At 41.9% G+C, this 57671-nt stretch carries 43 protein-coding genes, 2 tRNA genes and 2 pseudogenes (1 of these 47 running past the window's edge); 22 read left to right on the top strand and 25 right to left on the bottom strand.

Annotated elements, in window-relative coordinates:
- Positions 1 to 403 carry the 3' portion of an Rrf2 family transcriptional regulator gene (locus MmiHf6_RS01085; RefSeq protein WP_316557873.1) on the top strand. 134 nt of this gene lie to the left of the window's left edge, so only the last 403 of its 537 coding nucleotides appear in the window; the start codon falls outside the window, past its left edge; the stop codon is at positions 401 to 403.
- A gap of 397 nt (positions 404 to 800) precedes the next feature.
- Here the strand turns inward: MmiHf6_RS01085 and MmiHf6_RS01090 are convergent, their stop codons facing one another.
- Positions 801 to 1175, bottom strand: a complete 375-nt coding sequence (locus MmiHf6_RS01090; RefSeq protein WP_316557874.1) for a hypothetical protein — start codon at positions 1173 to 1175, stop codon at positions 801 to 803.
- A 233-nt stretch (positions 1176 to 1408) separates the two neighbouring features.
- On the opposite strand from MmiHf6_RS01090, the gene MmiHf6_RS01095 reads away from it, so the two are divergent.
- Together MmiHf6_RS01095 and MmiHf6_RS01100 are read left to right on the top strand one after the other, a co-directional pair.
- Entirely contained in the window at positions 1409 to 1945 is a 537-nt protein-coding gene (locus MmiHf6_RS01095; RefSeq protein ID WP_316557875.1) for a flavodoxin family protein, read from the top strand.
- Positions 1946 to 2650: 705 nt separating this feature from the next.
- Positions 2651 to 3718 carry an NAD(P)-dependent alcohol dehydrogenase gene (locus MmiHf6_RS01100; RefSeq protein ID WP_316557876.1) on the top strand — a complete coding sequence of 356 codons (1068 nt, stop codon included), beginning with the start codon at positions 2651 to 2653 and terminating at the stop codon, positions 3716 to 3718.
- Between the two features lie 315 nt (positions 3719 to 4033).
- Here the strand turns inward: MmiHf6_RS01100 and MmiHf6_RS01105 are convergent, their stop codons facing one another.
- On the bottom strand, positions 4034 to 4558 hold the full coding sequence (locus tag MmiHf6_RS01105; protein ID WP_316557877.1) for a hypothetical protein: 525 nt from the start codon (positions 4556 to 4558) through the stop codon (positions 4034 to 4036).
- 397 nt (positions 4559 to 4955) lie between these two features.
- Between MmiHf6_RS01105 and MmiHf6_RS01110 the strand changes: the two genes are divergently transcribed.
- Positions 4956 to 5357, top strand: coding sequence for a hypothetical protein (locus MmiHf6_RS01110; RefSeq protein WP_316557878.1), 402 nt, complete (start codon positions 4956 to 4958; stop codon positions 5355 to 5357).
- Positions 5358 to 5458: 101 nt separating this feature from the next.
- Here the strand turns inward: MmiHf6_RS01110 and MmiHf6_RS01115 are convergent, their stop codons facing one another.
- The 3 genes from MmiHf6_RS01115 to MmiHf6_RS01125 form a co-directional block, all read right to left on the bottom strand.
- Positions 5459 to 6049, bottom strand: coding sequence for an XTP/dITP diphosphatase (locus MmiHf6_RS01115; RefSeq protein WP_316557879.1), 591 nt, complete (start codon positions 6047 to 6049; stop codon positions 5459 to 5461).
- Positions 6050 to 6164: 115 nt separating this feature from the next.
- A complete protein-coding gene (locus MmiHf6_RS01120; protein ID WP_316557880.1) occupies positions 6165 to 8099 on the bottom strand; it encodes a KEOPS complex kinase/ATPase Bud32 in 1935 nt (644 codons plus the stop codon).
- An 881-nt stretch (positions 8100 to 8980) separates the two neighbouring features.
- A complete protein-coding gene (locus MmiHf6_RS01125) occupies positions 8981 to 9385 on the bottom strand; it encodes a hypothetical protein (RefSeq protein WP_316557881.1) in 405 nt (134 codons plus the stop codon).
- Positions 9386 to 9836: 451 nt separating this feature from the next.
- On the opposite strand from MmiHf6_RS01125, the gene MmiHf6_RS01130 reads away from it, so the two are divergent.
- Entirely contained in the window at positions 9837 to 11894 is a 2058-nt protein-coding gene (locus MmiHf6_RS01130) for a hypothetical protein (protein WP_316557882.1), read from the top strand.
- 441 nt (positions 11895 to 12335) lie between these two features.
- Here the strand turns inward: MmiHf6_RS01130 and MmiHf6_RS01135 are convergent.
- Positions 12336 to 13085 (bottom strand): annotated as a pseudogene (locus MmiHf6_RS01135) (4-phosphopantoate--beta-alanine ligase); the annotation flags it as partial.
- Positions 13086 to 14076: 991 nt separating this feature from the next.
- Positions 14077 to 14310 (bottom strand): hypothetical protein, encoded by a 234-nt coding sequence (locus tag MmiHf6_RS01140; RefSeq protein WP_316557883.1) that lies wholly within the window; start codon positions 14308 to 14310, stop codon positions 14077 to 14079.
- Positions 14311 to 14786: 476 nt separating this feature from the next.
- Here MmiHf6_RS01140 and MmiHf6_RS01145 point away from each other — a divergent pair, with 476 nt between their 5' ends.
- Positions 14787 to 17723: a DUF3458 domain-containing protein gene (locus MmiHf6_RS01145; RefSeq protein WP_316557884.1), complete on the top strand. Its 2937-nt coding sequence runs from the start codon at positions 14787 to 14789 to the stop codon at positions 17721 to 17723.
- 578 nt (positions 17724 to 18301) lie between these two features.
- Positions 18302 to 19105 carry an adenylate kinase family protein gene (locus MmiHf6_RS01150; RefSeq protein ID WP_316557885.1) on the top strand — a complete coding sequence of 268 codons (804 nt, stop codon included), beginning with the start codon at positions 18302 to 18304 and terminating at the stop codon, positions 19103 to 19105.
- A 228-nt stretch (positions 19106 to 19333) separates the two neighbouring features.
- Here the strand turns inward: MmiHf6_RS01150 and MmiHf6_RS01155 are convergent, their stop codons facing one another.
- The 3 genes from MmiHf6_RS01155 to mer all read right to left on the bottom strand — a co-directional run bounded on the left by MmiHf6_RS01155 (position 19334) and on the right by mer (position 21815).
- On the bottom strand, positions 19334 to 19801 hold the full coding sequence (locus tag MmiHf6_RS01155) for a hypothetical protein (protein ID WP_316557886.1): 468 nt from the start codon (positions 19799 to 19801) through the stop codon (positions 19334 to 19336).
- Positions 19802 to 20202: 401 nt separating this feature from the next.
- Positions 20203 to 20718, bottom strand: a complete 516-nt coding sequence (locus MmiHf6_RS01160) for a nicotinamide-nucleotide adenylyltransferase (protein WP_316557887.1) — start codon at positions 20716 to 20718, stop codon at positions 20203 to 20205.
- A gap of 95 nt (positions 20719 to 20813) precedes the next feature.
- Positions 20814 to 21815 carry a 5,10-methylenetetrahydromethanopterin reductase gene (mer, locus tag MmiHf6_RS01165; protein ID WP_316557888.1) on the bottom strand — a complete coding sequence of 334 codons (1002 nt, stop codon included), beginning with the start codon at positions 21813 to 21815 and terminating at the stop codon, positions 20814 to 20816.
- A 244-nt stretch (positions 21816 to 22059) separates the two neighbouring features.
- Between mer and MmiHf6_RS01170 the strand changes: the two genes are divergently transcribed.
- Entirely contained in the window at positions 22060 to 23820 is a 1761-nt protein-coding gene (locus MmiHf6_RS01170; protein WP_316557889.1) for a tRNA uridine(34) 5-carboxymethylaminomethyl modification radical SAM/GNAT enzyme Elp3, read from the top strand.
- A gap of 154 nt (positions 23821 to 23974) precedes the next feature.
- Here the strand turns inward: MmiHf6_RS01170 and MmiHf6_RS01175 are convergent, their stop codons facing one another.
- The 3 genes from MmiHf6_RS01175 to thiD form a co-directional block, all read right to left on the bottom strand.
- Positions 23975 to 24157, bottom strand: a complete 183-nt coding sequence (locus MmiHf6_RS01175) for a hypothetical protein (protein WP_316557890.1) — start codon at positions 24155 to 24157, stop codon at positions 23975 to 23977.
- A gap of 436 nt (positions 24158 to 24593) precedes the next feature.
- The gene (locus tag MmiHf6_RS01180) at positions 24594 to 25100 is read right to left on the bottom strand and encodes a VOC family protein (protein WP_316557891.1); all 507 of its coding nucleotides are present in this window, start codon (positions 25098 to 25100) and stop codon (positions 24594 to 24596) included.
- A 107-nt stretch (positions 25101 to 25207) separates the two neighbouring features.
- On the bottom strand, positions 25208 to 26734 hold the full coding sequence (gene thiD / locus MmiHf6_RS01185) for a bifunctional hydroxymethylpyrimidine kinase/phosphomethylpyrimidine kinase (RefSeq protein WP_316557892.1): 1527 nt from the start codon (positions 26732 to 26734) through the stop codon (positions 25208 to 25210).
- Positions 26735 to 27227: 493 nt separating this feature from the next.
- On the opposite strand from thiD, the gene MmiHf6_RS01190 reads away from it, so the two are divergent.
- Positions 27228 to 27446, top strand: a complete 219-nt coding sequence (locus tag MmiHf6_RS01190; protein ID WP_316557893.1) for an LSm family protein — start codon at positions 27228 to 27230, stop codon at positions 27444 to 27446.
- A gap of 244 nt (positions 27447 to 27690) precedes the next feature.
- Positions 27691 to 27870, top strand: coding sequence for a 50S ribosomal protein L37e (locus MmiHf6_RS01195; RefSeq protein ID WP_316557894.1), 180 nt, complete (start codon positions 27691 to 27693; stop codon positions 27868 to 27870).
- A 135-nt stretch (positions 27871 to 28005) separates the two neighbouring features.
- Here the strand turns inward: MmiHf6_RS01195 and MmiHf6_RS01200 are convergent, their stop codons facing one another.
- The gene (locus MmiHf6_RS01200) at positions 28006 to 28197 is read right to left on the bottom strand and encodes a hypothetical protein (RefSeq protein ID WP_316557895.1); all 192 of its coding nucleotides are present in this window, start codon (positions 28195 to 28197) and stop codon (positions 28006 to 28008) included.
- 685 nt (positions 28198 to 28882) lie between these two features.
- Here MmiHf6_RS01200 and purF point away from each other — a divergent pair.
- Positions 28883 to 30328, top strand: coding sequence for an amidophosphoribosyltransferase (gene purF, locus MmiHf6_RS01205; protein WP_316557896.1), 1446 nt, complete (start codon positions 28883 to 28885; stop codon positions 30326 to 30328).
- A 254-nt stretch (positions 30329 to 30582) separates the two neighbouring features.
- Here purF and MmiHf6_RS01210 read toward each other — a convergent pair whose 3' ends face one another.
- The 7 genes from MmiHf6_RS01210 to MmiHf6_RS01240 all read right to left on the bottom strand — a co-directional run bounded on the left by MmiHf6_RS01210 (position 30583) and on the right by MmiHf6_RS01240 (position 37554).
- Positions 30583 to 31569, bottom strand: a complete 987-nt coding sequence (locus MmiHf6_RS01210) for a HipA domain-containing protein (RefSeq protein WP_316557897.1) — start codon at positions 31567 to 31569, stop codon at positions 30583 to 30585.
- Positions 31570 to 31591: 22 nt separating this feature from the next.
- On the bottom strand, positions 31592 to 31894 hold the full coding sequence (locus MmiHf6_RS01215) for a HipA N-terminal domain-containing protein (protein ID WP_316557898.1): 303 nt from the start codon (positions 31892 to 31894) through the stop codon (positions 31592 to 31594).
- 47 nt (positions 31895 to 31941) lie between these two features.
- A complete protein-coding gene (locus MmiHf6_RS01220; protein ID WP_316557899.1) occupies positions 31942 to 32169 on the bottom strand; it encodes a helix-turn-helix transcriptional regulator in 228 nt (75 codons plus the stop codon).
- A 384-nt stretch (positions 32170 to 32553) separates the two neighbouring features.
- Positions 32554 to 34041 carry a DUF4261 domain-containing protein gene (locus MmiHf6_RS01225; protein WP_316557900.1) on the bottom strand — a complete coding sequence of 496 codons (1488 nt, stop codon included), beginning with the start codon at positions 34039 to 34041 and terminating at the stop codon, positions 32554 to 32556.
- 223 nt (positions 34042 to 34264) lie between these two features.
- Positions 34265 to 34399 carry a hypothetical protein gene (locus MmiHf6_RS01230; RefSeq protein WP_316557901.1) on the bottom strand — a complete coding sequence of 45 codons (135 nt, stop codon included), beginning with the start codon at positions 34397 to 34399 and terminating at the stop codon, positions 34265 to 34267.
- A gap of 702 nt (positions 34400 to 35101) precedes the next feature.
- Complete coding sequence (gene gltA / locus MmiHf6_RS01235) at positions 35102 to 36565, bottom strand: NADPH-dependent glutamate synthase (protein WP_316557902.1); 1464 nt, start codon at positions 36563 to 36565, stop codon at positions 35102 to 35104.
- A 110-nt stretch (positions 36566 to 36675) separates the two neighbouring features.
- Positions 36676 to 37554, bottom strand: a complete 879-nt coding sequence (locus tag MmiHf6_RS01240; protein ID WP_316557903.1) for a sulfide/dihydroorotate dehydrogenase-like FAD/NAD-binding protein — start codon at positions 37552 to 37554, stop codon at positions 36676 to 36678.
- A gap of 405 nt (positions 37555 to 37959) precedes the next feature.
- On the opposite strand from MmiHf6_RS01240, the gene MmiHf6_RS01245 reads away from it, so the two are divergent.
- The 6 genes and pseudogenes from MmiHf6_RS01245 to rpoA2 form a co-directional block, all read left to right on the top strand.
- Positions 37960 to 38036 (top strand) — tRNA-Lys (locus tag MmiHf6_RS01245).
- Positions 38037 to 38303: 267 nt separating this feature from the next.
- Positions 38304 to 38546, top strand: a complete 243-nt coding sequence (locus tag MmiHf6_RS01250; RefSeq protein ID WP_316557904.1) for a DNA-directed RNA polymerase subunit H — start codon at positions 38304 to 38306, stop codon at positions 38544 to 38546.
- Between the two features lie 591 nt (positions 38547 to 39137).
- A complete protein-coding gene (locus tag MmiHf6_RS01255; RefSeq protein ID WP_316558630.1) occupies positions 39138 to 40847 on the top strand; it encodes a DNA-directed RNA polymerase subunit B'' in 1710 nt (569 codons plus the stop codon).
- On the top strand, positions 40847 to 42682 hold the full coding sequence (gene rpoB, locus MmiHf6_RS01260; RefSeq protein ID WP_316558631.1) for a DNA-directed RNA polymerase subunit B: 1836 nt from the start codon (positions 40847 to 40849) through the stop codon (positions 42680 to 42682). Before MmiHf6_RS01255 ends, rpoB begins: the two co-directional genes overlap by 1 nt.
- A gap of 2 nt (positions 42683 to 42684) precedes the next feature.
- A complete protein-coding gene (locus tag MmiHf6_RS01265) occupies positions 42685 to 45333 on the top strand; it encodes a DNA-directed RNA polymerase subunit A' (RefSeq protein WP_316557905.1) in 2649 nt (882 codons plus the stop codon).
- 2 nt (positions 45334 to 45335) lie between these two features.
- A pseudogene (rpoA2, locus tag MmiHf6_RS01270) lies at positions 45336 to 46517 on the top strand (DNA-directed RNA polymerase subunit A''); the annotation flags it as partial.
- A 524-nt stretch (positions 46518 to 47041) separates the two neighbouring features.
- Here the strand turns inward: rpoA2 and MmiHf6_RS01275 are convergent.
- Positions 47042 to 47278 (bottom strand): hypothetical protein, encoded by a 237-nt coding sequence (locus MmiHf6_RS01275; RefSeq protein WP_316557906.1) that lies wholly within the window; start codon positions 47276 to 47278, stop codon positions 47042 to 47044.
- Positions 47279 to 48697: 1419 nt separating this feature from the next.
- Between MmiHf6_RS01275 and MmiHf6_RS01280 the strand changes: the two genes are divergently transcribed.
- Complete coding sequence (locus MmiHf6_RS01280; protein ID WP_316557907.1) at positions 48698 to 49090, top strand: hypothetical protein; 393 nt, start codon at positions 48698 to 48700, stop codon at positions 49088 to 49090.
- 254 nt (positions 49091 to 49344) lie between these two features.
- Here MmiHf6_RS01280 and MmiHf6_RS01285 read toward each other — a convergent pair whose 3' ends face one another.
- Positions 49345 to 49854 carry a nitroreductase family protein gene (locus tag MmiHf6_RS01285; protein ID WP_316557908.1) on the bottom strand — a complete coding sequence of 170 codons (510 nt, stop codon included), beginning with the start codon at positions 49852 to 49854 and terminating at the stop codon, positions 49345 to 49347.
- Between the two features lie 413 nt (positions 49855 to 50267).
- Here MmiHf6_RS01285 and MmiHf6_RS01290 point away from each other — a divergent pair.
- Positions 50268 to 50350 (top strand) — tRNA-Leu (locus MmiHf6_RS01290).
- Between the two features lie 920 nt (positions 50351 to 51270).
- On the opposite strand, the gene MmiHf6_RS01295 is transcribed toward MmiHf6_RS01290, so the two are convergent.
- Positions 51271 to 51990, bottom strand: coding sequence for a TetR/AcrR family transcriptional regulator (locus MmiHf6_RS01295; protein ID WP_316557909.1), 720 nt, complete (start codon positions 51988 to 51990; stop codon positions 51271 to 51273).
- Between the two features lie 340 nt (positions 51991 to 52330).
- Between MmiHf6_RS01295 and MmiHf6_RS01300 the strand changes: the two genes are divergently transcribed.
- Both MmiHf6_RS01300 and ftsZ read left to right on the top strand, forming a co-directional pair.
- Entirely contained in the window at positions 52331 to 52918 is a 588-nt protein-coding gene (locus MmiHf6_RS01300) for a 5-formyltetrahydrofolate cyclo-ligase (RefSeq protein ID WP_316557910.1), read from the top strand.
- A gap of 537 nt (positions 52919 to 53455) precedes the next feature.
- Positions 53456 to 54568 carry a cell division protein FtsZ gene (ftsZ, locus tag MmiHf6_RS01305; RefSeq protein WP_316557911.1) on the top strand — a complete coding sequence of 371 codons (1113 nt, stop codon included), beginning with the start codon at positions 53456 to 53458 and terminating at the stop codon, positions 54566 to 54568.
- Positions 54569 to 54828: 260 nt separating this feature from the next.
- On the opposite strand, the gene MmiHf6_RS01310 is transcribed toward ftsZ, so the two are convergent.
- The gene (locus tag MmiHf6_RS01310; RefSeq protein WP_316557912.1) at positions 54829 to 55017 is read right to left on the bottom strand and encodes a hypothetical protein; all 189 of its coding nucleotides are present in this window, start codon (positions 55015 to 55017) and stop codon (positions 54829 to 54831) included.
- Positions 55018 to 55494: 477 nt separating this feature from the next.
- Between MmiHf6_RS01310 and MmiHf6_RS01315 the strand changes: the two genes are divergently transcribed.
- Positions 55495 to 57426: a DUF4346 domain-containing protein gene (locus tag MmiHf6_RS01315; protein WP_316557913.1), complete on the top strand. Its 1932-nt coding sequence runs from the start codon at positions 55495 to 55497 to the stop codon at positions 57424 to 57426.
- The last annotated feature ends 245 nt before the right edge of the window (positions 57427 to 57671 follow it).

Genomic DNA, 57671 nt, shown 5'->3' on the forward strand with positions numbered 1-57671 from the left:
TTTGGGTCAGCTTAAAAAAGTGAATATCGTTGACGTTAAAGCCGGCGAAGGCGGCGCTTTTTTAATCAAAGACACATCCGATCTGACGCTTTTTGACATTTACCAAGCGGTTGAAGTCGTCGAAGATATTTCTCTCTTCAACTCTCACAAACAACCCGAAACGGCTTGTCCGGTCGATTGCCCGTCTTGTCCGAGACTGTCCGAAGGCAGCGATTCGGAAAGCTGTCCGGCAGCTGCGAACGCAGTCGCCGCGAATCCGAATTGCGCTCAGATCGATGACAGCGCTGCTTGCTGCTACATTCACAATAATATCGAAAATCATTTGCTGTCGGCGCAAGAAGCAATGGAAAATTCGTTGAAAGAAACGACGATTCAGCAGATGATACATGAATTATCTTCCTGATTTCTTTTTTGTTTTTTGTTTTTGTTTTTTTGTTTTTGTTTTTTTGTTTTTGTTTTTTTGTTTTTTGTTTTTCTTTTTTGTTTTTTTGCGTAATTTGTGCTTGAGCAGGCGCGACGCGCGCGAGCTGCTCCGTTTTTCTTTTGTTTTCAATTTTTTCGTTTCAGTTTTTGTTTTCTATGTGTTTCCTGCTTCGGTTATTTTATATTCGTATGAAAGTCTGTGTTTGAATTTTTTATTCGTCGTTGAAAGAATCTGCCGTCTCAATTTCTTTCGATTTTTGATTTAGATGTATGAGAAGGCCGTGTTCGAACTTTTTATTCGCAGGGGAAGAATCCGCCAAGTCTCGTTTCTTCGCTCCGCTCAGAAACTCAACTTGCGGGGACGGTATCTGAACTTTTCATTTATTTTCATCAAAAACAAACATCGTTTTTAAAAAATCTAAATGAAAAGCGAACGCCGTTTTTCTTTCAAAATATTTCTTTATTTTGGGTTTTAAGGGGCGTTCGGGTTTATCGAAATAAAGAAAAAGCGATGTTTGGTTTCGTCTAATATTTAACAAAAAGACGATACACCGCCCCTCCAACGACGCGTTTTTGAGCGCAGCGAAAAAAGAAGGAGTTGGAGATTCTAACAATACGATTATAAAAATTAACAACGGTTTTTGTTGATACTGCCTTCTTGCTGCGGTTTGTACTGCTGTTCCCATCGGGTTTCTGTTTTCGCCGGCAGCAGCTGCCGCCACCGCGCGCGACCTGCCTCTTTTTCTTTTCATTTTCAATTTCGCCCGCCTTTTTTATTTCGAATTCAAATCTCATCCTCCTGTTCTTCTTATTTTTAAAATACAAAGTCTTAAATAATAAAACTCACAATCCTTTATTGTTGTAACCAGTTCGCTTACAACGAAAAACGACTTATCAAAAACGACAATCGGCTATCAAGTTTAATTAATTTACATAATTGAAACCAAAAATCAACCAAAAATCAATCAAATTGGTGTGGATTAACATGAAAATTCTCGGAATTACAGCAAGCCCTCACGAAAAGGGCAACACAGCAACTCTTGTTCAAAAATCTCTTGAAGACGTCGCCGCAAAAGGCGCAGAAACCGAATATGTCAATTTGGCAAAATTAACAATCAATCCCTGTAAAGGATGCAACTATTGTAAAGCGCATGACACATGCGTTCAAAAAGACGATTTCGCAGGCGTCATGGACAAATTTGTCAGCGCAGACGGCATCTTAATGGGAAGTCCTGTTTATTTCTTTGACATCACCGCTCAGGAAAAAGTTTTCATCGACAGACTTTACGCCTGCGTTGACGGTCAGTCCAAATCCAGAATTCCCGCCGGCAAAAAAATGGGATTCGTTTACTCCCAAAACACGCCCGACAGACACGCATTTGACGCCAATTTGGACAAATACAACCAAGTAGCCGGAATGCTCGGCATCGAATCCGTCGGCAAATACGTCTCCGTCGGCGATGTTTCAGCCAATCCCTCCGAAATCGACGGCGCTGTTGAAATTGCCGAAAAATTGCTTTAATTATTTTTACTGATTTATTAATTACTTTTTACTGATTTAGTAAATTTACTCAGTAATTTTATTCGTGTAAATTTATTCGTTTAGTAAATCGTTTAATTAGTAAATCGTTTAATTAGTAAACCGTTTAATTAGTAAATCGTTTGAAAACCCGTTCCGATTTTTTCGGAACTCATTACTTTTTTATTTTTCTTTATAACCTTTACCCTTTAAGAGTTCATTTATTTTTTAAAAATTTGCTCAATTTTTATCGAATTTTCGTCGGTTGTTAATTTTCAATCATGATAATAATGTATAATTTTTCAAAATTTCTTCATTTCTCTTTTTCGAAATCCGTCGGATGTTTATGATTTTTCTGTTTTTAAAAACAATATATACAGAGTCTATTTTGTAAATTGTATATTACAAAGTTAATAATGTTTACAAGGTAATGATTTAGCTTTTATTTATCATAATTGTTAATGTCGGTTCCGCAAAATATTTATAGACCCGAAGAATCGTCGAAAACGCAGGTTGAAAATCTGCGAGAGAGAGTTTGTGATTAATTTAGAATTAATTCAAAAATTGATAAAAATCAAAAAATTGATAAAAATCAAAAAATTGATGAAAATCAAAAAACTGATGAAAATCAAAAAACTGATAAAAACCAATTTTAAAAATTAATAAAAATTAATAAAAATTAATAAAAATTTTAACTTAAATCAGGAGATGTTAAATTTGAGAGGATTTGCCATGCTTGGCATCGGAAAAGTCGGATGGATTGAGAAAGAAGCGCCTGTTGCCGGGCCGTATGACGCAATCGTCAAGCCGCTTGCAGTCGCACCGTGTACATCTGACATCCATACCGTTTGGGAAGGCGCATTGGGAGACCGCAAAGACTTAATTTTGGGTCACGAAGCTGTCGGGGAAGTCGTTGAAGTCGGATCCGAAGTCAAAGACTTCAAAGTCGGCGACCGCGTCATTGTTCCCGCCATCACGCCGGACTGGAGATCAGAAGCCGTTGCCCAGGGATACCCGCAGCATTCCGGCGGAATGCTTGCCGGATGGAAGTTTTCAAACTTCAAAGACGGTGTTTTCGCCGAAGAATTCCATGTCAATGACGCCGACATGAACTTGGCGATCATGCCGAAAGGAATGTCGCTCGAACAAGCCGTAATGCTTCCGGACATGGCGCCGACAGGCATTCAGGGCGCGGAACTCGCACGCATCAAGCCCGGAGAAACAGTTGCTGTCATCGGTATCGGTCCGGTCGGTTTGATGTCCGTTGCAGGCGCTGCCATTTTGGGAGCCGGCAGACTCTTTGCCGTCGGAAACCGTCAGGTTTGCGCAGATCTTGCAACCGAATACGGCGCAACCGACATTATCGATTACAAGAAAGGCGACATTGTCGAACAAATCTTAAAAGCAACCGGCGGAAAAGGCGTGGACGCAACAGTCATTGCCGGCGGCGCTTCCGATTCGCTCGGTCAGGCCATTGAAATGACCCGTCCAGGCGGAACGATTTCAAATGTCAATTACTTTGGATCCGGCGATTCAATTCCGATTCCGCGTCTTGCGTGGGGCAACGGAATGTCACACAAAGACATCCGCGGCGGACTTGTTGCCGGCGGCCGTCTGAAAATGGAACAGATGGTCAACCTTGCCGTTTACAACCGCATTCAGCCTGAAAAGATGGTCACTCATGTCTTTGACGGTTTTGAAAACATGGAGAAAGCTCTCTTACTTATGAAAGAGAAGCCCAAAGACCTGATTAAGCCGGTTGTATTGCTCGAATGAGCGAAAAAACAGACCATACAAGAAAAACGTCAATTCCCCAAACATAAAACCCCATAAATAAATCAGCAAAAAAAGTAATGCCGTCTGTAACCGTTGCAGGCGGCGTTGCTTTTACAATAAAAAGAAATAGATTTGAAATGTTTTTTATTGATTTATATTGAATATTGATCTATCAATTTTCCAATGATTTATCGATTTTCTATTGATTTGTCTTATGTTTCGAGGAATCCTGCCTTCTTATTTTTATTTTTATTTTTAATTTTTTTTTAAATTAATAAAAAATCTTTTTCATTTTTTTCTTTCATTTTTTTTCTTTCATTTTTCTTCTTTGTAATCGGCTTCATCATTATATTCGCCGTATTCGCCGCTGTCGGGCGCGTCGCCGTACATATTATTATTGTATCCGACGACATACACCTGCATATTTTTGGTGCCGTAATTCAGCAGTTTGATGACGTATCCTGTTGTGAAAAGAATAACAATCGAAATGACGGTCACGGCGAGGCCGAGCAGATTCGCAATCGAACTCCAGAATGACGGTGCCGTTTCAAGCATTAAATAATTGTAAATGCCGATGACAAGCGGCAGGATCGCAACGATATAACACAAATATGAAACGATTTTCAAATTGTAAATGAAGCTCTCCTTGTCGTTATTGAGATATGTCGGAAAAATCGTTTCCATCTTTTTGACAAGCGCCGCAATCAAAAAGAAAATTGCCGCAGGTATGAAAAAGAGCGGAAGCGGGACGATAAATATCGGAAAAAGGAATATTTGAATCACGGAACAAATTAAAAAAATCCATCCGATGACGGCAAATGTTTTGTAATAATCTTTCATGTTTTTCCTCACGTTCGTTATTATCAGTTTGTATCAGTTTTTATTTTTCTTTCTCTTTGTCTGTTCTTTTATATTAATTTCAGCGTTGCCGTTTAACAGGCGGTCGCCGCGCGCGAGCCGTTTCATTTTTATTAGATTTTCAAACCTGACCCTATTTTTATTTCAATTTCCGGATGAACCCCAAACATCCATTTTCAAAAACGGTGAACCCGAACGCCCGATAAAATCCTAAAAATTTTTAGATTTTGGATAAAAGAAGGCGTTCCGTTTTTGAAAATATGAATGAAAGACGATGTTTCAACAGATTTTATATCGGATAATATTTCGAAAACCGCCCCCTCCAACGACGCGTTTCCGGAGCGCAGCGGAGGAAAGAAGGAGTTGGAGATTCTTTCTCGTGAGAAATAAAAACTTAAAACTGTCAGCTTTTTCAGTTGTTTTCGGTTCCGGCAAAGTGTTTTGCTGCGACTGTCTTTTAATGTTGCCGGCTCCTGCCAAGCCTGCCAATCTGCAACTGTATTTTACGGCTGCTGCTGCCGATCAGGTTTGCATTGCTGCTGCTAATCAGGTTTGTGTTGCTGCCTGCATCTGCTCATTTTATGGTAATCTGTTGGCATTAAATTTTGCTCGCTTCGCTCACAAAATTTCGGGTTGCAGCGGGAGGGAGGTATCTGTTTGCAGCGGGAGGGAGGTGTCTGTTTGCAGCGGGAGGGAGGTTTCTGTTTCCGCTGCTGCCATCAGTTTTCCGCCCGGCAGCAGCTGCCGCCGCCGCGCGAGCCGCACAAATTCTCAAAAATAAATCAAAATCAATCGCCCGTTTTTCAAAAAATGAAAACAAAAAAGATATAACCAAAACAAAAATAAAAACATAAAAGTAAAAATCAACAAAAACATCCGCATTCAAACGGTTTTAACCCATTCAATAAACTTATCCAATGCTCTTTTTCTGTGTGAAATCGTATTCTTAAATTCAATGCCGAGTTCGCCGAATGTTTTGCCGTTGTAATCAAAAATCGGATCAAAACCGAATCCTTCATCGCCGCGCTCTTCAAATGCGATTTTGCCTTCAACGATTCCCGAAAATGTCAGCGGCTCTTTTCTGGGTTCGCAGAACGCGATGACGGTTTTGAAATAAGCGTCACGATTTGTTTCATTTTCCATCAATTTTAAAACGCGCGGATTGCCAAGATGATCTTCAACAAAACGGGAGTAAGGGCCGGGAAATCCGTTCAACGCTTTAATGAAAATGCCTGAATCATCAACCAAAACAGGAATCTTCAAATCGTCGGCAGCCGCTTTTGCAGAAGCTGCGGCAATCGGTTCCAAATCATCCGCCTGAATCTCGGGATAATCGCCTTTTTCTTGAACGGCTTCAATTCCGACCGATGCCAAAATTTCTTTGATTTCTGCGAATTTACCGGCATTTCCTGTTACGAAAACAATTTTTTCATAAGCAGGCTTTTGAATCTTTTCTTCTCTTCCGTTATCCATTTTCATTTCTCCCGATTTCTTTTATTTCTTTGTTTTTATTGTTCCGGTTTATTTCTATTTTTTTGTTTTCTTTTTTTGCTTTCGTTTTGTTTTCTTTTTTCGTTTTGTTTTTTCATTATTTTCCTTCGATATATCGGCCGCGCATTTTGATTTCTTCGGCGCGCTTTAAGATGGCGTCGGCGTCTTTATACGTTTTTCTGTAACCCTCTTCGAATAATTCTTTCAACCGCTCTGGATTTTTGTGAGAACTGTCATATGTTTGGAATAAAACGTGAATGTCAACGCCTTTTGCTTCCGTGCTGTTTTCTGAAAACGAGAGTCCGAAGTCGATTAAATATAATTTTGAATCCGCGCCGTAAATCATGTTGGATGTCGTCAAATCGCCGTGAATGATATTGTTTGCATGCAATTTTCCGATCATTTCGCCGACGGCGATCGCCGTTTTTTCATATTTTTCTTTGTTTTTGTTGTTCTTTTTGTCTTCGTAATTCTCTTTGTTTTCATCGTTTTCGATGCTGTTTTCATCTATCGCGAATTTCAACGGCGTGCCTTGTATGCGTTCCATTTTGACGGAATACTCTTCGACACCGTAAATAATCGGGGCGGGAATGCCGCATCTGCGCGCTTCGGTCAGCATTCGAACTTCCGTTCTTGTTCTTTCTTTCCGCAGCTTTGAATCGATTTGTGGCAGCCGGTAATTCTTTTGAATTCTTTCTTTGACAACCATTTCTTTGGTTTCATCAAAGGCGATATCGAATTCTTTTTCAAAACCATAATTTTTTATTTCTGTATGAACGACGGCTTCGGCGCCGTTTTGCATTTTCTTGATTTCCTCTTCGCGGTCGACAATTTTCGGCGGCTTCCATGTCACCGACACTTCGTCGGGGCGGAATCCGGCGTCAACGAAGGATTCTTTAACGGTGAGCGTGTCGCCTGCTTTGAACATCAAAAGTCCGGTGTAGGCAATCATTGCGCCGTTGTCGCCCATGAATTTCTTTTCGGGAACATAGAATTTTGCGCCGCGCGCCGCGCACATTTGCTCCAGCATTTCGCGAATGCGGCTGTTTGCGCCGACGCCGCCTGCCAAAAGCACTTCATTTTTGCCGGTGTGCGCAAGCGCGCGCTCGGTCACTTCAACGGCCATCGCAAAAGCGGTTTCCTGATATGAGTAACAGACGTTTGACAAAAGTTTTTCATCAATTTCATTTTTGTCATTCTCGTTTTGTTTTCCATTCTCGTTTTGTTTTCCATTCTCGTTTTGGTTTTCATTTTCGTTTTGGTTTTCATTTTCGTTTTGGTTTTCATTTTCGTTTTGTTTTCCATTTTCGTTTTGTTTTCCATTTTCGTTTTGGTTTTTGTTTTCATCATTTCGTTTTGCTTTATTTTCTTTTAAAATGCGCGCTGCCGCTGTCGATAATCCTGAAAAGAAAAAGTCCATTCCTTTGACGGTGTAGGGCAAATCAATATATTCATCAGCATTGGCGGCGTATTTTTCAACGAGCGGGCCGCCTGGGTGCGGAAGTCCCGCGGATCTTGCGAATTTGTCAAGCGAATTGCCGAGCCCGATGTCAAGCGTTTCGCCGAACACGCGGTACGCGCCGGTTCCGGGCTCGTTTTCTTCATACGCCAAAACTTGAGAATTTGCGCCGCTCACGTAAAGCGTGATCGGGTCGGTCGCTTCCGTCTTCCAAAGGCCGACTTCGATATGCGCGACGCAATGATTCACGCCGACCAAGGGTTTGTTCAGCATAATTGAAACCATGCGCGCCGCGGTTCCGACGATTCTGAGACAAGGGCCGAGCCCGGGACCTTTTGAAAAAGCGACGACATCAATATCAGATTTGGAATATCCTTTTTCTTCAAAGAGTTTGAAAAGTTCTTCAATCGTTTCTCCGATGTAAGCGGCGTGATGCTGCGCAGCTTCGCGCGGGTGGATGCCGCCGGATACCGGCTTGTAAGTGTGCGTGACGTCGACGATGACATCTTCTTCGCAGACGATTGCGGCGCTTAAATTCCAGGCGGTGCCTTCAATTCCGAGAACGATTGTCACAAAATTACCTCAAAGAGAATGTCAATGAAATTAAAAATGAATAAAGGGAATTAAATAAATTAAATGTAAAATGATGCGATTTCTGATTTTGAAATATGAAAGAATGTTTTAGATTAAATCTTTTCTAAGAAGATGAATTTCGATGAAATAAATCGCAAAATCAGAATTAAACCATAAAATCAGAATAAAATAGTAAAAATCAGAATAAATCTCAAAATCAGAATAAAATCGTAAAATCAGAAATATTGTAAAAAAATAAGTCCTGCCAAGTGTGCATCAACATGCCGAAACACCTTTGTTATTAATCAGTGAGTCGTCATTTGTTGTTGATTAAGCATGGCAGGTATCATTAAAACATAGAAACAATTCCTTACTATTTAAATTTTTTTAATTTGTTTCGATTGGTATTATTTATAAGTATTATTTTGAAAAATATTGTTTTAATTTATATTAAATTTATATTAATTTGCCAAAGGTTCCATTCATTCTGCTTAAATTTATATTTACAAATTCAATTCTTTCCGGAAAAATTAAAAAAGATATTTATAAGCATGATTCTTTCTTGGTAAGTAACGGAATGTTTCCGTTAGTATCCGATCGGCAACGGATTAAAATTATGCCGATATGAAATGTACCTCCGCTTCCCGGCGGCGGACATCAAATAAATTGCCGGCTTTTTCTAATAATACTAATAATATTATTATTAAAGAAAAAAGAGTGACTGACTGATTTAAATAATCTTAAAAATCAACCGAAAAATAATTGTTCGGTTGACTTTGTTTTCGATTTTTATTGATGATTTTTATTGATCATTTTTTGCTGATTTTTTTGTTTTTGAAAAATGTAACTCAAAAATTACTCAAATCAGATTGAATCTGAAATCAAAGATTCAATTTTTTATAATCCCAAGTAATTTCTGTAATATCGGGTTTTTTGCTGCTGTATCTTTCCGAATGCCATTTTTCTTCTTTGGCAACGATTCTTACTTTTCTGACTTTTTCTTCGCTGTCTTTGAATGAGACTTCCATTTCATCAAATTCATCGGGACATTTGCCGAAAACAAGGAAAATGTAATCGCGGATAATTCCTTCATCTCTTTGAAGGTGAATATGGCGAATTCCGGGAATGATGGATGAAATCATTCTGTCGCCGTCAATAATCACGGCGGATTCGTTGTCATGATCCGTGTCAACGGTCAATAAACCGGTAATTTTGCTTTCCGTCAATATTTTTTTGAAAACACATTCTTTGTTAACAGTTCTCTCTTCATCTTTTTTGTCGATCATTTTTTATCTCCGTTTTGTTTTTTTGGATTTTAGTTTTGGATTTTAGTTTTGGTTTTTAGTTTTGGGTTTTTATTTTGGGTTTTAATTTTGGTTTTTAATTTTGGGTTTTAATTTTGATTTTTTAATTCATTTCAAAATTTGTTCCTCAACCGGAGGAATTACAATTATATAATTCAATTTAGAAATATATATTTGTTTTTATTATTATTTTGATATTTTGATTTGGATGGAACCTGTCTTTAAAAACAAATAAAAATCTGAAAGTTTTACTCCAAGTCATGTTTTCACGTGTATTTCATCAAGCTTGTTTTTATTTTTAAATATCTATTTAATAAAAGTATAAATCCCATTAATCGTATTCATTTCTATTAGTTATACAATATTTATCATTTCAAATTGAATAAATGAATTTTTTTCGATAAAAAATGAGTCAAAAAGGGTTTGAGAAATTATGACAAATACAAAAGCAAAGAATCGTTTATTTTCACGTTTACCGATTTTTTTGGGAATCGTTTTAGTATTATTGGTTTTAGGATTGGGGACGGCTGCAGCCTCCAATGAATTTGACATTACAAATGGAAATATTACAATTGTGAAAGTACAAGATGAAGACAAATTGAATATCGGCTATAATGACGGAGAGCATGACATTATCGCATATGTTTCAATAAGTGAGATAATCACAATCACTCAAAGTAATTCGGAAAAAACATCCTTCATCATTGTTGTTGATACCACGGGTTTCTCAAATCCTCCTGAAATTCAAATCAAACTTGACGGCGTAAACATCTCCAATTCAACTTCATCTGCCATGTCCTTAAAAGGAGGCGCAAGTTTCAGAGTCATCTTATCAGGCGACAATTTTTTGACAGGCGGCGTTTTAAACGGCGCAGGACAAGCCGGTTTGGAAGTTTCGCCGGATTCAAAACTGACGATTTCCGGGGACGGAAGTTTGACGGTGAAAGGCGGCGATGGCTCATCTTATGGCAATTGTTATGGCGGCGGCGGTGCAGGTATCGGTACACACGGCGGAGCTTCAGAAGGAGTTATAGGGCATCCAAGTGAAAATGTTGGGATAATTACGATTAAGGGCGGCATTGTTACCGCAACCGGCGGCAAGGGTGCCTGGAGTGGCAATGGGGCCGGAATCGGTTCCGGCAGCGGCGGTGTTTATAACGGCTCATCCCCGAACGCGGTTGGTGACAGTGGCGACGTTACCCAAATCACAATTGATGGCAGCAAAACTGATATCATTGTTACTTCCGGAGGAATCGGTCCGGGTCTCCCGGGAACCAACCCAATCTCCAACGGAAAATCCGGTTCCGGAAATGTCATTATTACAAGCGGAAATGTTTTGATTTTGAGTCAGCCGAATAATAATGTTGAATTCAAAAATGCAGACGGAGATCCAATTTATCCGATTTCATTTTTCGTTAATAAAGGCGGAAAGGGAGAAGCAGGTGTCAAGGTAACCGCCGGTTCTTATATGGCTTATACAAGAGAAAATTCCTCATTTCTCGGCGGCGAAGTAGGAACTGTTACAATGTGGCTTCCGTTGAATGATAAAACCGAATTTGAATATGAGAAAGAGTCGTATGATACTATTAGTAGAAATTATGCTGTAACGGATAACAATCCGTTATTTAAGGTCAATTTGTTAAATTCTGAATTCAAATTCGAGACGGAATCTCCGATTTATCTTCGAAACGGATCATCCGATTATGAAGTTAAGACAAGCATTTCTTCTAAGATTGAAATACTCACAGATTCTGATGGCAGCGGACTTACAATTGATAATAATAATGTTCTTGATGCAACAAATACGATGACAGGAAAGTATGATATTGAATTAAAAGCGACATCCGATGATTCGAATGATGATTATGATTATTTTATTGAAAAAATATTTACGGTTTATGTTTGGGATTTCGAAACCGATGAACCGGCTACAGGAACGGTCAACAGTGAATATAATGATAAAATCGAGATTGATGTCGGTAGCGGTGAACACATTGATTGTGAATTTGTTTTATCGGATTCGACTTCCCATGTTTTAACAGACATCGGTTTGACTTTAAATCCGGACGGAACAATTACGGGAACACCGACCGGTTCCGGTTCGTTTTCAATAATCGTGGAAGCAACTACGAGCGGCTGTTATTTAGGTTCTAAGGAGTTCGATCTTATAATCCAAGATGAAGTCAAAACAAGCGGTTCCAAAGGCGGCTCAGGTTTCGGCAGCGCAACAGTTACTCAGTCAAATACATCCGGAACAACAACACAATCAAACGAAACGGTTTCAAATACAACCGCGACCGGTAATTCAACCTTGACTGATAATACAAATGAGCCGGAAAACAATCAAAATGAATCCGATTCAAATCAATCGGCAAATGAGAATGGATATTCGGATGACAATTCGTCCTCTTCATTATTGGTTTTCGGTATCGCAGCAGCAGTCATCGCAGTTCTTGCAGTGGCAGGCGTTTATTTCTATAAGAAAAATTGAAACGAATTCGGTAAGAAATTCAATAATAAAATCTGATAAAATCAGCAAAATTCAGTAAAAATGGATTCAGTAAAAATGAATTCAGTAAAAATGAATTCAGTAAAAATGAATTCAGTTAAATGGAGCTTTAACGGCTTCATTTAACCTTTATTAATTTATTTCGTTTTTAAAATTGTTCGTTTTTAAAATTGTTCGTTTTTAAAATTGTTCGTTTTTAAAATTATTCATTTTTAAAATTTCAAGCTTTTTTTCTTTTTACTCCATCATCAAATCGCCGCCGCGCATCATGACTTTTCTGGCGGTTTCGGCGTTTCTTTGGATTCTCGCGTTTCTTCGGGCTTCTTCGCGCTCGGCGTTTCTTTTGTCGTTGCCGGAACGTTTGCCGCCGGTTTCGTCGGGTTTGCCGTCGTTCTTGTCGGAATCTTCGTCGATTCCGAGGATTTCGTTTTGTTTGGCGGTCAAATTTTCTTTCATCGTTTCAATCGCGTCCATCAAAACAACATTGTTGTCGTAAGCGTCAACGATTTCCCACAAATCTTCTTCATTCATGTTTCTGAATTCGGGAATCATGTCAATCATGTTCGGAAGCGCGCGTTTGAGATTGTCAACGATGCTGACGTGCGCCGTCTGCGCCGTTCTTGAAAGCGGATTCAAGTCAATCGCGATCACCAGTTTTTTCATGTCCGTCAAAACTTGACAGCGGTCGCCGTCTTCGAGCGGAACGAAAACGACGTCGGCGTCAAAAATCCCGTCGCGCTCGACTTTCGCGCGTTCATGTTCAAGCGGCAGCAAAGGTTCGGCATTTTCGCCCAAAACAACGTCGGCGCCGTTTTCTTTGAGTTCGCCGATAATCTTTTTCACCCTTTCGTCCGTGCGGTGGAAAAGGTTGACCTCCAATTTCGCGCCCGTCAGTTGCGAAAGCATCACAAGTTCCGCCGCCGCAAGCGCCGCCGCGTTTCCGTTCACCGAAATGACAGGATTTTCCGCCAAAAGCAAAAGACAAACCGCAACCGCTTCAGCATAAGCAGCGCCTTCAGTCGTATTTTCCCCAATCAAATAATCAAACGCTTCGCCGCGTCCTTGAGCAATCAAACCCTGGCGGCTTGTCATACCTTTTTCAACGCCCGCGACGATTTGTTCGCGCGCCATTAAAGATTCATAACGAGGATGGTTTTTCGGGATTTCAGTCATAGATTTTCCTTCAAATTTTGATATGATTTTGAATGATTAGATTAAATGAATTAATGAATTGAATTAATGAATTGAATAATTTTAATTGGTGATAAAACCGCTTCATGTTTTAAAATGATTCGTTTGAAAAGAAACTAAAGAAAGAATCAATTTGAATTTGAGATAAAAACGGGGGTCGATTTGAATTAGTGTTAAAAGTTTGGGCGGCTCGCGCGGGCGGTTGGCGGCAGTGTCGGCAGGCGACAGCAGCGGCGACAGCAGCGACAGCGGCGACAGTTAAAAGACAGTTGCCGATTGGCAGGCTTGGCCGGCGCCGGCGCAGTAATTTGTTTCGAGATTGTGTATTATTATTAAAAGCGGTGGTTCAATTCATTGAATCGCGGTAAGAATCTCCATCTCCTCCTTCACTCGCTTCGCTCGTGAACTCGTCGTTGGAGTGGCGGTAATTCGTCTTTATTTCAATTTTCGGACAAATCCAAACATCGTTTATTTCTTTAGTTAATCAAAACCCGAACGCCCGATAAAATCCAAAAAAATAAAACATTTTTTGATAAAAAACGGCGTTCGTTTTTCTTTTAGATTTGAAATAAAACTGATGTTTGTTTTTGCTTCAAATTAATGAAAAGTTCAGGAAACAACCCCGCAAGTTGAGGTTCCCGGAGCGAAGCGAAGGGAATCGAGACTTGGCGGATTCTTACACGACGAATAAAAAGTTCAAATTCAGCTGATTACAAACACAATTTAAAATTCCCGTAGCATAGCGTTGTGAATTGAGACTTGGCGGATTCTTTCACGACAAATAAAAAGTTCAAATTCAGCTGATTGTAGCGGCAATTAAAATGTCGGCGATTTGGTTTTGTTGAATCGTGGTAAGAATCTCCATCTCCTCCTTCCCTCCGCTCCGCTTCGGGAACTCGTCGTTGGAGTGGCGGTAAATTATCTTTTGTTTCAATTTTCGGACAAACTCAAACATCCCTTTTTCTTTAATTAATCAAAACCCGAACGCCCTTTTTCTTTTAAAATCTAATTCATTTTTTTGAGAGAAAAGCGGCGTTCGTTTTTCTTTTAGATTTGAAATAAAATTGATGTTTGTTTTTTGCTTCAAATTAATGAAAAGTTCAGGAAACATCCCCGCAAGTTGAGGTTCCCGGAGCGAAGCGAAGGGAATCGAGACTTGGCGGATTCTTACACGACGAATAAAAAGTTCAAATTCAGCTGATTGCAAATCATTAATCTTAAAATCGGTATCTGTGGAATTTGTTGAATCATTGTAAGAATCTCCAACTCCTTCTTTTCTCCGCTTCGCTCCGAAAACGCGTCGTTGGAGGGGCGGCGCTTTGTCTTTTAATTTACATTTATTTCGATTGAAACATCGTTTTTCTTCAATCTAAAAAAAGATTTGAACGCCTTCTTTCAATTCAAATTTTCATTTATTTTTAGGGTTTTAGCGGCGTTCGTGTTTTATCGAAATTAAATAACAATGGATGTTTGGGTTTGACCCGAAATTAAAAAAATTGAAAATATAATTATCGAAATTAAAAAACTGAAATTTTAAAAATTGGAATTTAAAAATTGAAATGAATTAAAAAGTCAATATTAAAAACAATTAAAATCGGAATTTAAAAAACAATTAAATTCGAAATTAAAAAATCGCAATTCTTAAAAATAAATATTAATACCCCGAAAACATTCATCTTTTTCATGAAAGAAAGACTTTACCGATATTACCCCGAAGACTTCGGACGACTCAATTTCCGTGTCCTTCATATGGATTTGGACTTTGATGTTTTTGATGACCGAACGGTTGTCACTTCTCATTTGTTTTTGAAAAACATGGACGCGCCCGCCGATAAAATTTCTTTGAACTGCCGCGATCTGGAAATCCTGGTCGTTGACGCGCCGAATTTTGAAAAATACGATTATCGGCAAAAAGACGCTTACCTTGACATTTATTTCAATCCGCCGATTCAAAGAAATGAAAAAATCGAAATCATTACCAAAACCGTCTGCCGCCCTACAAAAAATCTTCTTGAAGGACTCTACTACGACGAAACGCCCGCAGACGCGCCGCCGCAGCAAATCACACAGTGCCAGCAATGGGGATTTCAGCGAATCGTTCCCTGCATCGACGACATGACCGCCAAATGCACCTACAGAACAACCATTCGCGCCGATTCCCGCTACACAAACATCATCACAAACGGCGACATCGCAGTCCCCCGAAAAACCGTCCTGACCGATCCCGCGTCCGGCCTCTCCCGCGACGAAATCGTTTACGAAAACATGAAAACACCGATGGCGCCCTATCTCTTTTTCCTCGGCGTCGGCACCTACGACACCTACACGCGCGAATTCGAATATCCCGACGACTACTGCTTCGACTTAGAACTCCTCATCCCGCCCGGATCCGATAAAAATTACGCCGAACAATCCTTAGACATCCTGCAAGACTCAGTCATGTGGGTTTACCTCTTTACCGGTCCCGAAAGCCACAAAGACGTCGAAATCAAAAGCCAAATCTTCGACCTCATCAAACTCCGCGACCACCTCAAACACAACCTCAACTCCGCGTCGATCAACCCCGAAAACCTCAACAAAACAATGGACAACCTCGGCGCCGTGCGCGACAAAATCGCAGAACTCTCCAAAGGACTCACCTTCGGCTACAAATACACCGGAACCGTCTACCGCGAAATCGGTATGCAGAACTCCGACTTCGGCGGCATGGAAAACGTCGGCAACACAACAATCACAACCAACCGCATCATGCCGTCCAAAAACATGCTCGACGGTGCATTCGAATACATGGCCGACGTCAAAGCCCACGAATATTATCACAACATCAACGGCTCCGAAGTCACCGGCAACAGCCCCTTTGAAATCTGGCTCAACGAAGCCGTGACCGTCTTAATCGAAAACGAATTCCACGCCTATTTCTTCGGCGAAGAATACACGCGCCTCCAAACAATCCTCAACCTTTACGCCCCGATTTCGGGAACATTCGCGCTCGATTCAAGCGCTTCATCCATGCCGATTCTGCCCGACGGATTCAATGACCCCAACGACCTTATCACATCCGTCACCTACGTCAAAGCCCCCGAATTCGTTCAAATGATCGAAACGCTCATCGGAAAAGGCGCTTTCTCGCGCGGGCTTGACGCGTACCACCGCAAATACAGTCACAAAAACGCCCGCACCTTCGACTGGATCCATGAAATGGAAGTCGTTTCCGGAATGCAGCTCATGCGCATGTCCAACAGCTGGCTGCACCAAACCGGCTACCCCGTCCTCGCCGTCGCCAAGAAGTATGACGCGCAAAGCGGCGAATTCCGCATGAAACTGGTTCAAAACATTCCCTACACCAAACAGCCCTGGCAATTCCCGTTCTCGTATGCGCTTTGCGACAGAAAAGGAAAAATCATTCACGAAGACATTTATTTCGTTCAGCACCGCGAAGAAGAAATCGTCATTCCCGATGTCGATCAGCCGGCGTTTGTTTCACTCAACAGAAACGGATCGTTTTACGGCAAAATTGAAACAGATATCAATCCCGATCAAGACGCCGATATCAAAGAACTTCGGATCCAAGCCAAGAAAGACAAAGACATTATCGGCCGCTGGCTTGCATTCTACACGCTGACGGACATGGAAAAGAAATATCTTCTGCTTCACAGAAACGCGGAAGCCCGTCCCGAATATGTTGATCTTTATCACGAACTTCTCTGCGACCATTCGCTTTTGGAAATGACGGGCGGTCTTTTCCTCACGCTTTTTGAATCCGTCGACGACGAAGAATACGCGCACCACTACAAAGAACTCTACAACGTGCGTTTGAGACTTCAGACAGCGATTGCGAAAACGCATGAGAATTCTCTTAAAATCATTTACGATGACTATTCCGAAATGCAGGACCCCGAAGAAGACAAACTCTTCTCGATGCGCGGCTCTCTGCGCCTGAAAGCGGGACAGATCAAACGCCGCCAGGTCAAAAACAACGCTTTGAGATTGCTGTCCGTCTTGGACACGCCCGAAATTCACGCGCTGATCAAACGCCAATTCCTGACCGCCGTCAACGCGACTGACCGCGCCGTTGCTTTTGCCGCGTGGCTGAACAGTTCCGCGCCCGAAAAGCGCGACCTGACTCAGATTTACATGGAAGAGTGCAAAAAAGACCTCGTCGCCTGGGAAGCATTCTTGTCAGCAGTTGCAAGCACGGACGCGTCCGACTGCCTAGAACTTGTCAAAATGGTTGAAGCCGACCCCATGTTCAGAATCGAGCAGGCAAACGACCAGCGCGCGCTGTACGGCGCTTTCGCCCGCAACAGAAAATATTCGCTGCAAACGCCGGAAGGATTGGAATTCCTGAAGCAGACGATTATCCGTTTGGCCGGAATCAACGAATACAGTACGGTCGGTCTTTTGAACGCTTTTTCAATCATTGACTTCATGAATCCGAAATATTACGTTCCGTTGGTGGACGCGCTGGTAACGATTGCCGAATCCGTCAGCGCCGAAAAGTCGCCGAGCGTTTACAACAGGATTATTAAACTGCTCGTCGGCGCGCCCAAAGCGGTCAGATTGTATGAGAAGGAAGTTCGGGAAATTCCGTTCCTTCAAAAACAGGAGATTTCTCAGTGACGGTTCAGTGACGGTTCAGTGACAGTTCAGTGATGACTCAGTGACGTTTTTGATGAATCGTTTTTGATGAATCGTTTTTGATAAATCGTCATTGATTTTTTATTCATTCAATGTTAATTTTTTGTTCACTTAACATTGGTTTTTTTGTTCATTTAACATTGTTTTTGTTGAATTGATATTGATTTTTATTAATTTAACATTTGATTTTTATTGCTGTTGTTTGTTTTATATCGGATGCTATTGATTTTCAACAAAATTTGTTTCAAATATAAACTTCAACCGGTTGACAATCAACACAAAAGCCTTAAAGAATAATGTCAATTTCATTATTCTTCAAAAATTTTATTTAATATTAATTAAAATTCAATTCAAACTCGGTATCAAACCGAAATATTCGGATTCAAATGATTTAATTCATTTTCAATTTATGATTCAAAATGCATTGTCCGATTCCAAAAACGTCTTCTGTCTCAAAAACGGTTAAAAATGGTGTATGCTTTGGTAAAAATGAAATAATGGTATATTCTTCGTTAAACGAAAAACGGGTTTTATTCGCAGATGTTGACAGGTGCCAATTTATGACTGATATTTTATTTCCTCCCTTTTTGACGATTGCGCTTACGGGAACACCCGGAACAGGCAAAACCGAGCTTTCGAAGACGCTTGAGTCCGAAGGGTATCGTATTCTTCACATTACAGAATTTATTAAGAACAATAACATTCCGTCCGAACGCGATGATGAAAGAGATTGCGATGTCGTTGACATGGATGCTTTAGAAGAAGCTGTTTTTGAATATCAGCAGCAGATTCGAAAAGAGTTTAATCAAGTTTATTATTCCGACGGCTTGACGCTTGAGGATTTGCACAAATCGCCGCAATATCTTCCGGTTTTGCTTGTCGAAAGCCATTTGGCGCATTATTTATGCGATTTGTCTGTCGTTCTCCGAACGCACCCGTACACGCTTAAAGACAGGTTGAGCGAGCGCGGTTATTCTCATCAGAAAGTGATGGAAAATATTTTGGCGGAATCCATCGACGTCGTTTTATGCGATTGTTTTGATTATTGCCGCCGCGTTTACGAAATTGAAACGACGAATCAAACGATTGATGAAACGGCAAATTGTTTGAAAGAATTGATTCACGCGCTTTACGATGATGAATTGAAAGCGTATGAAGGGTTGATGGGCAAAATGCAGTCGCTTTCCGAAGACGTCGCCGCAGGCGTTCCGATTTCCGATGTTTTAAATTCTTATTCCTTTGAAGACGACGGCGCAATCGTTTACACTGATAACGATGATGTCGGTGATTATGTCAAAGAAAAGAATCCGATTTTAATGAAATATACGCCGGGAAAGAATGATTGGAGCGAATTGACGGAATAAGTCGGAATAAATCAAGTCATTCGATTCCATTTTCTTTCACTTCCTTTTTTATTTCTTTTCTCTTTTCATTTCTTCTTTTTACTTTCTTTTCATTTCTTCTTTTTATTTTTTCATTTTTCTTTTAATTGTTAAAAATGCGGTTCGGTTTTGCTCTTTTTGTTAAAAATTTCGGGTTCGATTTTGATTTCATTTTTTGTTTAAACAATGGTTCGTTTTTACTTTTTATTTTTAAATTTGTGCGGCTCGCGCGAGGCGGGCAGCTGCTGCTGCCGGCAGCTGCAATGCAAACCTGATTGCGCGCGGAAACAGAAACCTGATGGCACGCGGAAACAGAAACCTGATTGGCAGCGGCAACAGAAACCTGATTGGCAAGCGGAAACAGAAACCCGATTGGCAGCGGCAACAGAAACCTGATTGGCAGCGGCAACAGAAACCTGATTGGCAGCGGCAACAGAAACCTGATTGGCAGCGGCAACAGAAACCTGATTGCACGCGGAAACAGAAACCTGTAGGTAGCAGCGGCACGTTCGCGAATGCGAACGGATTACTAAAGAATGAGTCGATGCAAGCGGCAACACAAACCTGATTAGCAGCAGCAACGCAAACCTGATTGGCAGCAGCAACACAAACCTGATTAGCAGCGGCGCAATTAAAAGGCAGTTGCAGATTGGCAGGCTCAGCCGGAATTGAATGCAATTAAAAATCAAATTGTTTGTAATATTTTTGTTTCGGGTGGGAAAGAATCTCAATCTCCTCCTTCCCTCCGCTGCGCTTCGGGAACTCGTCGATTGAGGGGCGGTATTTGGTCTTTTAATTCATATTTATTCGATTGAAACATCGTTTTTTATCAATATTCTTCAAAACGGGAACGCCGTTTTTTAATAAAATCTAATATGTTTTTTAGGGTTTTATCGGGCGTTCGGGTTTTAACAATTTTATGAAAATTGGATGTTTGGGTTTTTGTTTCTGAAAAACAAAAAGCGGAAAAACGAAAAATTTGATTAAATAAAATTTGATAAAATAAAATTTGAAAAAATAAAATTGAAAAATGAAAAAATTGAAAAATGAAAAAACGGAATCGATAATTGATTTTTCTTTCAATCATCATTTCCCGCGACTCTTTTGATTCGGCAGATTCCGTTGATCTCATCGATAACTTCGGCAACGGTCGGCGGAACGAATTCTGCCCATTCTCTGTTTTTGCTTTCAATCATCGAATTGCGAACGGCGGTGCCGGAATAAATGCTGCGCTCGTGCATCGCGGGGCGGCGCACTTCAATGCCTGCTTCCGTAAACAGTTGAATGACAAGAGGGTTGTTGGAATAAGCGACGTCAAATTTCGGAGACATCGACTTGACATGAGGCACCCAAAGCGCATTGTATTCAACGTCCTGAAGCGGAATAATATAGTGGCGGATCGGGAAATTTTCAAGCGATTTGAGAACCATTTCAATACGCTCGCCGGCGGTAAACGGGTCGCGCGGCGTGTGACTTTTTTGGGCGCTGCCGATTCCGATAACAACTTCATCCACTTCTTCGGCAATCGTGCTCAAAATTTTTTCATGACCGTAATGGAAAGGCTGAAAACGGCCGACATAAAATGCTCTTTTCATTTTTAAAACTCCAAACCAAATTCTTCAATCTTCGATTTTTTAAATTTTCAAATTTTTTCAATCTTCAAAGATTCTTTATTTTTAAAATTCCAATCTTAAAATTCTTCAATCATTTTTCCGATCAATTTGATCGATTTTTCTTTATTCGGGCCGAGCGGCGATCCCGCAACCAACTGCGTCACGCCCGCTTTTTCCAATTCTTTCGCTTTCTTCAAACACGCGTCATAATCGCCGACAACAGCGAAACGGTCCGCCGCGTCGTCAGTAATAATTGTATTCAATCCTTTGAAATCGCCGCGCCCGATCGCGTCCGCAATTTCCGTCTTAAGCTCTTTTGAAATGCTGTGGCGTTCCAATAAAACATCTGCTGCGCCCGCGATGATAAACGCGACAACAGGTTTTGCGGCGGCATAAGCTTTCTCGGCGTCTTCGTCAACTGAAAAGCAAGTGTAGGCGGCAACATCAATGTCTTTGATATTTCTGCCGGATCCTTCCGCGCCTTTTTTAATTTGAACTGCGGCGGCTTTGAAATCATCGGGGTGTGATCCGTTGATCAAAATACCGTCGCCGACAGCGCCTGCCGTCTCAAGCATTTTCGGTCCCTGCGCGCCGATATAAATCGGAATATTCATGTCAACACCGGTTTTTTTCGGGTCGGCAAAATCGATTTTCGCGTTTTTCAATTTGACAATTTCACCGTCATAAGATACTTTTTTCCCGGTCAGCAATTCTCTGACGACAACGGCAGACTCTCTGACCGCAGTCAGCGGCTTCTCTCCAAGAAGTCCGAGCGCTTCAAAAGTCATTTTGTCTCCCGGCCCGATTCCGAGAACGGTGCGGCCGCCTGCAATTTCGTTGACGGATGCGATACTTGTCGCCGTTATGACCGGACTTCTTGTGTACGGATTCGTGACGCCCGCGCCGATTTTGATTTTGTTTGTCGCGAGCGCTAAAACAGAAATGGTTGAATAAACCTCGCGGTTATTGTAATGGTCGGTAATCCAAACATATTCAAAACCCTGATCTTCCGCGGCTTTTGTGTAAGCGGCGATTTTAAAAACGGGTTCATTCGGGACAAGTTCAATGCCGAATTTCATTTTATCACTCGGAAATTTAATTAATTTTAATTATTTTAATTAATTTTATTTTTAATTTCAATTAATTTTACTTTTAATTCTAATTTTATTTTAATCTGTATCAACTGCTGATTATCTGCCAATAACGTCTATTACAGTGACAGGACTTATATACTTATTACATAAATGACATTTACTTTTCCGAATCTTAAATTATTAAAGGCTGCCGCCTGACGTTAATCTTTTTGGTGAATTTGGTGAAAAAATGAGTTACCGGGAATTTGATAAATCCGATGAAAAATTCGATGCCGCTTGCCGCGAGATTCTTCTCTCGGCGGTTGCGGGTGAATTTGAATCGGAAAAAGATCTCGCCAAAATGAAGAAAAAGGTTTGCAAAAAATACGGGCTTTCAACGCTTCCGAGCAACGGCGACATCATTCTTCGCGGAAATCCGGGTGAACAAAAAGCGGTCCGCGACGTGCTTCAAAGAAAACCGGTTCGAACGATTTCAGGCGTTGCAGTCATTGCCGCGATGACGTCGCCTGCGCCCTGTCCGCACGGCAAATGCCTGCCCTGCCCCGGCGGTCCCGATTCCGCTTTTGAATCGCCGCAAAGCTATATGGGGCGCGAGCCGGCAGCGATGCGCGCTTTTGAATTCAAATTCGATCCTTACAACCAGGTCAGTTCAAGGTTGAGGCAGCTGAATACGATCGGACACGACGTTTCAAAAGCGGAACTTATCATCATGGGCGGCACTTTTTCGGCGCGCTCCGTTGATTATCAGGAATGGTTTGTCAAGCGTTGTTTGGAAGCGATGAACGACCACGACGCGCCCGTCAACGAATCAGGCGTTCCGATTTGGAGAACGGAAGTTCCGAGTTATGATTCAGTTGATTCTCTTCATCCTGTAAATCCTATTGATTCTATTCATTTCATAAATTCCGCTTACCCGTTCCTGTTGCTTGAAGATGTTCAAAAAGCGAATGAAACGGCTTATGTCAGAAATGTCGGTATGACGCTTGAGACGCGTCCCGATTGGGCGAAAGAGGAGCATATTGACGAATTTTTAAAAATCGGCGGAACGAAGGTTGAGCTTGGTGTTCAAAGTGTTTTTGAAGATGTTCTTTTGAAAATGAATCGCGGACATACGGTTCGTGAAACGGCTGACGCCAACCGTCGTCTTCGGGACAGCGCTTTTAAAGTCGGCTTTCATATGATGCCGGGTCTTTTTGATACGGATTTTGACCGCGATTTGGAAGGCTTCAAAGAACTTTTTGAAAATCCCGATTTCAAGCCGGATTATTTGAAAATTTATCCGACGCTTGTCACGGAAGGAACCGAACTTCACAAATTGTGGCAAAACAGGGAATACGCGCCGCTCAATGATGAAAACGGTCCCGAATTGGTTTCACAAATCAAAGCGATTTTGCCGAAATGGACGCGCCTTCAACGAATTCAGCGCGATATTCCGGCGGATCAGATTTTGGCGGGAATCCAAAAAAGCAACGTGCGCCAAGAGGCTGAAAAACTTCTTCACGCGCGCGGCGAAAAATGCAAATGTATCCGGTGCCGCGAAGTCGGTCACAATATTCTTAAAAATAATCCGCCAAGCCCTGAAAACATCCATCTTTATGTCGAAAAATATGAGTGCTGCGGCGGAGTCGAGCATTTCATTTCTTTTGAAGACTTGAAGGCCGACGTTTTAATCGGTTTCATCCGCCTTCGTTTCCCGAACACTCCGCACAGAAAAGAACTTCAAAACGCGGCGCTTATTCGCGAGCTTCACGTTTACGGATCGCTGACACCGCTGGGCGAGACTGCCGACACGTTAACGGCGCCGCTTGCCGACAAAAACAGATCTTGGCAGCACCGCGGCTACGGCAAAGAATTGATTCAAAAGGCGGAAGAAATTGCGGCAGATGCCGGCTTTGAGAAAATTTCAATTATCAGCGGCATCGGCGTTCGCGAATATTATCGAAAATACGGGTATGTTTTTGACGGTACGTATATGACGAAAGAGTTATAAGTGCCATTTTTTTCAGTTTCCGTTTCTGTTTCTGCTTCCGTTTCCGTTTCTGCTTCTGTTTCTATTTTTTATTTGTTTTTTCGTTTGTTTTTGATAAAATCATCATCTCGTTTTCGTTTATTTTTGAAAATTTCGGATCTTTTTTCATTATCTTTTATATATTGCTGCGGCTCGCGCGCGGCAGCGGCAGCTGCCGGACGGAAACCTGATCGGCAAGCGGCAACAGAAACCTGATGGTAGCGGCGGAAACAGAAACCTGATTCGGCAGCAGCAACATTAAAAGACAGTTGCAGACGAGCAGGCTCAGCCGGAAACTGACAGCAAAAGACAGTCGCAAGAAAACACTTTGCAGAAGCTGAAACGTAATCGAAAAAAGCATCTGTTTTTCATTTTTCGTTTCGTATGGTAAGAATCCGCCAAGTCTCGTTTCCTCCGCTCCGCTGCGAAAACTTGAAACTGCGTTTCAAGTCCGGTTCGCCGCTTCGCGCCGCCCGGAACTCAACTTGCGGGGGCGGTTTTTGAACTTTCATTCAATCTAAAATTCATTGAAACATCGTCTTTAACAAGATTCTCAAAAACGGAACGCCGTCTTTTATCCAAAATCTATTCATTTTTTAGGATTTTATCGGGCGTTCAGGTTCGCCGATTTTGAAAAATTGGATGTTTGGTTTTCATCCTGATAAAAATAAAAAACAAGGGACGAATTTGAAAAAATTAATAAAAATGAGGCAGCTCGCGCGCAGCGGCCGCCGATCGAAAATGGCAAATTTGATTTATTTCAAACAAGAATTGACAAACTCAATCGGATGTTCCGTCCGCGCCGCGATTTCTTCCGCCGTCATTCCTTGTTCGGCAAACCGATTGACAACAGCTTCCATTTTTTCGCTGACATCAACAACATGGTCATCCAAGTCGTAAAAACTGACGGAGCGCTGCCCCCACGGGAATTCGACGGGGAGTTCAACGGCGCCGTGAACGTATTCCAAGTCATAGTTTTTCAGATTTTCAACAAACGAATCGAAATCGGCGGTTTCAAAATAAAGCGTGAAATTATTGCTTCTCTTTTTGATTTCATTCTCTTCAAATCCGTAAATGTCGACCATGGACGCTTTGGATTGAAGCGTTAAACCGCTTTCGAATTGCCGGTTCGCGCCGAAATTAAATTTCAATTTTTGGCCGGCGACATTTTCATAAAACTCGCTCGCCTTTTTGACATTTTCAACAACAATCAAAGGACCGATAAAATCAATATTGACGTTGATCTTTTGTTTTTCATCCATATTTGTGCCTCTTGAATTCCTTTTTGTTTTATTTTTATTCTTCTTCGTTTTTATTTTTTCATTTTTGTTTGTTTGCTCATTTTTCATTTGTTTTTCATTCTCTTCAATCAGTTTTTCGCTTTTCGAATTTCATCGCAAATCATCAAAACTTTATTTGCCGCGTCAACAGCATCTGTTCCGAAAACGCGGATCACGCCTTCTTTTCCGAAGCCGCCGTTTTCATAAATCATATCGGGGACGGTTTCGCCGTTTTCCTGAATGATCATTGTCGTTCCCCATTCTTTGCTTTCATCGCAGCCGGAAGGCTCGTCATCGCGATTAAAAGAGCCGGCTGAAAGTCCCGTTTTTTCACAATGTTTGACATTTTTTTCTGTATATTTCAAATTGATGCAGGCGCGCACCGTTTCGTCAAAATCTTGGGCGGATTTAATCACTTTTGCCAAATTCGAACCCGAACCAAAAGACGGATAACCGAGATTTTCGGCAGAAAGCTTGGCGCCGCTCAAATCTTTAACTTTATGAATCCTGCCGGGAAACGCGGCAGCGGCTGAATAATAGGAACCGAAACCGTCGGCGCCGATAATATTATCCGCCTTGTCAATGGACGAAATCTGCCGCGGCGGCTGAATTCCGGACGCATAATATTCGGGCTGCACCGATTCCTTGAAAATATCGGGCAGCGTCATCGCAATATTTGTTCCGACTTCCGGAATCAGTTGCGGGAAAATGTCATCGTTTTTCAAAATTTCCCACGCTTCTAAAATGTTTTCAATCACAAAAGCGCGTTCCGATCGAATCGCCTGCGCGCCTCCCGGATTCACAGGCGCGACACCCGATCCGATATTTTCAGAATAAAGAATCGCGTCGACAACGAATTTCTTGGCAAATTGACACGCTTGTTCAAAAGAATAACCGCGCGCAAGATACGCTGTCAGTGAAGATGAATAAGTGCAACCCGTTCCGTGCGTCCCGCCTTTGACAAAAGTTCCCGAAAGCATCGTGAACTCTTTGTTTTTTGAATCATAAACAATGTCTTCCGCTTCCAAATGACCGCCCGTGACGATGACGTATTTGACACCTGTTTCCGCGATTTTGACGGCGGCGTTTTTCGCGTCCTCCGCATTTTTAATTTTTATGCCGGAGAGGATTTCCGCTTCAAAAATGTTAGGCGTGACCGCAAAAGAGACCGGCAGAAGAACTTCAGCCATCATTTTGACAGCGTCTTTCCGAAGCAATTCGCCGCCGGCTTCGGCTGCCATGACGGGATCAACAATCAAAGAAAGATTGTATTCTTTGACTTTTCCCGCGACGTACGAAACGATTTCAGGCGAAGAAAGCATTCCCGATTTGGCAAAAACGATTTCCATGTCTGAGCAAACAGAATCAATCTGCGTTCCGATGTGTTCGACGGGAATGTCATAAACGAATTGAACGCCTTTTGTATTTTGAGACGTGACGGACGCAATGACACAGGTTCCGTGAACGCCAAGCGCGGAGAATGTTTTCAGATCGGCTTCGATTCCCGCGCCGCCGCCCGAGTCGCTGCCGGCAATCGTCATAACGCATTTCTTTTTGATCCCTTTTGCCGCACCTGTTTTATTTTTTTGTTCTTCCGCCGTGTTTTTGTTATTCAATAAATTTCACTCCTGAAATTGATAATTTGATATGATAATTTGATAATTCTGATAGTTCTAATTATTTTGATAATTCTGTCGGACTTGATTATTCTATAATTTTGATTAATTCTAATAATATTCTGAGTTCTGATAATCTTGATAATTCTAATATATTCTGAGTTCTGATTACCCTGATAATTCTAATAATCTTGTTGAGAAAAAGGCAATATTTTTATTCGTTATAGGATATAATGATAAAAGACGTTTTGTGTTTCTTTCGTTCCTTTAGAAATTCAAAACAATTGAATTAAATAATGCTGTTGTAAAGCAGTATTTAAAGCGTTCAAAACAGATATGTTTAAATATCATAATTCAGTTCTTAAACAAATTACAGTCTGCGGTCTTTTCGGATTCCTGCCGGCTGAAAAAGGTGGCGATCTGCTTCATTTACGAGCGGATTTCAAAATTATAAGGCGCGTGTTGCGCCGAAACAACAAAACAGGTAATACTTATGACGAACAGACCTCTTGACATTTTAAATGAGGCTTTAAACAAGCCGGTTATTGCACGCCTGAAAGGCGGTCGTGAATTCAGAGGAGAATTGAAAGGCTACGACATTCACATGAATCTCGTCCTCGACAATGCGGAAGAATTAAAAGACGGCGTCAGCATCAAAAAATATTCCAGTCTTGTTGTCAGAGGAGACAATATCGTTTACGTGTCCCCCTGATTATTCCGATTGATTTAAAATATCGGCTCAGCCGATCTTTTTTATTCAATTTTCTGAAAAAGCGAACGACGTTTGCGGATTTGCAGAATTCGACGTTTTTTCAGCCGATGATTTTATATCATTCATTTCGTTTATCCATTCAAATATCAATTTCAAATCACGTTCATTCGTTATTTACGTTAATTCAACAAATTATATCTTACAAATTTGATTACTTACAATTTAATTAAAAGGTGAAGAAGCAATGACTAAAGGAACGCCCTCAATGGGCCAGAGACAAAAACGCACACATATGAAATGCAGAAGATGCGGCAGCACATCTTTCAACATCAGCACCAAACAGTGTGTCGCATGCGGATTCGGAAGATCTGCAAAGTTGAGAGACTACAAGTGGGTCAGAAAATCCAAATTAAACGGTGACTGAGTTCATCGTTTTTTTCATTTCTTTTTATTATTTTTGTTTTTCAATTATCGTTTTTCAATTATTTCTATTCTCAATTATTTCAATCAAGAAGTACAATCGTTTTTCATTTTAATTTTCAAAATGCTACCCTCGTTTTCATTCTTTTTTAAATTTGTGCGGTTCGCGCGCGGCAGCAGAGTGGCAGGCGCAAACCTGACTGCAATCGGAAACAGAAACCTGACCGGCAGCGGCAGCACAAATCTGGCCGGCAGCGCAAACACAAACCTGATTAGCAGCAACCGTAAAAGACAGTTGCAGACTTACAGTCTTAGCCGGGACCGATTGCATCTGAAAAACCGACTGTTTTTGTTTTTTGTTTCGCACGGGAAAGAATCTCCATCTCCTCCTTCACTCGCTTCATTCGTGAACTCGTCGTTGGAGGGGCGGTTTTCGAAATATTGTACGATCTAAAATTTGTTGAAACATCGTCTTTTATCAAAATTATTCAAAAGGGAACGCCGTTTTTTAATGAAATTTGAAAAATAAGATTCGGATTTTATCGGGCGTTCGGGTTTCAACATTTTTTCAAAAACGGATGTTTAGGTTCATCCCGAAATGAAATAAAAACGGCAGACGGATTTGAAAATTTTAATAAAAATGAAGCGGCTCGCGCGCGGCGGCGGTTGAAAAGCAGCAATTTTGAATTTTTAATTTTGAGTTTTCATCCTGTTTCTTTCTATTTGTCATTTTTTTCATATTTGCCTTTACATATTGTTTTTAATTTTATATTATTTTTTATAATTTTATTTATCCCTTATTTTATGACAAATTCGGCTTCAAAAGTCTGTTTTTTGATATGAACATTAATGAAAATTAACTTAAAATATAACTACAAATTATTCTTTTTTATCTGCATTATTCATTTGTATTCATAATTAACCGCTAATTATTTTATAAAGCTGAATTTAAGATAATCATATAATATATCTTAATAAATCTTGAATTCTAAGATTTAAAAATCGGGTGATAAATTTTGAAAGAAGAGTGTGGTGTTGCCGGTGTCATTATTCATGACCCTGCGCCGCCGACAAATATTGTTGCTTTTAAACTCTATTATGCGCTTTACGCATTGCAGCACCGCGGTCAGGATTCAACGGGCATTGTTGTTTTTGACGGCACAAAACCGAGATCAATCAAACGCATGGGACTTGTTTCCGAAGCGTATTCGCGCGACACGCTGCAAAATATTGTCGGCTATGTCGGTGTCGGGCATGTCAGAAACGCAACATACGGCACACAAACGATCGAAAATTGTCAGCCTTTCGTTTTGAATTTCAAAGGCGGCGTTATCGCTATTTCTCACAACGGTAATTTAGTCAACAGCGCGGAACTCAAAGATGAGCTTGAGTCCGAAGGACGCATTTTTACAACAGCTCTCGATGCCGAAATTATCGGTCTTCTTTTGGTCAAAGAATTATTAAGACATAATCCCGTCGACGCTCTCAAATCCGTTATGCGGCGCATTATCGGCTCTTACGCTTTAACAATTATGATCAACGGCGACCTTTACGCCGTTCGCGACCCGATCGGCAACAAACCGATTTGTTACGGCGAAATCGAAGGCGGTTACGCCGCGGTTTCCGAAAGCGTTGCGCTTGACACGATTAAAGGAAAACTCATCCGCGACCTCCGCCCCGGCGAAATTATGATTTTTAAGAAAACGGGCGAATTGGAAAGCGTCATGACAACCGATGAAGACTTTGCGGCTCATTGCGTTTTTGAATACATTTATCTCGCTCGCCCCGACTCAATTCTTGACGGAACACTTGTTTATTCCGCGCGCGAAAGAATCGGAAAAGAATTGGCGCTCGAACATCCGGCTGTCGCCGACATTGTTTCTCCCGTTCCCGACTCCGGAATTGCGGCCGCCATCGGCTACTCCCGCGAATCCGGCCTCAAATATTTAGAAGGATTGATGAAAAACAGATACATCGGCAGAACTTTTATCTTGCCGCATCAGGAAATGCGTGAAATGGCCGTCCGCCTGAAAATGAATACGATTGGCGAAAACCTCAAAGACAAAAGCGTTGTTCTCGTTGACGACAGCGTTGTCCGCGGCACGACTTCCCGCAGAATTATCGACATGATCAAAGATGCCGGCGCCAAAGAAGTTCACCTCCGCGTCGCCAGCCCGCCGATTATTGCGCCCTGCTATCTCGGAATTGACATGCCGACACGCGCCGAACTCATCGCGTCGCACAAAACAATCGAAGGCGTCTGCGCCGCCGTAAACGCCGACACAATCGGCTATCTCAGCGCCGACGGTCTCGTCAAAGCCATCGGAATCGACAAAAGCAAACTTTGTCTCGGCTGCATTACGGAATTGTATCCGGTGCCGATTCCGAACGAAAAATGTTATTGCGATAAACAGAGCAAAATGGATGATTTTGTTCCGGAAGAAGAAAAGAAAGTCGAGTAATCCTTTTTTGAAAGGGTTTACTCATTTTTTCTATTTTCCTTTTTATTTTCTCTTTAATTTTTCCTTTTTATTTTCTCTTTAATTTTTCCTTTTTATTTTCTCTTTAATTTTTTCTTTTTGTTTTTCTCTTTAATTTTTTTCATTTCATCCACCGTTTTTATTTTTTACAAATTGCGGTTCGTTTTTATTTCTTTTTTAAAATTTATGCAGTTCGCGCGCGGGCGGAGGCGGCGACGACGAACAAATGACGACAATCAAATGAGTTGCAAAAGTTCCAGTCTTTGGGCTCTTTCTTTTATGAGCAATTTGTATTTTTCTTTCATTTCATCGGGAAGGAAGCTTTTGTCGATGAAATCAAACCACATCGGGATGGTTTCTTTGAAGTTTTTGAAAATATTTTCAACGCTTTTGGAATCAATTTTCATCGTTTGGAATGATTTTTCAAAATCTTCTTTTGTAATTTTTTTCTTGATGCCGTTTAAGAGAAGCGCCGTTTCTTCGGTATCTTCCTCCGGTAAAATAATGTTTGTCGGGAGCATATCATACGCTTCCGTCATCTTGTATCCGTTTTCATATTCAATAAGTGAAAAGTTTTTCAAATGCATATCGGAATTTCCGGTCAAGAAACAAAAAATCAATTGTGAAGCAAAATCAATCAAATCTAAACCGGGCGTTTCGGAAAATTGCTGAATTTGTTTGGCGATTTGTTCATATGACCCTTTGTATTTGTCTTCCGTCAACCGTTTTGTCAGCTGGCACATATCTTCCATATTTATTCTGATGCCGTTTTCATCTCTGTCAATTCTTTTTGTGATGTAACAAAGACTTCCGTCTTCAAAACGAATCAATGAGTGGGGGACAACTTTTATTTTTGACAATTCTGCCAAATGCATTGTTAAATCTTCAAATTCAGGAAGATTTTGATATGCTTCCGTTTGCGGTTTTAAAATATATTTCCCCCATAAACCGGCAATCGTGAATCTTTTCGGCGCATTTTTCTCTCCTTTTTCCAAATCTAAAGACAGTTTCGGCTGCGCTCCCGTTACTGCCGTATGCGATCGGATGACATCTAATGCTAATTCCGAAATTTCATTTTTTGTGTACGGCAAAATCGGCGGCGTTTTTGTTCCAAAAATCTTTTTTGAACAAGCGGGATGAAAATCCGGCATTTTCTCTGCCGTTTTTTCATTTTTTAAATCTTCTTCTTTGAATTCCAGGTAACAGAAAAGACATTTTGACATTTTTATCTCCTTTTCTTTTCATTCAATCTTCCATCGGCTGTACGCTGACTGCACCGATACAGTCTTTGCAGCATGTCAAAAGCAAACCCATTCTGTCTTTTTTTGAAATTTTCCAATTGTTTTCTGCAATATCCAAAAGCCAGCCTTCCGGAATCAGCCCGTCAAAAAACGGGAACAATACTCTGCTTTCATGAGGTGCTTTCTGAAGCGGCAGCGTTAAACTGACAGCTTTTGCGTCTTTTCGATTCAAATAGTCCGTATCATATTGAAAAATATAATTTTCAGCTCCGCCTTCGGTTAATATTCCTGCAAATTGTTCTCTCATGTAAATTTTTGCCCGTCTCATTCAAATCACTTATCTTTGAATTGTTTTCACTCAAACCACTCTTCTCGATTCATCGGAACAACACCGAGTTCGCTTCCGAATAAAGTTAAAACTTGATTGACTTTATCCATTCGAAGCGTTTTTTTGCCTTGTTCCATTTCGCGAATAAAACGAACGCCGACGCCTGCTTTTTTTGCAAGTTCGACCTGTGTTAATTTCGCTTTTCTCCTTTCTTCTTTCAAATACATTGAAAGATAAATCTGACTGTCTTCCATCATCTCACCCGTTTTGTATTTATATTATTCGAGTTTTTCAATTTATACCCGTTTGGTTGTTTATTCTAATGTGTTTATTAATTTATACCCTTTCGGTCGTTTATTCTATTTTATTTGTTAATTTACACCCTTTAGGTTCCTTTTTTATAAATATTATACCTTTTCGGGTTGTTATTCTATAGTCTTCATAAAATTAGACCCGTTCGGGGTCAAATGTTGGAAATATTTGTTTTTAGAAATTTTTCAAAAAATGAGTTCATAGTAAAATATCGGAATAATTAGAAAAATAATCAGAAAAATAATTAGAAAAATAAAAAAGAATGAGGCGGAAATCATGTCATCTGATTCTTGTGCATAATCAAAGATGTTTCCGATTTTTCTGTCTCAATATTCAATTTTCAAAGTATAGCCGTCAAGCGCAATTCCTTTCGATTTCGTAATTTTGAGTTTTTGAAATTCCGTAAAACCGATGGTTTCGCCGTCTTCAAGCGTCACGTCGTTGGATAAAATGTAATAAACGATATCAATCAAAAAATCATGAATTGTTTCAGGCATTGCCGTGCTGTTGATGACTTCGATTTCTTCTTTTCCGAATGTCCGAAGACCGTAAGTGTATCCGCTCGTTCCTCTTTCGTTTGTGTAAACGCCGAAATAAACCCAATTCAATATCGGCAAATCGCCGCCGTCAATCAGGCCGGCGACATCAATGTAAAATTCCGGCTGAAAAACGGTTCCTGCGGTGTAAATGCCGATTGCGTTTTCCAATTTCAGACAGCTTGCCGCGATTTTCGTGAACAAAATTCCCGCGTCGATTGCCGGTTGGTCATTTTCGATGACGGCTATGAGAATCTGCGCGACATGCGTTTTTGTGACGGCTGCTGCTTCCGGCCACATGTAATTCATTTCCGCAAAATGTTCGGCTTCTTTGTTCGGAACGGAATCTTCAATCAAATTGACGGCGGCAGTCATTCCGTCAATTTCAAAAATGAAGGATGTTTCGTCCGCCGCGTCCGGATCTTTCGGTATTTCACGAACAATAATGTCCCAATCGTTTTTCAAAACGGATTTGATTTGTTCGGGATTGAAGGTGTAAGAATTCAGCAAAACAAATCCGGCAAACGGTCCTTTTCGCGGTTCATTTTTCTTCGAACCGGGGATGATGCCGTTTTCTTTCATTTCTTTTTCGGCTTCTTCCATCCAAGCTTTGCGAAGCATTTCAACGAGCACAATCGCTTTTTCTTCGGCGGTATCAGGATAATATTCTTCCATTTCGCTGAAAACATGTCCGCAATGGTCCAAGTCGCGCCTGCCGTAGCCGCCGCAAACACCGATGAGCCAAGGCTCTTCTTTTGTTTTTTTGTATTTGTAAATGTAATAATGTTTGCCGTGAAGGTCAAATTCTCCGACTTTTTCAATTTCGGCAGGTGCCGCGCCGAGTTCGTTTTCATGAGAAAGCCAATGAATCATTTGATCAAGCGCGTTTTCTTCCTGCATCGGTTTGATTTCGGCGGCTTCTTCGATTTCGTCGCGCGTCCATTCCAGAAAATCGATTGCGTCTCTGTTTTCGGGGTCTGATTCTAAGACGCGTTCAAATGCTTTTTCGGCCGACTCAAGCATGTCCATGTAATAATAGGCGTAGCCGATTCTGAAATGCCACAAAATATCGTATTGTCCTTCTTCTTTGACGGACAAAAGCAGTTCCAGCGCTTTTTCGTGGTCTTCGATATTGTTGTAAGCGCGGGCGAGAAGGCATATCAATTCATAATCCCGTTCGCTTTCGGGAATTTCCGATATCGCGTCAATTATTTCCTGATGTTCGTCATTTTCGTGCCGCGCGGCAATCTGTTCCAAAATTTCGTCTCGGGAATCCATTTTAACCTCAAATCCTTTAATGGTCATGTGCATGAGTGAATAATAAATGCCAAAATATCATAGATAACTCTATCCGTCAGTTCAAAAAAATAAATATTGACGGGTTTAACTTATCTTGTTTTTTAGAAAATTTGTTTTCTTTTTGTTTTTCTTTTTTTGTTTAAAATCGCGGTTCATTTTCCTTTTTATTTTTTAAATCGAGGGTTCGTTTTCTTTTTATTTTTTAAATCAAGGGTTTGGTTTCTTTTTGTTTTGAAAAATTTGTGCGGTTCGCGCGCGGGGCGGCAGCTGCTGCGGCTGCCGACAGCGGCAAAAGACAGTTGCAGGACGGCACTCGGGCGGAACAGACAACAATCAATTTCGGGATAAACCAAACATCGCCTTTTCTTTAATTTTCGATAAACCTGAACGCCCCTTAAAACCCAAAATTCAAGGAATCTTTTAGAAAAAAACGGCGTTCGTTCTTTTTTTTAGATTTTGATAAAGAACGATGTTCGTTTTGATTAAAAACGATGAAAAGTTCAAAAACCGCCCCCGCAAGTTGAGTTTCCGAGCAAAGCGAGGAAACGAGACTTGGCGGATTCTTTCCAATACGAATTAAAAATTGCAATCCCGACTCTTTTAATTTAAGATTTTAAATTTAAAAATCGGCAGCTGTAAATTCGTTGAATCATTGTTAGAATCTCCAACTCCTTCTTTCCTCCGCTGCGCTTCGGAAACGCGTCGTTGGAGGGACGGTTTTTTAAATTTAATTCAATCTAAAATCAATTGAAACATCATTTTTCAATTTATTTTTCGAAAAAACGGAACGCCTTCTTTTCTTCAAAATATAAAAAATTAAAATTAGGGTTTTATCGGGCGTTCAGGTCAACGATTTTGAAATATTGGATGTTTAGGTTTAATTGTGAAAACAAATTAAAAATGATGGGACAATTTGAAAAAAGATAATACAAAAATGAAGCAGCTCGCGCGCGGCGGCTGCGAAACAAACAATCAAATATGAAAAAGAAAAAAATCGAATGAAACAAATATTGAAAAAAAGAATTGAATGAAAAGCGAATCACTTTTCCATCAAATATTTATCAATCTCTGCCGCCGCCTTTTTTCCCGCGCCCATCGCTGAAATCACTGTCGCGGCGCCCGTCACGACATCGCCGCCCGCGAAAATGTTTTCTTTCGTGGTTCTTAAATCGTCATCAACGACGACCGTTCCGCGCTTTGTTTTCTCGACATCGGGGGAATTGATGTAAATCAGCGGATTCGGAGACGTTCCGATCGCAATAATAACGACATCGGCTTCGATCATAAATTCCGAACCTTTCACCTCTTTCGGGCTTCTTCTGCCGGATTCATCAGGCTCGCCGAGTTCCATTCGAATACATTCAACCGCCTTGACATCGAATTTTCTGCCCTGCGGCGTTCCGTCGCCGTAATCGCCGATAATTCTTGTCGGATTCGCGAGAAGACAGAAATCAATTCCTTCATGCTTGGCGTGCTCGATTTCTTCACGGCGCGCGGGAAGTTCAGCGTCGCTTCTGCGGTACACAATTGTCACTTTTTCTGCGCCGAGGCGAAGCGCCGAGCGGGCCGCGTCCATCGCGACATTGCCGCCGCCGACAACGACAACGTGTTTTCCTTTTCGAACCATCGTATTCGAATCAGGCTCATAAGCCTTCATCAAATTAACGCGCGTCAAAAATTCATTCGCCGAATAAACACCGTTTAAATTTTCGCCTTCAATTCCCATGAAATTCGGAAGACCCGCGCCGGTTCCGAGAAATACGGCGTCATATTCTTCAGCGATTTCATCAAGCGTTTTGATTCTGCCGATCACGTAATCCGTTTTCAGCTCAACGCCGAGCGCCAAAACGTCATCGATTTCCGCCTGAACAATGTTTTTAGGCAATCGGAAACTCGGAATCCCGTACGTCAAAACGCCGCCAGGCAAATGAAGCGATTCAAAAAGCGTGACTTTGTGACCGGCTTTTGCCAAGTCTGCCGCAGCCGTCAAGCCCGCCGGTCCCGATCCGATGACCGCAACGGATTTTCCGGTCGGCGCCGTCAAGCATCCCGCTTCCGGGACGCCGTCAACGATTTCTGTGCCGTCTCCAATCTTACAGCTTCTGCCGCCGACAGATCTCAGCGTGTCAGCCGCATATCTCTCCAAGCGGCCGATCGCAATCGGTTCGCTCTTCTTGCCGAGAATGCACAGCTCTTCGCACTGCGTTTCCTGCGGGCAGACACGGCCGCAGATCGCGGGAAGCATGTTTGTTTCAAACAGTTTTTCGGCAGCGCCTTCCGAGTCGCCGTCTGCAATTAATTTGATAAATTTGGGAATATTGACATTCACCGGGCAGCCTTCCACGCAGCGCGGCACGCGGCACTGAATGCAGCGGGAAGCTTCGGCAATCGCCTCAGCCGCCGTATAGCCGAGCGCGACCTCATCAAAATTGTGCCGGCGAATATTTGCCGGCTGCTCGGGCATGGCGACGCGTCCGGGTCTTTCTTTCTTAACAGCAGTCATAATCTCCTGATCCTTTAAAATAATCCTAAATGCGATAACTCAAAATTGTTTTGTTGATAAATCAAAATTGTTTTGTAATTGTCTGTTAAATTGCTGATTTAATCGTTTCATTAATCCAGCTGTGAACAAACGCCTGCGCATTCTTCATCATATTTTTGCGAAGCGGCAAGCTCGTCTTTCTTGTAAATCATCAGGCGGTTCATGACCGTGTCAAAATCCACCAATCTGCCGTCAAATTCCGGACCGTCAACGCATGCGAATTTCACTTCGCCGCCGACAACAACGCGGCAGCCGCCGCACATGCCCGTTCCGTCCACCATCATGGCATTGATGCTGACCACGATTTCAACATCGGGATAATCCTTCATCATATCGGTTGCGACTTTCATCAAAATCGGCGGGCCGATCACGACAACGCGCCCGATTCTTTCATGCTCGTATTCGCCCGCGTTTTGTTTATCCAAAAGTTCTTTGACAACTTCCGTCACAAAACCGTGGCGGCCTTTGGAACCGTCATCTGTTGTCACATAATGCTCGTCGCTTGCGGCTTCAAATTCTTTTTCCATCATCAGCAACCCTTCATTTCGAGCGCCGATGACTGTCACGACGCGGTTTCCGGCGTCTTTATAAGCTTTGATCTGCGGATAAATCGGCGCGATTCCGACGCCGCCGCCGACAAGAATGACCGTTCCGATCTTTTTGACATCGGCAGGCGTTCCCAAGGGGCCGACAAAGTCTGCCAAATGCTCGCCGACTTCCATCCTCGCAATCTGCTTCGTTCCCTTGCCGAGCGCCTGCACCGACATCATGATCGTTCCTCTCTCTGTATCGATATCGGCAATCGTCAGCGGAATTCTTTCGCTGTCATCATAAGCGCGGACAATGACGAATTGGCCGGCTTTCGCGGCTCTTGCAACATCGGGCGCGTCAATCACCATCTTTTGGACGCCCGTTGCCATCTCTTCATTTTCTAATATTTCAAAAGGCATTTTCAATCACAAAAATTAATTTTCCGTTACGGTTTTATTAAAGTTTCCGTAACTTTTATTCATTTTAATTATCATTTAAATATTCAGCAAAATAATTGTCATCTTAATTATCAAATATTCAACAATACAATTGTTATTTTAATATTCAACAATACAATTGTCATTTTAATATTCAACAATATTCAATAATCTTTATTTTAAATCAGAAAAAAACAATAGAATTCTTTTTCCTATTAAGTTTTTACATTTTTTAAACGCAAACTCTTTAATTTGAATTCTTTATTATATACATTGCTCTTTTAACCTGCCGTCTAAACATAAAACAAGCCCGCTCGGGCAAAACATATAAATACAACAAATATGTTGTTAGGTCTGCTTCAGATACGACAAACAAATTTACGGAAGGGGCCCATAGCTCAGTCAGGCAGAGCGACTGGCTTTTAACCAGTCGGCCTAGGGTTCAAATCCCTATGGGCCCGCCATTTTTTTCATATTTGACAATTGATGATGATATCGTTTTGTCATTTTGTTTTCATTTGATGTTTGACGGTATCGTTTCGCATTCAAATTGAAAATAACGTGAAATATATAAAAACAAAATATAATCAAAAAAATGATTCAAAATCGAAATGATTTTTCAAAATCTAATAATGATTTACAAAACAAAATGATTTCAAATTTGTCGTTTCCGCGTTTCGCGGCTGCAGCACTCAAATATGGATTACTATCTTTCTCACGGAGGAAAAGATTTGACATTTAAACTTCTTGATCATGAATCGGTCCCGCATCATGAAATTATCGGAGACGAGGAAGTGGCGGTATTGCTTGAAAAATACGCCATCGACAAGGAACAGTTTCCGAAACTCAGATTCGATGACCCGATCGTCCTTGAAATCGGCGCAAAAATCGGCGATGTGATTAAAATCACACGCAAAAGCCAGACCGCCGACGAATCCTTCTACTACAGGCTTGTCATCGACGCCGTTGTTTAAAAATGTTGGTTTATTTTGATATGTTTGAAAAATATTTGGGAATCTTATTCTATCAATAATCGCCCGCACTCCCGTTTCACCGACCCGCCAAAAAACTCATAATATAATACATCCGCAAAATACCGCTGAAGCACGGTATCGTATAACAGCAAACATTCCCGTAACGGAAGGGCTGAATTATACAATCAGGCTCGGACACTTTTCTAATCATTGTCGTTTGCCGGCTTGTTATTTTTTGCGGATTATTTATCAATTGAATGAATATCAATATTGGATGAATTGAATGACAATAAAAGTGTCAATAATTGAGTGTCAATAGAATGTATTAATCAAATCGAGTTTGAAGTCATAAAGAAGCATATGAAATCATAAGGCAAATCGTGTACGGGAATTATCAAAATCAAACAGATTCAAACTGAAGCAATCAACCAATGTAAAAAAACAAATGCAGAAAACAAATCAAATGCAGAAAACAAGGCAGACAACCGCAATGCAGGCAACTGCAGCGCGTGACTATCACATTTATTTACATACTATCCAAAAATCGAACAGACAGACGAATAAAATAACTCAAACAAGAGGGTGCTAACTATTACATTAGATACACGCGTTCTGACGAAATATTATTTCACCCAAGATAAAATTGTACAGCATCATATTGATTCTTTCAATAAATTCTTGGACACAGGACTTCAAAAAATTATAGATGAACAGCAAATCATCGAGACGGATATCGAAGGAACCTATCTGAAGCTCGGAAAAATCCGCGTCGAAAAACCGGTCGTTAAAGAAGCAGACGGAGCCATCGAAGGCCTTTATCCCAACGAAGCCCGCCTTCGCAACCTTTCTTATTCTGCACCGCTGTTCCTCGAAATGTCGGTCGTCAAAGAAGACCGCGACACACAAGACGAACCGATTGAAGCAAACATCGGACAGCTTCCGATCATGCTCAAATCCAAGGTCTGCAACCTCGTCGGCATGTCCGATGACGAAAAAATCTTAAACGGCGAAGACCCGCTCGACTGCGGCGGTTATTTCATCGTCGGCGGCACAGAGCGTGTCGTCATGACGCTTGAAGACCTCGCGCCGAACAAAATTTTGACCGAATACGGCGAGCGCTACGGCGACAAAATCGAAGTCGCAAAAGTCTTCTCACAAAAGAAAGGCTACCGCGCACTCGTGGTCGTTGAACGCGGACGCAAATCTTTGCTTGAAGTCTCCTTCCCGTCCATTACCGGAAGACTCAACTTTATCACACTTATCCGCGCGCTCGGCATCGTCACTGACCAGGACGTCGTGACCGCCGTTTCAACCGATCCGGAAATCGTTAAATTCATGCTTGAAAACTTGGACGAAGCCGAAGTTGACACAATGCAGGACGCCATCTCAAAAATCGGTATGCGCGTTGCCGCAGGACAAGCCCATGAATATCAGATCAAGCGGGCCAATTACGTTTTAGACAGATATTTATTACCGCACCTCGGCGACAAACCCGAAGACCGCATTTCAAAAGCGAACTTCCTTGCTAGAATGGCAGAATCCTGCTTTGAACTCGCGCTCGGAAAACGCGATGAGGATGACAAAGACCACTACTCCAACAAACGCCTCAAACTCGCGGGCGACCTCATGGAAGATCTCTTCCGTGTCTCTTTTAACAAACTTTCCCGCGACATCAAATACCAGTTGGAGCGCGCCAGCATGAGAAACCGTGAACTCAACGTCGCGACAATCGTTCGTGCCGACGTTTTGACAGACCGCTTACAGCACCCGCTTGCAACCGGCAACTGGGTCGGCGGCAGAACAGGTGTTTCCCAGCTTTTGGACAGAAACGACCACATCTCAACACTTTCCCATCTTCGCCGTGTGATTTCACCGCTTTCCCGCGCTCAGCCGCACTTCGAAGCGCGTGACCTGCACCCGACACAGTGGGGACGCCTCTGCCCCTCGGAAACTCCCGAAGGTCCGAACTGCGGTCTTGTGAAGAATTTTGCCGAAATGGTGGAACTTTCAACCGGCGTCGACGACACGGAACCCATCAAACAGGCGCTTTACAATTTAGGCGTTGAGAAATTCCAGTTTATCCAGCCCGAAATCATTGAAGTCGAATACGACAGCGCCGAAAAAGAAGAATTCGAAAGCGAATTCGAAGAAAAGGCAATCGGCATTAAGAAGACCGAAGGCGAATTCAGCGAAGACGAAGACGCGATTCCTGAAGCAGAAGCCGCGCCGGCCGAAAAGGAAGACGACATGGATGACGATTTCTTAGGCGGCATCGACTACGACGGGGGAATTGACGAATGATGAACAGATCTAAAATTTTCTTGGACGGCGAACTCATCGGAACGCACGACGATCCGCTGACGCTTGTTTCCAACATCCGCGAAATGAGAAGAAAAGGATACTTCTCAAAACAGGTCAATGTGGCTTACTTAGAACACACCGGCGAAGTTATTATTTCAGCCGACATCGGCCGCGCCAGAAGACCGCTTTTGATCGTTGAAAACGGCGGCATTCTCGTCACGGAAGAACACGTTGAAAAACTCAAAACCGGCGAATTGAATTTCGAAGATTTGATCGACCTCGGTTTGATCGAATATCTCGACGCGGAAGAAGAAGAAAACGCATACGTTGCCCTTCGCGAAAGAGAATTAAACGAACGCCACACGCACATGGAACTTTCACCCGATTTGATTTTGGGTATCTGCTCCGGTATGATTCCGTATCCGGAACACAATGCAGCCCCGCGTTGTACAATGGGCGCAGCTATGATCAAGCAGTGTATCGGCGTCTCAACAGCAAACCACAAGCTCAGACCCGACACGCGCGCAAACATTCTGCACTATCCGCAGCGCGCAATGACTTACACGCAGACCTGCGAGTCCATCGGATTCGATGACAGACCCGCCGGTCAGAATTTCGTTGTCGCCATTCTTTCTTACGAAGGCTACAACATTGAAGACGCTCTCGTTTTCAACAGAGGCTCTATCGAAAGAGGTCTCGGCCGCAGCCACTTTATTCGAACTTTTGAAGGCGAAGAACGCCGCTATCCGGGCGGTCAGGAAGACAAATTCGAAATTCCCGACTCCGAATATCGCGGTGCCAGAAGCGCCGAATCTTACGCCGAACTCGATGAAGACGGTTTGGTCAACCCCGAAACATATGCCGCGCCGAATGCGGTTCTGATCGGTAAAACCAGCCCGCCCCGTTTCCTTGAAGAAAACACGGGCGGCCTTGATTCCGGATTCAGCCAGCAGAGACGTGAAAGTTCCGTTACCATGCGCTCCAACGAAAAAGGTGTCGTTGACAACGTTATTTTAACCGAATCCATCAACGGTACAAGACTTGCGAAAGTCAAAGTCAGAGACGAGCGTGTTCCCGATATCGGTGACAAGTTCGCATCCAGACACGGTCAGAAAGGCGTTATCGGCCTCAAAGTCAACATCGCCGACATGCCGTTTTCCGAATCCGGTTTGTCACCCGATTTGATGATCAACCCGCACGCAATCCCGTCCCGTATGACTGTCGGGCACGTTCTCGAAATGATCGGCGGAAAAGTCGGTTCCATGGAAGGGCGCCGCATTGACGCGACAGCTTTCTCCGCAGCCGAAGAAAACGGTGACGACGAAGAAAAGCTCAGAGCAACGCTTCAGCAGTACGGCTTCGCCCACACCGGCAAAGAAGTGTTCTATGACGGCGTGACCGGAAAAATGATCCCGGCAGACGTTTTCGTCGGCGTTATTCTCTACCAGAAACTGCACCACATGGTCACTTCAAAAATGCACGCCAGATCCCGCGGTCCCGTTCAGGTTCTTACCAGACAGCCGACGGAAGGACGTGCGAGAGAAGGAGGTCTTCGTTTCGGTGAAATGGAGCGTGACGTTTTGGTCGGCCACGGCGCTGCGATGTGTCTGAAAGAAAGATTATTGGAAGAGTCCGACAAGGATGAAGAGTATGTCTGCAGCAACTGCGGTATGATTGCCACATTTGACAAGCAGAGAAACATGGCCGTCTGCCCCAACTGCGGTGCTGACACCGACATTTACCTTGTTGAAATGAGTTATTCCTTCAAGCTCCTGCTTGATGAAATCAAATCCCTCGGCGTTGCGCCGAGAATGGAACTTGAGGATGCGGTGTAATCATGATGTCAAGAAGAGTTCAGCAGATCCCGAAAAGAATTTCGGCCATTAAGTTCGGTTTACTTTCTCCCAAAGAAATCCGAAACATGAGCGCAACCAACGTCATTACCGCAGACACTTACGACGAAGACGGTTTCCCGATCGAGATGGGTCTCATGGACACGCGTCTTGGTGTGATAGACCCGGGATTGAAATGTAAAACCTGCCACTCCAAGGCAGGCGAATGTCCCGGCCACTTCGGTCACATCGAATTGGTCGTTCCGGTCATTCACGTCGGTTTCAACAAAACCATCCGCAAGCTGCTCCGCTCCATTTGCGGCAATTGCAGCCGGTTGCTTTTAAACGACGCGCAGAAAGAAGATTATTTGGCGCAGCTTGAAGCGGTCAAAGGAATCGGTCACATGCCCGATGATTTGATCAATGAAGTTTACAAAGAAGCGGCCAAGGTAAAGAAATGTCCGTACTGTGACGCAGATCAAAACGACATCAAGTTCGAGAAGCCGACCGAATATATCGAAAACGGCGAACGCTTAACGCCGACTGAAATTCGAGACCGCTTTGAAAACGTGCCGGACGAAGATATTCGCGTCATCGGAATGGACCCCGAAAACGCGCGTCCCGAATGGATGATTTTAACCGTTCTGCCGGTGCCGCCGGTAACGGTTCGCCCGTCCATCACGCTTGAATCCGGTCAGCGCAGTGAAGACGACTTGACGCACAAGTTAGTCGACATCATCAGAATTAATCAGAGATTCCAGGAAAACAGAGACGCAGGCGCGCCCCAGCTCATTATTGAAGACTTGTGGGAACTCTTGCAGTATCACGTGACCACGTTCTTTGACAACTCCGTCTCAGGCATTCCGCCGGCCAGACACAGATCGGGCCGCCCGCTCAAGACGCTTTCCCAGCGTTTGAAAGGAAAGGAAGGCCGTTTCAGAGGCAGTTTGTCCGGTAAACGTGTCAACTTCTCCGCGCGTACCGTTATTTCTCCGGATCCGGACTTGAGCATCAACGAAGTCGGCGTGCCGCTCCCGATTGCGCTCATTCTGACCATTCCGGAACATGTGACCGAACGCAACATCGATTTCCTGAAAGAGCACATCCGCCGCGGTCCGGCCAACTATCCGGGCGCGAACTACGTCATTCGTTCCGACGGCGGCCGTATCAAGATTACGGACATCAATGAGGAAGATCTGTGCGAAAAACTCGAATTCGGATGGATCGTCGAAAGACACCTCCGCGACGGCGATGTTGTTTTGTTCAACCGTCAGCCGTCTTTGCACAAGATGAGTATTATGGCGCACAATGTGAAGGTTTTGGACGGCAAGACTTTCCGTATGAATCCGGCCGTTTGTCCGCCTTACAACGCTGACTTTGACGGTGATGAAATGAACATGCATGTTCTTCAGACCGAAGAGGCCCGCGCGGAAGCGAAAATTTTGCTTCAGGTTCAGGAAAACATCCTGTCCCCGCGTTTCGGCGGTCCGATCGTCGGCGGTATTCACGACCACATTTCCGGTATGTTCCTTTTGACAAGAAAAGACAATCCTGTCACAAGCCGCATCAACAAAGACGATGCGCTTGACTTGCTCCGAAAAACAGATATTCGTGAATTGCCCGCGCCTGCAGGTATTGATGATAACGGTGAAGAATACTGGACCGGAAAGCAGATTTTCAGTCAGATTCTCCCCGAAGGTCTCAATATTTCATTCTCTTCCAATGTCGGTACAAAAGACATGGAAGAGGACTTGAAGAATGACGCTTATGTCGTTATCGAAGACGGTGAATTGATTGCCGGAACGATTGATGAAACGGCAATGGGCGCGTTCAAAGCGCAGATTTTGGACACGATTATTAAAGAGTACGGCACGACTCGCGGCGCGCAGTTCGTTGACGATGTGACGAAACTTGCAATCCGCGCTGTTATGAGAACGGGTCTTTCATTCGGTATTGCCGATGAAGACATCCCGGAAGAAGCGAAAACGCAGATTGAAATGGTTTTAACGAACGCTGAAGAGGAAGTTCAGAAGCTGATTCAGGCTTACAAAGATGAAGAGCTTGAACCATTGCCCGGAAGAACGCTTGATGAAACGATTGAAATGCGTATCATGCAGGAACTCGGCCGCGCTCGTGACAAGTCGGGTAAGATTGCCGACGCGCACATGGGTCTTGAAAATCCGGCGGCTATGATGGCGCGCTCGGGTGCGAGAGGTTCGATTTTGAACATTACGCAGATGGCTGCTTGTGTCGGTCAGCAGGCCGTTCGAGGGGCTCGTATCAACAGAGGTTACCGCGAAAGAACATTGCCGCACTTTGAACGCGGCGATTTGGGCGCTGACGCGCACGGTTTCGTGAAGTCGAGTTACAAGGACGGCTTGAATCCGACCGAATACTTCTTCCACTCTATCGGTGGTCGTGAAGGGTTGGTCGACACTGCGGTTCGTACGTCTCAGTCCGGTTATTTGCAGCGCCGTTTGGTCAGTGCGTTGCAGGACTTGGAAGTTCAGCCTGACTACACGGTTCGTGACACGCGCGGTGTTTTGATCCAGTTCATGTACGGTGAAGACGGTATTGACCCGACGAAGAGTGACTTCGCAAAGCCTGAGGCGATTCACAGAATTTTCAGAAACGTTACGGGAAGGGAGGTGTAATCATGGCAAAAATGAAAGATGCTGATATTCAGGCAAGATTACAGGATTTGCCGCTTCCGAAAAACATTGTGAAAACGATTCATGCTGACGCTTTGGCTGTCGGTGTGACGGATAAGGAAATGGATGAGATCATTGACCGTGTCATGGTCGGCTACAAGTTGTCTCAAATCGAAGCGTGTGACGCGGCCGGTGTGGTTGCGGCGCAGTCGATTGGGGAGCCGGGTACGCAGATGACCATGAGAACTTTCCACTACGCCGGTGTGGCTGAAATCAACGTTACGCTCGGTTTGCCGCGTTTGATTGAAATCGTGGACGCGCGAAAGATTCCGAGTACGCCGACGATGACGATTTATTTGAAGAATGATTCAAGTTTGACGGATGAAAACGGTAAACAGGATTATGCTTTTGATCGTGACAAGGCGCAGGCGGTTGCCTGGGATATTGAAGCGACGAAGATCGACCATATCGCGTCTGTGACGACGGATTTGGCGCAGATGAAAATCGTGATCAATATCAATGAAAAGGCGATGAATAAAAGAAATATGAATTTCATGGAAATCGCCGAGAAGTTTAAGGAGAAGATTCCGGATGCGACGGTTGAGGTCAGTGAGGAGAATTTCCAAATTGATTTGACGCCGAAGGATCAGCGCTACCGCGATTTGCTTCAGCTGACGAAGAAGATCAATGATATCACTTTGAAAGGCATTGAGGATATCAAGCGTGTCGTTTTGAGAAAGGGCAGCGACACTGAGGAATATGTTTTGTACACGGAAGGCTCTGCTTTGAAAGATGTCATTACCATTACGGGTGTTGACATGACGCGTACGACGACAAATAATATCAGTGAGATTTTCTCTGTTTTCGGTATTGAGGCGGCGAGAAATGCGATTATTACGGAAGCGACAAGTACGCTTCGTGAACAGGGTTTGAATGTTGATATTCGTCACATTATGCTTGTGGCTGACTTGATGACAAGCGACGGTGAAGTCAAACAGATTGGTCGTCACGGTATTTCAGGCGAGAAGGCCAGTGTTTTTGCGAGAGCGGCTTTCGAAGTGACTGTGAATCATTTGCTTGACGCGGGTATGCGCGGTAATGTGGATGAGCTTCAGGGTGTCACTGAAAACGTTATTGTCGGCCAGCCGATCAAGATGGGAACAGGCGATATTCGCTTGATTGCCAAAACGATTGATCCGAACGACCCGAAGCTTGCGAAATCGGTTGAGAAGAAAACGGTTCGAACCAGATCTCAAAAGAATGCCGCCGACAAGGCGGAGCTTGCCGGATCCGGATCTGCCGGTTCTGTTAAGGTGTCTTCCGAAGATTTGCTTGAAGCTGAAACGGCAGACGCGACCGCCGAGCCCGATGAAGATTGGGAAGACAATGTCGACATGGACATCGAAGAGACGGTAACGGAAACCGCAGACGCGGAAGAGCCGAAGAAAAGAAGAGGAAGGCCGCCCAAAGCAAAGGCGGAAGATGAAGAGTAATCTTCATCATTTCATTTCTTTTTTTCATTTTTTTCTTTTTCATTCAATTCTTTTCATTTTTTCTTTTTCATTCAATTCTTTTCATTTTTTCTTTTTCGTTCACTTCTTTTCTTTTCTTTTCTTTTTATTTTCATTTTCATTCTTTTTTACTTTATTTTTTTGAAAAATTGAGATTCAATTATTTTGGTTTTTAAAATGTCCCTCCTCTTTTTTGGTTGTTAAAGTTTGTGCGGCTCGCGCGGGCGGCGGCAGGCTGCTGCCTGTGCCGCGGCTGCAAACCTGCCGGCTTGGGACGCTTCGTCCGACTCGGATGCAAACCTCCCTCCAACCGGAAACGGAAACCTCCCTCCGCTCGGAAACAGCAACCTCCCTCCCATCGGCAACATAAACCTCCCTCCCATCGGCAACATAAACCTCCCTCCCACTGCAAATCCGGATTGTTTTACACTTTCCATTTTTAATTGGACTTAGAAAAGCGGAATAAGTTGTTTGTATTCGTCGTGTAAGAATCCGCCAAGTCTCAATTCCCTCCGCTTCGCTACGGGAATTTCAACTTGCGGGGATGTTGCTTGGACTTTCTATTAATTTTTTATTAAAAATCAAACATCGGTTTTATCAAATCTAAAACAAAAAACGAACGCCATTTTTCTTTTAAAGATTCTTTTATTTTCAGGTTTTAAAGGGCGTTCGGATTTATCGAAATTAAAGAAAATGGATGTTTGGGTTTATCCAAAAATTGACGAAAAGACCAAATGCCGACCCTCAATCGACGAGTTTTTGAGCGAAGCGAAAAAAGGAGGAGATTGAGATTCTAACCATGCGTCGACGAATTTTCGTATTTCAATTTTAATTTTGAGAGATAAAAACTGAAGAAACTGGATTGGAGTTTTGATTCGTCGTGTAAGAATCCGCCAAGTCTCGTTTCCTCCGCTTCGCTCCGGAAACTCAACTTGCGGGGGCGGTATTCGATATTTTCATTTATTTAATCAAAAATCAAACATCGGTTTTATCAAATTTAAAACAAAAATCGAACGCCGTTTTTTCTTTTAAAGATTCTTTTATTTTCAGGTTTTAAGGGGCGTTCGGGTTTATTGAAAATTAAAGAAAATGGATGTTTGGGTTTATCCAAAAATTGAAGAAAAAACAAAATGCCGCCCCTCAATCGACGAGTTTTTGAGCGAAGCGAAAAAAGGAGGAGATTGAGATTCTAACCATACGTCGACGAATTTTCGTATTTCCATTTTAATTTTGAGAGATAAAAACTGAAGAAACTGGATTGGGGTTTTGATTCGTCGTGTAAGAATCCGCCAAGTCTCGTTTCCTCCGCTTCGCTTCGGAAACTCAACTTGCGGGGGCGGTATTCGATATTTTCATTTATTCAATCAAAAAACAAACATCGGTTTTATCAAATTTAAAACAAAAATCGAACGCCGTTTTTTCTTTTAAAGATTCTTTTATTTTCAGGTTTTAAGGGGCGTTCGGGTTTATTGAAAATTAAAGAAAATGGATGTTTGGGTTTATCCAAAAATTGAAGAAAAAACAAAATGCCGACCCTCAATCGACGAGTTTTTGAGCGAAGCGAAAAAAGGAGGAGATTGAGATTCTAACCATACGCCGACGAATTTTCGTATTTCAATTTTAATTCAGAACATGGGATTGAATGAAATCCTGTTTCTTTTGGATTCCGACTTTTAATTCAGAACATGGGATTGAAATAAAGTATTTTGATTGAAATCATGTTTCCATTTTTTTTGTTTTTTCAAAACATTAATTATAATATTATTTATATACTTAAATTTCATTTAATAATATGCAATTTATATTTTAATCTATGAAATATAATGCAAAAAACATATCCGATAGGAGGAAAAACAATGACAAACGATGACCAATCCAGACCTTTTGATAAGGAATGCAATTTTACAAAAGTGACTGACGAAAATATGATTAAAGGCGTTTTAAGCGTTATCCGTGATATGGATAATGAAGCGGCTGTTGTGATGGACGGAAACAGAGACCTTTCATCCGTTATTCCGGGCATTCAAAATATTCAGCTTGAAAGAGATAAAGGCATTATTTACCATTACCGCATTCATGTTTTCGGACACTGCCCCGATGAATACAAAAAAATCAATCTTTTCTTTAAAGACGGTGAAGATAAAGTTCACAAAATGTTTATCATTTCCGGTCACGACAAATGGCATACGGAAAAATACAACAGCGAAAAGCCGGATATTTTTGAAATCAGCTGGGAAGTGACCGAGTAATTTCATTCTTCAGTTCAATTGAGTTAATTCAATATTCATTTTTTTTGAATAATTGTAAAATTAATTATAAAATAAAAATGGCAGGCTCAAAACCTGCACTTTTATTTTCTTTTTATTGTATTTTTTAATTTGTATTATTTACTTCTTTTTTGTTTGTATTTTTTGTTTGTATTTTTTGTTTGGTATTTTTTGTTTGGTATTTTTTGTTTGGTATTTTTTGTTTGGTATTTTTAGTTTGTATTTTTAATTCTTGTTTACCATTTGTTATAACGGACGCGCTCTTTTTTGAATCGGTCGGGCTGTTCCGGCTCTTTTTCGGGGTAACCGATAATTGTAAACGAATACGGAATCACGTTTTCGGGCAGATTGCACATTTTCACAAATCCTGCCATACGATCTTCTCGGGGATAAACGCCTGTCCAAACGGCGCCGAGCCCTTCGGCGTGAAGCGCTAAAAGTAAATTTTGCGTGGCAGCGCCCAGATCTTGCGGGAAAAATCCTTCGGCGACATCGTAATCTTTGTTGTGACAAATCAAAACGCCGATTGACGCGCCTTTTGCCATTGCCGCGTGCGGACTGAAAGTCGGAATTTCGTTCATAAGTTCCGGTTTGTCAATGATAATAAATTCCCAGGATTGCTGATTTCGAGCAGACGGCGCAAACATTGCGGCTTTAACAGCTTCTTCAACAAGTTCAGCGGGAACAGCTTTGTCTTGATATTTTCTGACGCTTCTGCGGGTGTATAAGGCTTCCATTGTGTCCATTTCTCTCACTTTTTTATTTTCATTTCATTTTTATTTTTCATTCTGTTTTATTTTATTTGAATTATTATTTTCAAAATTTAATTGCATGCTGAATTCGTTTGTCTTTCATTTAATAATTTTGTCTGATTGTTGATTTTTGAATAAATTTTGACATTCTTTTTGAATGTAAATATAATAAAAGCGGGGGCGGTTGTAAAATATTTGTAAAAACGAAACGGCTCGCGCGCGGCGGCGGACAGCTGCTGTCGGACGAAAAACTTCGGGCAGTAACAACAATAATAAAAAATTCATTCCGTTTTATTCCGTTCTCAACCTTTTTGTTTTTATTTCTGACAATAAGATTTAAAAAGAATCCGACTCTTTATGAGTTGCTGTTTTTCAAAACAGTTGTTTTTTAAAAATAAAATCGTAATGCGAAAGTTGCCAAGTGGTCAAAGGCGCCAGGTTCAGGGCCTGGTCGTGTAGACGTTCGTGGGTTCGACTCCCATCTTTCGCATTAATTATCGTTATTGTGCAGGGTTTTTCCCTGCACTTCTAATATGATTTGTCCTTCTAATTATGATAATTTCTCAGGATATTGATTATTTAATTTTTCATATATGTAATCAATATCAACGTAAATTAAATTGGTCGGGTTTTTGTTAATTTGTTTTTTAACGGCTTTGTATGCTTTATGAAGTTTTTTTGCTTTTTTAATTACTGTTTCTAAATCATTATTATCTATTCTGTACGGAACTCCCGACTAATCTTTATGGGTTCCGTAAATGTAATTGTCAGTAATCGGAAACATATTTTGCATTAAAAAAGCGTTTGTTTTTCCTTTATAATCGCAAATGTATATTTTGTCGCATTTTCCACCGGTTTGAATCATTTTATTCATGAGGGATCTGTATTTCATATCTTCAGTTGAAAGCGGAACCATCCATGAAATATTACTGTTATAACGGTCCTACATGACACATAAAAATGGTCGATATCCAGTTTGTTTTTGATTTTGATATGGTTTATTTTCTTGAAGGTTTAACCCTTTGAAATTATTAAAGAAGTTGTGAGAAATAAAATAAACATTGCCTATCACAATAAAATCTCCAAAAAATTATAATTCGGCTTTCTTTATTTGAAAGCCGAAGTCATCTATCGCCAGCCATTTCTTTTCCCCGCATACTGGCGAGCGGAGAGAATTATTGTTCGGCTATTTTGTTTTCCCTGCATGCCGACATTCAGGGAGATGCAGAAATTTACCAAGGCAATTCTCTACATTAACAACTTAATTAAAATCAGTATATATAGGTTCCGAAATTGTTTTGATATGACTACAACTTTTTACAATTTTCATCATCCGTTTCGTTAATTTAGTGTTTCATTGAATTTCATATTTCACTAATTTTTGTATGTTCTATTAAATTTATGAAAAATTTACTGAATAATCGGTTCATACGTATATTTCTTCGAAAATCCGGACAATTTGCTGACCGTTTCAATCAACTCATCACAATATGTTTCATAATCCTGTTTTTCATCGGCGTTCGGATCCATCGTATATCCGCGGACAGCGCCGTTGATCATGATTGCCAAAAACGTCGGATTGGTTTCGGCGAACCCGCCTTTTCTTTGAACGGCTTCGATTATTTTTTCCAAAAGATCGGTTTCATCGGTTCCGAATATTTTGTAATACGGCGTTCCGTTTTCATCGCGTCCGTTGTAAATAATTTCCATCATCGCGTCATTTTCTCTTTTATATTCTTCAGAGTAGGTCAAATAAGCGCGAATGTAAATATAGAGCATTTCTAAAGGCGTTTGCGCTTGAGCAACTTTTTCATGAACATAATTTTCCTGCTTTTGAAGCAAAATATGAAGCAGTTTTTCGATCAATTCTGTTTTTGTTTGAAAATAATACGGAATTAAAGCCGGGCTTATGTCTGCCTGCTTCGCGATTTTAGCAAGACTTGCATTGAGGTAGCCGACATCATTAAGCGTTAAAATTGCGGCGTCAAATATCTGTTCTTTTCGATAATCCGCGATAACCGATTTTTGAGACGCTCTTCTTTCATTTGCTCCGAATGTTCGGCTGTTTTGATTGCCCGAATCAATCGTTTGATTCATTTCCTCGAAATTTTCCTGATTTTCGCTGTTCATCCTGTAATACTTCCTTATGTTTCTCTTGTTTCGTTTTTTCATTTTTTGAATAAGTGTTTAAAATTTTGATTTTTCGGTAAATTTATCAAATGAACGTTTAATTATTTAAATATACGTTCAATTTTTTAAAAATTTTTGTTTCGATCATTAAAAATTAATTTAAAAAAATATCCGAAAAATGTCAAAATAATCAAAAAAAATTGAAAAAATATCAAGATAATCAAAAATTTATTAAACATTAAGGTCATTCACGGATACGGATTTTAAATTTCAGAGATTTAATAGCATTTGATTTTATTTCTCAATTCATTCAATATCATTTCATCCAATCGTGATAATTATGAAACATCATTTCCGCCAATTTCTCCGCGCGAAGCGTGACAGCTTAACACAGGCAGAGGTGATTGAAAAAAGCAAAACCATCACGGATGCGCTGATCCGATCCGATCTGTTTGAAAAAAGCAGTTCATTGTTCGCTTATTTAGATGTCCGGAATGAAGTTCATACAAGGCCGCTGATCGAATATTGTTTCGGAATCAACAAACCCGTTTTCGTTCCCGTGACGCGTGATCGCGAAATGTTTTTTACGCAGCTTCATGGTTTTTCGGATCTGGTTGAAGCCGGATTCGGCATTTCAGAGCCGGCACATCCGATTGCGGCCGAGCCTGATGAGAAATCTCTTTTTATTATTCCGGGCGTCGGATTTGATGAATGCGGCAACCGCATCGGGTACGGCGCAGGATTTTACGACAAATACTTACATTGCCGTAATTTACATCGCAGCAATTGCCGCAGCGGTATGCATTTGGTCGGAATCTGCTTTGAAATTCAAATGGCAGATGAACTTCCAAAGGAAGAAACAGATGTTCAAATGGACTCCGTGTTGACAGAAAATAAATGGCGGATTGTCGGAAAAGAGTGTCGGTAATCTGACTTTAAGTAATCTAAAAACGATTGCATGTCATACATTATACTTCTCGTATTATTCTTTCTTTTCTTTCTTTTTACGGGAGACGACTGCCTCTGAAATACCCCGGTTTCGCGTCGAAAATCTATCAAAAATATCATGTTGTTCGGTCTCATTTTTTTACAATAGGCTTATATACTATTACGAAATAATATAGCTTTACACATAGTGACGTTTAGCATATCATAGATGCCAAGATTTCGTTTATAAAAAATGATATACGACATTTTTCATATGCTAGGTTTTGCTTAATTTCGGCTGCCATTGTCGTTATTCGCATCGCTTGATGCCGCAGCCAAAAATGCCACACTTTCAATATTTAATGCCACACCTATCAAATGTTATCAGCAAAGTTTGCTTTTCAAAATTTCGAATCTTCCTCGAAATATGCTTGAAGCGTAAAAACTTCGGCCGACCGACATTTAATCGGTACATGAAAATAATCTAAAAACGTACATAATTCACACAAAATCGTACAATTCAAAGAGGTTTTCGTATATGCAGTCTATCATTCAAGAAGCATTAAAATACACAGAACAGGAAAAATCCGTTTCAGGCGCCGAAGGCGACGGCGGATTCGATGAATTCGGCCAGCCCAGAATCGTTATCGTCGGCTGCGGCGGCGCCGGAAACAACACAATCAAGCGTCTTTACAACATGGGTGTTGAAAACGCTGAAACCATTTGTATTAACACTGACAAGCAGGATCTTGACAGAACCCGCGCTGACAAAAAAATCTTGATTGGTAAGACTCTCACAAGAGGTCTCGGAGCAGGCGGTTACCCCGAAATCGGCAGAAAAGCAGCCGAACTCGCTCGCGGAACTCTTGAATCTGTTTTAAAAGATGCTGACCTCGTTTTCGTCACAGCCGGTATGGGCGGCGGAACAGGTACAGGTGTCGCACCCGTCGTTGCGGAAGTTGCAAAAGAACAGGGCGCAATCGTTATCGGCATGGTCTCAACTCCCTTCAAAGTTGAAGGATCTCGTTCTCAGAAAGCAATGGACGGTGTCGAAGCATTGAAAAAAGCAGCTGACACAGTCGTTATTTTGGACAATCAGAGACTTTTGGCTCACGTCCCCAACCTTCCGATCGATCAGGCTCTCTCCGTTATGGACCAGCTCATTGCCGAAACCGTTAAAGGTATCACGGAAACAATTACGGACTACTCACTCATCAACCTCGACTACGCCGACGTCCGCGCCACAATGGGCTGCGGCGGAATCGCTGTGATGATGGTCGGCGAATCCAAGAACCAGAACAAGAGCCAGGAAGTTGTCAAAGCGGCGCTCAACCACCCGCTTCTCGACGTCGACTATCGCGGCGCAACCGGATGTCTCATTCACATCACCGGCGGCCCCGACATGAGTCTTCAAGAAGCCATGGAAATCGGCGAACAGCTGACATACGAAATTTCAAATGAAGCAAAAGTGACAATCGGCGCGCGCGTTCTTGAAGAATACGAAGGCCGTGTCAGAGTTATGGCAATTATGACAGGCGTTCAGCAGAAGATCGGCGGATTCTCCGCAGCAACTTCTACGATGAACACTGCCTCAATCAGAAGTAAAGATGCTACTCTGTCTGCTTCCAGAGACATCATTGACTTCATCTAAATAAAAAACAAAAACGAAAGATTTGTAAGTGGTGACACTTACATCTCTCCTTCTATCTCTGTGTTTTAATTTTTTTCATTCTTTTTATTTTTTTACTTTTTTTTGGATTCAACTTTTGAAGAGTTTATTCTGTCAATTTGGTATGTTCATTTTTCGTTTTTTAAATTGCAATTTTCTTTTGATTATTTTTTTAAAAATCCGGTTCTCTTTTTTTTTTTTTTTTTTTTTTTTTTAAATGCAATCCTCTTTTTGATTAAATTTTAAAATTTGTGCGGTTCGCGCGCGGCAGAGGGCAGCTGCTGCGGCTGCCGGCAGCGGCGGCGGAGACAGAAACCTGACTCCACGCGGAAACAGAAACCTGACTCCACGCGGAAACAGAAATCTGACTCCACGCGGAAACAGAAATCTGACTCCACGCGGAAACAGAAACCTGATTGGCAGCAGCACATTAAAGACAGTTACAGATTGTTCCGCCTTTCGGGGAGGGCATCTATAAAAGACAGTTGCAAGAAGGAACAAGCAGCAGACGAAAACAACACTTAAAATCAACTGTTTTTTTAGTTTTTATTTTCGTATGGGGGGGATCCGCCAAGTCTCGTTTCCTCCGCTCTGCTTCGGAAACTTGAAACTTCGTTTCAAGTCCGGTTCGCCGCTTCGCGCCGCCCGGAACTCAACTTGCGGGGGCGGTACATCGTCTTTTAATTCATATTTATTTCAATTGAAACATCATTTTTATCAAATTAATCAAAAACGGAACGCCTTCTTTTTTCCAAAATTTAAAATTTTAAGATTAGGGTTTTATCGGGCGTTCGGGTTTCAATAATTTTTGAAAACCGATGTTTGTTTTTCAAATTGGGAATATGAAATTATAGAATTAAGAGTTGCTTTGAAAGGTTTATCTATTTCTTTTTCGTTTATGAATCATCATGAAAATACTCGTTGTTACCGGACTTTTGGCAGCCGATGCCGTCAAAAAATCGGTCGGCGATCTTGCCGACATTCTCGTTTTACCGACGCCGGTAGCAGCGCTGATCACGCCTCAAAAACTGATTTCAGGATACAAAAACTCCGATTTTTCAAACAAAAAATATGATGCCGTTTTGGTTTCCGGTTTCTCTAAATTTAATTTTTCAAAAGCCGAAAACGAAATCGGAAGTCCCGTTTGTTTGGGGCCCAAACACGCCGTTGACCTAAAAACGGCTTTGCTTTCCGAAATGTTTTCAAAAACTGTTCCCGCATGCGAACTGATTCAAACGCGCAAGAAAGAGCAGGTTTTTGAAATTTTAAAAGAGCATGAACAAAACGAAACAAACGCTTTTCATATCGGTTCGGTTCCAATCGGCGGCACTTCCCGAATGAAAATTTTGGCCGAAATCGTTGCCGCCGAATCACTTTCAAAAGAGGAACTTCAAGCTCAAGTCAATTATCTTATTTCAGAAGGCGCCGACATTATCGACCTCGGTTTTTCTCCCGACGCCGACGAACAAGCCGTTTCATCTGTTGTTTCTTTCGTTAAATCTTTTTGTCCGATTCCGATCAGCATTGATTCCGGCGATTTTTCCCAAATCCGCTCGGGAATTGAAAACGGCGTCGACTTGGTTTTAAGCGTTGACGGCAAAATATTGGCTGAATACGGCGCGCTTTTGTCCCGTAAGGATTTTACAAATTATTCTGCAAATTATCAGATTTTTGACCGCGTCACTTTCGTTGTCATTCCCGATTTATTCAATTCATTTGATTCGTCCGGTTTATCCGATTTGTCGGATTCATTCGATTCATCCAATTTGTCGGGTTCATTCGATTCTTCCGATTCATCGGTTTTGTCCGACTCCTCTGAAACCGGTGGCGGCAGACTTTCAAAACTTGAATCTCTTGAAAAAAACATCGCAAATGCGCGCAATTTCGGAATGAATAAAATTATTGCCGATCCGATTTTATCTCCGCCAGGCAGCGATTTGTTTTTGTCGCTTCAGGATTATTATGATTTTCATCAAAGAAATCCCGATATTCCCGTTCTTTTCGGTGTCGGAAACGTCACGGAACTTTTTGATGCCGATTCCGTCGGCATGAACGCGCTCCTGTCTGAAATCGCAACTGAATGCGGCGCATCTCTTTTGTTTACGCCGAACGCAAGCGATAAAGGAAAAGGCTCCGTTCGGGAATTGAGAACGGCTTCCGAAATGATGCTTCTCTCAAACATTCGCGACTCTTCGCCCAAAGATCTCGGAATCGATTTATTGATTCTGAAAGAAAAAAGAAAGCGCCCCGATTTCAATTTGAATCTTGTTTCAAAAAGCGGCGCTTTTGATTTTCTTCATTTACGCGATGATGAAATTAATGAAATTGAAAATAATTTCAATGAAAATAATTACAATGAAAATAATTACAATGAAATCGGGTATGGAATCAAACAAGGAACCGGGACCGGAAACGCAGATAAACAAATCCAACGTGAAAATATGTCGACGCGTTCTGCCATTTTATCGGGCGCGCTGAATCCGGATTTTGCTGCCGGAACCAAATGGGGCTGGAAATCCGATCCCGCCGGCAATTTCTTGATCGGTGTTCTTTCCGTTTCCGATTTAATTCCTTATTTGATTCACGCTTGCGGATTAGATGAAATTTCTCCCGAAATCCAAAAGCTGAAATCCGTTCAGACATCGGGTCAAAGAGTTATTATCGCCGTTCATCAAAAAGCGATTATTGTCGGCACCGATTCAGCTTTTATGGTCGAATCTGTTTTAAAAGAGAATTTAATTTCCGAATTCAGTCACGCGGCTTATTTAGGACGTGAGCTTATGAAGGCGGAAATTGCTGTTTTGTTGGGAAGAAGTTATTCGCAGGATGACAGGTTTTAATTTTTTAGTTTATTTTCTCTTTTTATTTTAGTTTATTTTCTCTTTTTATTATTGATTCATCTATTCCATTATATTTCTTTATCAGTAATTATTTTGAGTAACTTATTTATATTGAAATAGTTTATTTGTTATCTATTATTATTTGTTTAAATAAATTTATTTTATAATCTTAAAATATCTGGAAGGGGTTGAATAATTAGATGAAATATTCTATTTTTTATAAACGCATATCTGTGCCGAGTATC

Origin of the sequence: Methanimicrococcus hongohii, from assembly GCF_032594095.1 — an archaeon.
GTDB lineage: Archaea > Halobacteriota > Methanosarcinia > Methanosarcinales > Methanosarcinaceae > Methanimicrococcus > Methanimicrococcus hongohii.

Excerpts from the sequence above, each read along its gene's own strand:
- rpoB (WP_316558631.1), top strand. The coding sequence starts at position 40,847 with ATGAACAGATCTAAAATTTTCTTGGACGGCGAACTCATCGGAACGCAC.
- mer (WP_316557888.1), bottom strand. The coding sequence starts at position 21,815 with ATGAAATTCGGCATTGAACTTGTCCCGAATGAACCCGTTTTTAAAATC.
- MmiHf6_RS01090 (WP_316557874.1), bottom strand. The coding sequence starts at position 1,175 with ATGAAAAGAAAAAGAGGCAGGTCGCGCGCGGTGGCGGCAGCTGCTGCC.
- MmiHf6_RS01275 (WP_316557906.1), bottom strand. The coding sequence starts at position 47,278 with ATGGAAAGTGTAAAACAATCCGGATTTGCAGTGGGAGGGAGGTTTATG.
- MmiHf6_RS01170 (WP_316557889.1), top strand. The coding sequence starts at position 22,060 with ATGAGTTACCGGGAATTTGATAAATCCGATGAAAAATTCGATGCCGCT.
- MmiHf6_RS01100 (WP_316557876.1), top strand. The coding sequence starts at position 2,651 with ATGTTAAATTTGAGAGGATTTGCCATGCTTGGCATCGGAAAAGTCGGA.
- MmiHf6_RS01220 (WP_316557899.1), bottom strand. The coding sequence starts at position 32,169 with ATGGAAGACAGTCAGATTTATCTTTCAATGTATTTGAAAGAAGAAAGG.
- MmiHf6_RS01300 (WP_316557910.1), top strand. The coding sequence starts at position 52,331 with ATGAAACATCATTTCCGCCAATTTCTCCGCGCGAAGCGTGACAGCTTA.
- MmiHf6_RS01315 (WP_316557913.1), top strand. The coding sequence starts at position 55,495 with ATGAAAATACTCGTTGTTACCGGACTTTTGGCAGCCGATGCCGTCAAA.
- MmiHf6_RS01240 (WP_316557903.1), bottom strand. The coding sequence starts at position 37,554 with ATGCCTTTTGAAATATTAGAAAATGAAGAGATGGCAACGGGCGTCCAA.
- MmiHf6_RS01125 (WP_316557881.1), bottom strand. The coding sequence starts at position 9,385 with ATGATCGACAAAAAAGATGAAGAGAGAACTGTTAACAAAGAATGTGTT.
- MmiHf6_RS01190 (WP_316557893.1), top strand. The coding sequence starts at position 27,228 with ATGACGAACAGACCTCTTGACATTTTAAATGAGGCTTTAAACAAGCCG.
- MmiHf6_RS01310 (WP_316557912.1), bottom strand. The coding sequence starts at position 55,017 with ATGTGCTGCTGCCAATCAGGTTTCTGTTTCCGCGTGGAGTCAGATTTC.
- MmiHf6_RS01210 (WP_316557897.1), bottom strand. The coding sequence starts at position 31,569 with ATGTCAAAATGTCTTTTCTGTTACCTGGAATTCAAAGAAGAAGATTTA.
- MmiHf6_RS01095 (WP_316557875.1), top strand. The coding sequence starts at position 1,409 with ATGAAAATTCTCGGAATTACAGCAAGCCCTCACGAAAAGGGCAACACA.
- MmiHf6_RS01145 (WP_316557884.1), top strand. The coding sequence starts at position 14,787 with ATGAAAGAAAGACTTTACCGATATTACCCCGAAGACTTCGGACGACTC.
- MmiHf6_RS01215 (WP_316557898.1), bottom strand. The coding sequence starts at position 31,894 with ATGAGAGAACAATTTGCAGGAATATTAACCGAAGGCGGAGCTGAAAAT.
- MmiHf6_RS01160 (WP_316557887.1), bottom strand. The coding sequence starts at position 20,718 with ATGAAAAGAGCATTTTATGTCGGCCGTTTTCAGCCTTTCCATTACGGT.
- MmiHf6_RS01265 (WP_316557905.1), top strand. The coding sequence starts at position 42,685 with ATGATGTCAAGAAGAGTTCAGCAGATCCCGAAAAGAATTTCGGCCATT.
- MmiHf6_RS01150 (WP_316557885.1), top strand. The coding sequence starts at position 18,302 with ATGACTGATATTTTATTTCCTCCCTTTTTGACGATTGCGCTTACGGGA.
- MmiHf6_RS01295 (WP_316557909.1), bottom strand. The coding sequence starts at position 51,990 with ATGAACAGCGAAAATCAGGAAAATTTCGAGGAAATGAATCAAACGATT.
- MmiHf6_RS01180 (WP_316557891.1), bottom strand. The coding sequence starts at position 25,100 with ATGGATGAAAAACAAAAGATCAACGTCAATATTGATTTTATCGGTCCT.
- MmiHf6_RS01195 (WP_316557894.1), top strand. The coding sequence starts at position 27,691 with ATGACTAAAGGAACGCCCTCAATGGGCCAGAGACAAAAACGCACACAT.
- MmiHf6_RS01225 (WP_316557900.1), bottom strand. The coding sequence starts at position 34,041 with ATGGATTCCCGAGACGAAATTTTGGAACAGATTGCCGCGCGGCACGAA.
- MmiHf6_RS01105 (WP_316557877.1), bottom strand. The coding sequence starts at position 4,558 with ATGAAAGATTATTACAAAACATTTGCCGTCATCGGATGGATTTTTTTA.
- MmiHf6_RS01285 (WP_316557908.1), bottom strand. The coding sequence starts at position 49,854 with ATGGACACAATGGAAGCCTTATACACCCGCAGAAGCGTCAGAAAATAT.
- MmiHf6_RS01130 (WP_316557882.1), top strand. The coding sequence starts at position 9,837 with ATGACAAATACAAAAGCAAAGAATCGTTTATTTTCACGTTTACCGATT.
- MmiHf6_RS01200 (WP_316557895.1), bottom strand. The coding sequence starts at position 28,197 with ATGCAATCGGTCCCGGCTAAGACTGTAAGTCTGCAACTGTCTTTTACG.
- ftsZ (WP_316557911.1), top strand. The coding sequence starts at position 53,456 with ATGCAGTCTATCATTCAAGAAGCATTAAAATACACAGAACAGGAAAAA.
- MmiHf6_RS01280 (WP_316557907.1), top strand. The coding sequence starts at position 48,698 with ATGACAAACGATGACCAATCCAGACCTTTTGATAAGGAATGCAATTTT.
- MmiHf6_RS01115 (WP_316557879.1), bottom strand. The coding sequence starts at position 6,049 with ATGGATAACGGAAGAGAAGAAAAGATTCAAAAGCCTGCTTATGAAAAA.
- gltA (WP_316557902.1), bottom strand. The coding sequence starts at position 36,565 with ATGACTGCTGTTAAGAAAGAAAGACCCGGACGCGTCGCCATGCCCGAG.